Genomic DNA, 56408 nt, shown 5'->3' with positions numbered 1-56408 from the left:
GCCCCAAGGCATGCGTCAGCAGGTAAGGCAGGTCGATTTCGGCCCAGGGCAACAGCATGGCGATCATGAGCAGCATGCTCAAAATCAGCAGGCTCAGGTAAATGACAATGCCCAGCAGCTTGCCCAGAATCAGTTCACCCATGCTTAATGGTGCGCTCATCAGCAAAGCCATGGTCTGGTTTTTGCGCTCTTCACTGATCAGCTTCATGGTGACCAGGGGCACGACAAACAGCATCAACACTGCGGCGACGCCAAACACGCCTTCTGCCATAAACTGGGTAATGCCTATACGTTGCACCTGCCATTGCGCACTGTGCATGATTTCAAAGTATTGGTTAAAGCTCAGGCTGTAATAAGTGCCGACAATGGCCTGGACAATCGCCAGGATCAGCCAGCCCATAGGGGTGGCAAACAGGCTGCGCAGTTCTTTGCGGGCAATGATGGCAATCATAATAAACTTCGCCGTTACAGGCCTTTGATGATGCCGAAGCGTACGGCGATGTGGACCACCTGGCCGGTGGTTTCCACGCCCAGTTTTTGCCGCACGCTGGTCTGGATATTGGCCACGGTTTTATAGCCGATATGCATGCCTTTGGCGATGGCTGCCAGCGCCTCACCCTGGGCAATGCGGCGAAAGACTTCAAATTCGCGTGGCGATAGTTTCTGGATCGGGTTTTCCTGGCTTTCCAAGTGATACATGGACAAACTTTGCGCCAGCTCGTTATTGATATAGCGCCCACCCTTGAGAATTTTTTGTACGGCTTCCAGCACCACTTCTGGCGGTTCGGTTTTCGTCACGTAACCGCGTGCACCGGCCTGGATGGCGCGCGTGGCGTAAATACAGTCATCGTGCATGCTGAATATGAGCACGCGCATCTGCGGTTTGCGATGCAAAATGCGCTTCAGGGTTTCCAGGCCACCGATGCCCGGCATATCCAGGTCCAGAATCAGCAGGTCAGGGTGATTCTTTTCTACCAGCAGGCAGGCCTCTTCACCACTCAACGCATCTGCCGAGACTTGATGGTTGGCTTGTTCCAGCATGGTGCGCAAGCCTTGCCTGAGCATGGCATGGTCGTCGGCGATCATTACTTTTGCCATGGGTCTACGTGCGCCTTATTTTTTATTGGCAAAGGTGATGTTCACGCATTTGTCGTTGGCAAAGGTGAGCTCAGCGGTATTAAAAAATTTGTTTGGCGCATATTGAATCTTGCCGCGGTAATACCACATTTCGATCTGTTCGCCAGCGCCAGGGGCTGCTTGTTGCTGTTGCTGCAAAATCTGGTCTGCATTATGTGGTTTTACTGCCATTTCTTTTTTGACCGGTTTGCCCAGTTGTTCCTCTACAAACTGGCGCGACTGGCCACTATAGGCCTGCAAAAAAGGTTGTTCTTCCGTGAGCAGGTCTTTTGCAGACAAAGTTAGAGGCATCATCAGTGCCATCAGGCTGAGTAATTTAAAGGGTTGCATCGTTGTTTACTCCCGGGTTAGACGATAAGGGATGCAGCAGAGGGTGTCTGCTTGCTGGTGTTAAGTGGCAGCAGGCCGGTAATCAGGGTGCCTGCCTGCAAGCCGCTCATGAGTTTGAAACTGCCTTGCAGTGACTCGATACGCTCGCGCATACCGACCAGGCCGACGCCTTCGGTCGCTTGTGTGGTGTCCATGCCTTTGCCGTTATCACGGATTTCAATTTGCAGCAGGGATTTGTCCTGGCGCTTGATGATATGGATATCTATCCATACTTCACTGGCCTGGGCGTGGCGGGCAATGTTGGTGAGTGCCTCTTGCACCACCCTGAAGGCGACGATATTGGTGTCTTCGTTCAATGTCTGTTCGCTGGTGTCCAGCGCCAGATGGCAATCGACAGCCGGATTGAGTTTTTTCCAGTCATTCACCAGGCGCTCCACCGCGCCAATCAGGCCAAGTGAGTCCAGCGCTGGTGGCCGCAAGTGCTTAATCAACGCACGTATGGATTGCTGCACATGCTGGGTGTTGGAGGCGATTCTGACCGCAATCACATGTGCCTGATCGGGGTCGCTTTTTTGCAGGGTCAGCGCATCCATGCGGATGGCCGTCAAATATTGGCCGGTTTCATCATGAATCTCGCTGGCAATATATTTGCGTTCTTGCTCTTGCATCTGCATGGCGTGCCGTGCCAGCACACGATTCTCTTTCAAGGTGCGTTCCAAGTCGAGCTCCACCAGGCATTGCTCGGTCATGTCGACCAGGTAGCCGTGGATTTGTGCCGGCTTGCGTTCCGCTGATGGCACATACACAAAGCGCGCACCCACATAGCAAGGCAGGCTATCTGGCCGCCGGATTTGCAGCTTGTTGAAATTGAGTTCCTGGTGGTATTGCAGCTGCGACACAAAGGTTGGCCAATCAAATGAAAACAGTGCGCAGGCACTTTTATCATCATCTAGTGGGCGGCAGATGCGGTCAAAGGCGCGATTGTGCATGCCAATATTACCGTCAATATCCAGCACCACATTGCCGGTCAGGTCGCCATCGAACAAGGTTTTATACAGTTGCTGGCTGCTGCTTAGTTGGGCTTCTGTGCGTTTTCTGTGCTGGATTTCGGCATGAATTTCCCGCATGCGGCGCTGGCTGAACCAGACGCTCAATAACACAAATACAAACAAGGTAAGCGGGACCTCATCCAGCTGCGCATATTCATAGGTCAGTAACCAGGCGTTGACGTGCTCGGCCAGGTCAAACTCTGATGAACAGACAAACGTCAGCACCACGCCCGTCATCACAATGAGCGTGTCCTGACTGGCACGGCTGAGTTTGCCGAGTTTGTGTAGAGCAGCAATGACTGGCATAGATCGTTGATAAGAATGCATGACTGAGTGACCAAACGCTGTGAAGTTACATCGCGACAGCCAACTTGCTCCCGCCTAGTGTGAACCTGCGCCACTATAGACCACATCATGCGCCAGTACCCCGTGAAAGATTCCCGTTGTTGGCTGGTTTAAGTGGATGAATTCTTGAATCCATCAAAGGGAATCTTTCATCTATTGCCGATGTTACAAATTATTAACAATTTCGGTCGTGCACTGAGGCATTCGGGGGGATGCCTACGACACCACGTAAAACGCATTCTCAAAAGATTAGGAGATCCTATGAAAGTAACAACATCTCGTGCCATTCTGGGCGCGTTAGTCGGGGGCTTGTTTGCAAGTGTTTCCGGCTTGGCTCTGGCAGATGCAGACTTGGACAAGGCGGTGAATACTGCTGGTGCCTGGCCAATTGCAACGGGCGGCTACTACAGTCAGCACAACAGCCCGTTGGCGCAAATCAACAAGTCCAACGTTAAAAATGTCAAAGCAGCGTGGTCATTTTCCACTGGTGTATTGAATGGTCACGAAGGTGCGCCATTGGTCATTGGTGACATGATGTACATCCACTCTGCGTTCCCAAACAACACTTACGCTTTGAATCTGAACGATCCAGGCAAAATTGTTTGGCAACACAAACCTAAGCAGGACGCTTCAACCAAAGCAGTGATGTGCTGTGACGTGGTTGACCGTGGTCTGGCTTATGGTGCTGGCCAAATCGTGAAGAAACAAGCCAATGGTCATTTGCTGGCATTGGATGCTAAAACCGGCAAGATCAACTGGGAAGTGGAAGTCTGTGACCCTAAAGTGGGTTCAACACTGACACAAGCGCCTTTCGTGGCTAAAGACACGGTATTGATGGGTTGCTCAGGTGCCGAGCTGGGTGTACGTGGTGCGGTCAATGCCTTCGACCTAAAAACCGGTGAGTTGAAATGGCGTGCATTCGCGACAGGTTCTGATGAGTCAGTTCGTCTGGGCAAAGACTTCAACAAAGACAATCCACATTACGGTCAATTCGGCCTGGGTACGAAAACCTGGGAAGGCGATGCCTGGAAAATTGGTGGCGGTACCAACTGGGGTTGGTATGCCTACGATCCTAAATTGAACCTGTTCTACTACGGTTCAGGCAACCCGGCACCATGGAACGAGACCATGCGTCCTGGCGACAACAAGTGGACCATGACTATTTGGGGTCGTGACCTGGACACTGGTATGGCTAGATGGGGTTACCAAAAGACGCCTCACGATGAGTGGGACTTCGCTGGTGTGAACCAGATGGTGCTGACTGACCAGCCGGTGAACGGCAAAATGACGCCGCTGCTGAGCCATATCGACCGTAACGGTATCTTGTACACACTGAATCGCGAAAACGGCAACCTGATCGTTGCTGAAAAAGTGGATCCAGCTGTCAACGTGTTCAAAAAGGTTGATCTGAAAACAGGTACACCAGTACGTGATCCTGAATTCGCAACCCGTATGGACCACAAAGGGACCAACATTTGTCCATCAGCGATGGGTTTCCACAATCAGGGTGTTGACTCTTACGATCCGGAAAGCCGTACTTTGTACGCTGGTCTGAACCACATTTGTATGGATTGGGAGCCGTTCATGCTGCCATACCGTGCAGGTCAGTTCTTCGTCGGTGCCACATTGGCGATGTACCCTGGTCCGAATGGCCCAACCAAGAAAGAAATGGGTCAGATCCGTGCATTTGACTTGACCACTGGTAAAGCCAAATGGACCAAGTGGGAGAAATTCGCGGCTTGGGGCGGTACTTTGTACACCAAAGGCGGTCTGGTTTGGTACGCAACACTTGATGGTTACCTGAAGGCTTTGGATAACAAAGACGGTAAAGAGTTGTGGAACTTCAAGATGCCATCCGGTGGTATCGGATCTCCTATGACTTACTCCTTCAAAGGCAAACAATACGTTGGCAGCATGTACGGTGTTGGTGGCTGGCCAGGTGTTGGTCTGGTGTTTGACCTGACAGACCCAAGTGCTGGTTTGGGTGCGGTTGGTGCGTTCAAAGAACTGCAAAACCACACACAAATGGGCGGTGGCCTGATGGTATTTAGCCTGTAATCGATACAGTAAACCTGTTGATGTAGTGTGCAGGATGGCCGTCAGATGCAAGGATGGTCGGTCATCCTGTTCTCTCTAATGGAGAAGAGAACAAATGTTTGCTGAAGTTAAAAAAAATAGTCGTACCTGGTTGAGCGTTTGCTTGTCCCTGACACTGAGTGTGTTTGCATTGCCGACACTCGCTGCCGATGTACTGAATATCTGTGCTGGTAAATCCGAATTACCTTTTTCCAATGACCAGAAACAAGGCTTTGAAAACAAGATTGCTGCTGTCATTGGTAAAACATTGAATGTGCCTATCAATTATTTCTGGTGGACTAACCCGTTAACGCTGCAAAAGGACATGGAAGAAGGGAAATGTGATGTGCTGATAGGCACAGACCCCAATGATCCACGCGTGCTGGTCACCAAACCTTATTACCGTTCTGGCTATGTGTTCGTGACTCGCAAAGACCGCGAGATCGACGTGACTTCCTGGGATCATCCTTATCTCAAGGAAAAGAATTTCCGCATAGGCGTGATGCCGGATAGTCCAGGCAAAAACATGCTGCTGCAAATTAATCGTTTTGACGACATGTTTGACTACTTTACTGAAATCCAGAATTTCCAGTCGACACGTAATCGCTACATTCATGTAGAGCCATCGCGCCTGGTGAATGACGTGGCCAATATGCATTTGCATATGGCGATGTTGTGGGCGCCGGAAGCCGCGCGCTATGTGCGTGCCTCAGACGTGCCATTGAACATGGTGATGGTGGACGACACTGCCAAGAAAACCAATGGCGAAAAAATTCCCATGCATTACGACGTGGTGATGGGCGTCAGCAAGCAACATCCTGAGTTGGTAGAGGCCTTGAATGGTGTCATTGATGCGCATGGCGCTGAAATCACCGCCATCCTCAAGGATGAAGGTGTGCCTTTGCTGAATCAGTAGTCAAGCGCAACATTTATTAATTAAGTTTTTGGAGTATGAAGTGAACGAATCTCAACAACCCCGCCGTATGAAACAACAACTTGCCATGGCATTTGGTGTTTCTGGACTGGTCATGGCTGCATTCCTGACGGTTGCCTGTGCCAAAGATGACGCAGCGACACAAGCCAGTGAAGCGAAAGCTGCTCCTGCCAAAGTAGCGCTGAAAGATGGCCCGCCACTCGAGTTCCGCGGCACGTTGTCTGGTGACCTCCTTGAGTTGGCGCCTATGGAAGATGAAACCTTTACGCCGGAAGCCAAGCATTTTATGGCCACTGGTGAGAACCCATACCGAAATGATGAGGAAGCCATTAAAAAAGGCTACACCATTTTCTCAACTGCCTGTTCTGGCTGCCACGGCCATTTGGCTGAAGGTAAGTTAGGCCCGGCGTTGGCGGATGATTACTGGACATACCCTAAGAATGAAACTGACAAAGGTATTTTTGAAACTATTTATGGCGGTGCTGCCGGCATGATGGGGCCGCAACAGGGCCGTATGACAGTCGATGAAATCATTCATGTGATTGCCTGGATCCGTCATCAGGCAGAAGAAAACCTTAAAAACGGTGGCGTTGCGCCACACGGTTAATCCTATTATCGGATTGTTAGGCTGGTGGGCAATCCGTTAATTGAAAACAATACACCAGCTAATTTGTGATGAAGGAGAAAGTGATGAAACACGTATTAACATTACTGGCAGTGGCCGGTGTGTTCGCTGTGTCAAATCAGGCTCTGGCTTACGACGGTCAAAGTTGTAAAGAACCAGGTAACTGCTGGGAAGCCAAACCCGGCTATCCGGAAAAAATTGCGGGTTCCAAATATGACCCAAAACATGATCCGGTTGAGCTCAACAAACAAGAGCAATCCATCAAAGCCATGGACGAGCGCAATGCAAAACGTATTGCGAACGCCAAGTCCAGCGGCAATTTCGTGTTTGACGTGAAGTAATCTTAAATTCCCCCCTAGGAAACTGACATCGTTTCCGGTGTCAGTTTTCACACTCTCTTGTATGTGACATACCGGTGTTGATTGCGCGCAGTCGACAGTGGCCTGTTTCATCCTGAATCATGGATATGGTGTTATGGAAAATAAAATTGAATTACAGGCATGGCGTGAGCGTGCCTTAGCCTTTGAGCAAGCACTGAATACCGTGGTGGTAGGTATGCCAGAGCAAACACGTGCGTTAACGATTGCGATCTTCTCACGTGGACACGTGTTGCTGGAAGGCGATGTTGGTGTCGGTAAAACCACGCTGTTGCGTGCGGCTGCCCAGTTACTTGGTGGTGGTTACCAACGCATTGAAGGGGCGATTGACCTCATGCCGAGCGATTTTCTTTATCACGCTTATATCAATGAGCAAGGCCAGGCGGCGGTCAAACCGGGCCCGCTGTTGCAGCATGATGAAGCATTGTCGGTATTTTTCTTTAATGAAATCAACCGCGCCCGACCGCAGGCACATGCGCTATTTTTGCGGCTGATGGCCGAGCGCTCGGTCAACGCCTTTAACCGTGAATACCATTTCCCGCATTTAACCGTATTTGCAGACCGTAACCGTCTGGAGCGTGAAGAGACATTTGAAATCCCAGCTGCGGCGCGTGATCGTTTCCTGATGGAAATTTCAATCCAGGCACCTGACGACCGAGACCTGCAACGCGCGCTGATGTTTGATACCCGTTTTTATGATGTGGATGCGCTGGTAGGCGGTCTGCCAGCGGGCCTGACGCCGTATGACCAGTTGAACGCCTTGGCCGCCGCCGTGCAAGATGGTGTGCGCGCGGAGTTGGCCTCGCAGGAATATGCCGTTGCCCTGTGGCGCTGCCTCAAAGATCCGCTGGCTGCAGGTATTCAACTGCCTGATGTCGATATGTCACGCTTGTTGGCCGGTGGAGCCAGTCCGCGCGGCATGGCCATGCTGATGCGCAGTGCGCGTACGCGTGCCTGGCTGGAGGGGCGCGATTATTTAACGCCTGATGATATCCGCGCCGTGTGGCCATTTGTCGTCACGCATCGCGTGTTTTTTAACGGCGCATATGCGTTGCAACATGAGCGCTTGGCGCCTTTACTGTTGCAAGCGGTGCTGGATAAGGTGTCTGCTCCCTAAGGTTGGTAGCAGGCAGTATTTCCTCACATGGCTATTTCGTTTGAATCTTCTGCAACGGCAAATCATGCGGCACGCGTGCATGCGGCGTTTGAGCTACGCCAGTTTTTTTACAATATCAATTGGCGCTCGAAAACCTATCATGCTGGTGCGACATTGACCGCACATCATGGCAATGGCAGCGATTTTGCCGGATTTGCTTCATTGCTGGCCTGTCCTGATCCTAAGCGTATTGATATTCGTGCCAGCGTGCGCACCGTACCCAGGCAATGGCTGGTCAGGACTTATCTTGAACGGGCGGCGATCCATGTGTATGCCATTGTCGATGTCTCCAGCTCCATGTTTTTTCAGGGCCAGGCCAATTTGCGCCAGCAAGTGACTGAGTTCGTGTCTGCATTGGCCTGGTCTGTCACACGGCAAGGCGATGCGTTCGGCATGCGCGCGGCCAATGATATCCAGCAAGTGGCCTGGCATCTCTTGCCGACCTTTCAGCCTGGGACCGCACACGTGGTTGCACAGAATATCACCCGTTATTGGCAGGGTGCTGATCTGCACAGCGGTGCATCGGGACAGGGTGCCTCCGCCATGCATGCGGCTATTGAGTCTATAGGCCCGCAGCGGGCACTGGTATTTCTGCTATCGGATTTTTACTGGCCGGAAGCGTTGATGCAGCGTGTACTGAAAGCCGGGTTGCCGCACGATGTGATCCCGGTCGTTTTGCGTGATCGCGCGGCGACTGTAGATTTGCCCGCTTTTGGCTGGGCACGTTTGCGTGATATGGAAACGGGTGAAGAGCGCAGTTGGATGCTCAGGCGCCGTTTGCATCAGCAAATTGCGGAGCATGCCCAACAGCAGGCGGATACATTGAATACCTGCTTTTTAAACGCAGGCACACGGGCGCCTTTATGGTTAGGACCAGATTGGCGGGCTGAAGACGTCAGCCGGCATTTGATGGAGATGATGGCATGAGTGCCGCATGGGTGAGGATTAAACGTAAACAACGCATGCTGCTGTTGGCGATGCACTTATTGCCTGTGATCGCCTGCGCTGCAGCAAGTAGCCAGTTTCAGCCGCGTGTCGAGAGCCATACGCGTGAAACAGATTACACCCTGGGCAGTATTGCCAGGCAACATATCACCTTGCATGTGCCGCCCGGCTTTGAGTTGGATCCTGCCAGCTTGCCTCCTCCTGCACAAAATGAAGCGATTGAATTAAGGAATGCGCACTGGACCCACCGTGACACAGACACTGAGCGTGTGATCCAGCTGGAGATAGACTGGCAGATTTTTGTGGCAGGCGATACCGTCAAAACCATGCCGTTGAAAAAGCTGCATCTAGAATTTAACCGTGAGTTCAAACATGAACAGCAACGGCTCACTGTAGATGTGCCCGCCGATAAGGTGATTGTGTCCAGCCTGCTGCCTGCGCGTATTGATGCCGAGCATGTCCAGTTGTATCCCGATGCACCGCTGCCTGAATGGTCACTGGCGGGTCAGTTATGGACACTGGCTGGCTGGTTATCTTTGTTGAGTCTGGGCGTGATTTACCTGTTGTGGTATGCCGGCTGGATACAGCTGCCACAGGAAAAACGCATGCCATTCCGGCAAGCCTGGCGGGCAATACGCGCGCTCAGTGTACATGGCCAGGCGGAGCGTTTACAGGCCATGCGTTTAATGAGCCGTGCCATGGATCAATTTGCCGGACATGCTGTCACCGCTGAAAACCTGGCACGGGTGCTGACTACACATCAGGTGCTGGATCCTTATCGCATCGCATTGCAGCAGTTTTACCAAGAGGTGCAGCAGGCTTTTTTTGCCGGTAAACCAGTGGCGTTGTCGATGGATGATTTAAAACAACTGGCCAAAAAGCTCAGTCGGGTAGAGGTGTCCTGAGCGTGTGGAGTGACCGCGTGCAAACGCTATTACTGGCATCGGGCCTGGGTGAGCACTGGGGGCTGGCGCAGGCCTGGCCGCTGATGTTGCTGCCATTGGCTGTATTGCCGTGGCTATTCACCGGGCAACTGAATTTTCCACATCCTGCCTTACAAGAGTTGCCGGAAGACCCTTTGTCGACCTGGCTGGACAGGGTATGGAAGATGGCGCTGAGCGTGTTTATCCTGGCCTTGAGCCTGGCACTGAGTGGCCCTTACCTCAAGTCTCAATATGTGGAAAAGGTTGGGCGCGGTGCGCATGTCATGATCGTGCTGGACCGTAGCGCCAGCATGAATGAGCCTTTTGTGAAAAAGGGCGGTGCGCTGGCAAGAGTGCCCAAGATGGAGGTCGCCCGCAATGTGCTGAAAAAGTTAGTCGCCCAAGGCCATGATGACCTGATGGGCATGGTGACGTTTAGCACTTCGCCGATTCTGGCAGCGCCGCTGGGTAATGACCGTGCCTTTGTGCAGGCTGCCCTGGATGCGACCGAGGCAGGTGGCATGGGCTTCACCGCTGTGGCGCGCGGTTTGGGCATGGCATTGGATTATTTTGCCGACCAGCCGGTGACCGGTGCCCGGGCCATGGTGCTGGTGTCGGATGGCGGTGCACATCTGGATGGCAAAACCCAGGACATGCTGCGGGCCATGTTTATGCGGCAACAGGCGTCGTTGTACTGGATTTACCTGCGTTCTGAAAGTGGGGTCAGCCTCAAGCAAAGCCTGGCCGAAGGTGAAAACATAGATGCTTATCCTGAATATGCCCTGCATGAATATTTTCAAACCCTGAATGTGCCTTATCGCGTGTATGAGGCAGAGAGCCCGGAAGCGGTGATGGCGGCCGTACGCGATATCTCCAAGTTGAAAAATAAACCGACCCGCTATCTGGAACCGGTATCGCGGCGAGATTTAAGCCAATACGCCTATGGCCTGGCTTGGCTGGCTGCCGCAGTGCTGATGGCGATGTTTGGATTGGAGTTAAAACGGTGGCAATCATGAGTGAGAAGTGGAGCCGCGTCATGCGGCGTGGCGTATTGTGGGCAAGCCTGGTCGTGTTGGTGACAGTGGTCATGCTGATCAAGCAATTAATTGAAGTCTACCAGGCCAGTGTCTATCGCAATCGCCTGGTGCCGCATGAGTTGATTGAACAGACACTGTTGGGTGCCAACCAGACGCCACAGGCCTTGTTTGCCAATGCCGTGTTTTATGACAACCAGCTCAAGCCGGAGCAGGCGCTGGCGCAATATGCTGCGCTGGTGAGCAATGTCAGTGCAGATGATCCCTTGCGCAAGCAAGCCTATTTCAATTCAGGCAATATTTATATGCGCACGGCCACACGTTTGCTGGAACAGCGTGGCTTGCCTGCCTGGGATGAGGCTGGGCCACTGGTGGCGCTGGCCAAGGAAAGCTACCAGAAGGCCTTGCGTATCGAACCCGACTGGTCAGAGGTGAAATATAACTATCATCTCGCCTTACGCCTGGCACCCACCACGCATGGCATGTCCGGGCCACAACAATATGAAGACGAGCAGATCAAGGCGGAAGAAGAGCCTAGCGGCTGGCCTGCCATGCCAGGGAATCCCAGAGGCATGCCCTGATGTGGCGTCATGTTGTAAAACCTTGGGTCAGGCACTTGGTGTCAGGCTGGTCAATGGCAGGCAACAGCCAGGCAGACTGGCGCAAGCGCTGCCTGATACTGATATTGCTGCTGTTAACCCTGGTGTTGTTCAAGCCGCACTGGCGGTTGCCCAACCGCGTTTATGACTGGTATTTCGTCGTCGATATCACACAGAGCATGAACGTGCCGGATTACCAGGTGGCAGGCAAAAGTATCAGTCGTTTGCAGATGGCCAAGCAAAGCATACGCAAAACCTTGTCTGCACTGCCTTGTGGTTCGCAAGTCGCCTTGGGCATGTTTACCGAACGCAATGTAGTCAATGTCGTAGAGCCGGTAGAAGTATGCAGCCATTTTGCAGCCCTGGACCAAACTGTCGCCAGCATGGACTGGCGCATGGCGTGGGCGGCCGATTCTTTTATCTCGCATGGGGTGTATCACGCCCTGGAACAAGCGCCGCAACTAGGCAAGCAGATGCGCGTGATGTTTTTTACCGATGGCCAGCAGGCGCCGCCAGCCAATCCGAAATATATGCCCAGTTATGCAGGCAAGCCAGGCGATGTGCAAGGGTACTTGGTTGGGATGGGTCAATCCACACCGAGCAAAATCCCCAAGCTGGATGAAAAGAATGCGGTGTCCGGCTATTGGGAGCAGGAAGAGGTGCAGCGCTTTGGTAATTTTGGCATGGCAGAAACCCTGTCGGTATTGGCCATGGAACAAGGTCAGCATGACCGTAATGCCGGGCATGGGCCAGGCAATGCATTACTGGAAAACGCACATTTGTCTGCACTGGATGCACAAAACCTGCAACGCCTGGCAAATACCACTGGCTTGCATTTCGTACGCCTGGAAGCCGCAGCACAAAGCAGTGGCTGGGCGACTGGTCTGGGCATGACCGCCTGGCGCTGGGCAGAGACTGACCTCAGGCCCTGGCTCGCCTGGCCTGCTTGTGTGGCCTGGGGCGTTTATCTGGCATTGACTTTTGCCGGTCACCCCTGGTTAGGGGCAGGCTGGCGCGCCTGGGCTGGTGTCAGGCAATGGGGTCGCGCGCTCAGGCGGCCTGGCAAATAAGTGTTATAGATTTTATCGAGAAGGAGTAGAAATGAAGTGGTCTTTATTACTGGCTGGCTTATTGTTCAGTGCACAGGTCTGGGCGCATGGCCCGACACCACAAAAAACGGATGAATCCATCCAGGTGACAGCATCCGCTGATGCGCTGTGGAAACGTGTGAGTGCCCCGTGCGGTCTGGCGCAATGGCATCCGCAAGTGATCGCCTGCGAGGCAGTGAACGATAAGCAGCAGAAAATCACGCTGAAAAATGGTAAGCAATTACTGCAAGAGATAGACGAAGTGTCCGTGGCAGACATGACGGTCGCTTACCGTTTGTCTGGTGACATTGATCTGGAGGCGCTGCCTGTGAGTTCGCTCAATGGCAAAATCAAAGTCACTGCTGACGGCGGCAATGCCAAAGTGGTGTGGACCGCACGCTACTACCGCGCATTTACCGGCAATGAGCCGCCTGCCGGGCAGGATGATGAGTCTGCTAAAAATGCAGTGGATAGCTTTGTGAAAGACGGCCTGCAAGGCTTGAAAGAAGGTCGCCAGAACGCGGCTGCCAATACCAAAGGCTGGCGCAATAAAATTTGTGTAGCCATGCGCCCGGTGTTTAAAAGCCTGGGCCTGTCCGTATGTGCCTAAAAGCATGCATGTCTAGGTTATGTGCATGCGTGTGAGTCACTATTTCTTTTTCGTTCTGTTACTGGCGCTGAGTCCGTGCAGTCATGCGGAAGCCCCGGAAGCGGCGCTGGCCGGGCTGATTGAGACCGATGACTCTCTGTGCCTGGCGCATGGCGGCAAGATGGTGTCATTGCAGTTAGCTGAGGCTACTGCCGGCTCGGTTGAAGTGTGGGTGGACCGCTGGTTTATGCAGGTACAAACTGCAGACCACACCAGGCATACCCTCACCGCAGAGTCACCAGAAAAGGAATTGGGTTGTTCACACAGCATTGCCGGGCCGCAGCATTGGACCATTCACAGTATTAAACGCCTGCCAGTGGCAGGCGAGCCTTAGCGCAAGGAGCCATCATGAATTCAGCATCCACGAGTCACTTGCCCGTGACGATAGAGAGTCAGCAGCAGTTTAATCAATACGTGGCCAGCCATGACTTTATCGTATTGTTGTTCACGGCCAAGTGGTGTGCGCCTTGCCAGACCTTTTACCCAACTTTTGCCGCGGTGGCGACACAAGTGCCTCAAGTTCTATTTGCCACGGTGGATATTGATGTGGCGACAGACTTGGCCGGTAATTTCCAGGTGGCGCAAGTCCCTGCCTTGATGGTTATTCGCGAGCGCGTGGTGATTGATATGGTGAGTGGCGCCATGCAGGCCCATGAGTTGCAGCACCACCTCGAGATGTGGCAAGCGCTGGACATGGCGGCCATAGACGCGCACTTCACACAAAAATCCACCCCTGCCTGAATCAGTGCAATCACATGATTGCGTGTATGAATACCCGAAATATCGGTGAAAAATTCCTGCCTGCACGCGGGAGAGGCTCTCAATCTCCAGCGCAGCGTCCCGCTTATAGTGTTGGCATTGGCTGGATGCGCCAACAAGTATTGAACATGTTGTACGGCATATTGGGCATCTGTGTGTGCAGCTGGGTGCAGGCCGCGGACTATGCCTATCTGACCAATCAGGGTGAGCACACGGTTTCAGTGGTCAACCTGCAACAGCAGCAAGTGGTAAAGACGCTTACGGTGGGTAAGGCCCCGGTCGGCGTGGCGGTAGATGCGCGTAATCAGCGCGTGTATATCAGCAACGTCGAGGGGCGCTCGTTATCGGTCATTGATATGCAACGCCAGGCGGTGATACGCACCATCATGCTGCCAATCGCCCCTGTCGGCCTCACGGTGGGCAAGGGTGGTGACCGGCTGTACGTGGCGGACTGGTATCACGATAGCGTGTTGGTGTTAGCGGCTGAAAGCGGGCATGTACTGGCGCAGATTCAAGTCGGGCAGGCACCTGGCGGGCTGCAGTTAAGTCACGATGATGCCATATTGTATGTGGCGAATCGTGATAGCAATGACGTGAGTGTGATCGATACCCGTGCCCACAAAGAACGGCACCGTATCCCGGTTGGGCAGCACCCGTTTGGCTTGAATATCAGCCCGGATGGCAAGCAGTTATTTGTGGTGAATGTGTATTCAAATACGGTCAGTGTGGTGGATACCCGTCGTAATGAGGTAGTAGCGACGCTGGTGACGGGCGAACATCCTTATTGCGTGACGGCAGATAGCCGTGGGCAACGTGTGTTCGTGACCAATACCGGTGAAGATACGGTAAGTGTCATTGATCTGGAAACACGACAAACCATACGCAAGATTCGTGTGCCGGGTACGCCGGAAGGCATTGCTTTCGATGCTGAGCACCAGCAGGTAGTGGTGGCCAGCTGGATGGATAACGTCATTGCCATCATCGACAGTGAGCGTTTGGCCGTCACTGCAACGGTGGCTGTCGGCGCGCAGCCGCGGGCGTTTGGTCAGTTTGTCGGGAGTAAATCCCGTTGAAATCGGGAAGGCTGCCGCTATTGAGGCGGCCACAGCATGCTTAATATGCAATTATCAATTTAAATGACTTAATTTAATTGATTTGCATAAAGTATATCTCCATGTTCAGGCCAGTTGTTGCAGCAACTGGTCGATTTTTTTGAAGGACACTCTATGCAACGCACACTGCAACAGCTTCTATTCACAGCGGCTTTGGCCACGACCTCTTTCTCAGCGTTCTCCCAACCTTTCGCGTATGTGCCCAATGAAAAAGATGGCACGGTGTCGGTCATTGATACCAGTACCGATGAGGTGGTTAAGCGCCTGCCAGCCAAGGGCCAGTTCGGTAAAAAAGTTCAGGCAGCCGCCGTACACCCTGGCAATCAAAATTTGTATGTCGTCGTGCGCGATAAAAATGCGGTAGCTGTGGTGGATACCCAACAAGGCAAGCAAGTCGCTTTGATCAAAGTCGGTGACGAACCTGAGGGAATAGATATTTCACCGGATGGCAAGCTGCTGGCTGCCTGCCTGGAGGAAGAAAATGCCGTGGCTCTGGTAGATCTGCAGGCCAATAAGGTCAAACACACGATTCATACCCAGGGCAGAAACCCTGAGCACTGTGTGTTTTCGCCGGATCAGCAGTGGTTATTGGCAAGCAACGAAGAAAGCAATAATGTGGATGTGATTAATCTCAAGTCACTCAAATCTGAGCACGTTATTGCTGCCACCAAGCATCCGCGCGGTGTGGGTTTCAGTCCGGATGGTCAATGGGCTTATGTCGCTAACGAAGCAGCAAATTTGCTGGAGATTGTCTCCAGCAGTGACTGGAAAGTGCAGGCTAATATCAAAGTCGGCTTGCGCTCTAATGGCGTCAAGGTCAATGCTGATGGCAGCCGCATTTATGTCAGCAATGGCGGCGACCATAATGTCAGCGTGATTGATACTGCCAGTCGTCAGGTGATTGCCACTATCGCGGTGGGGCAACGGCCGTGGAATATGGCACTGACGCCAGATGGCAAAAAACTGTATGTCGCTAATGGCCGTAGTCACAGCGTGTCTGTGATTGATACCCAAACGAATCAGCGGTTAAAGGATATTCCGGTTGGCACCTTGCCTTGGGGGGTGGTGATTCGCTAGTCCGCCTATAATGCGTGGTATCCCTGCATGCCAGGGATGTGAATCGGGAAAAATTCCCGACAGTTTTTGGGCGATCGACTTTAAAATCCACACAGCATGATGAAATCTCTCAGTCTTCAGTTCAAACTTAACCTGATCATTACCTTGTTATTGCTCGGCTTATTGCTGACCTGGGCGGTATCCGTGGTGAAGAATGCACGTGAAGACGTATTAGCAGAAGTAGATTCAAGTACCAACCTGGTGATTCATTTGCTGGATGCGGAAATTGCGCATTACATGACAGATTTTGGCTGGTTGAATCACAGTGAAAATGGTCAAACCAATCTGTTCAGGCTGGATGAGCTGACCAATATCCGCCATCTGAAAGTGGATTTTTTTGATATGAATGGCCGCTTGCGTGAGTCTAACCGCTCGACGCGATTGGTCCCTACCGGTGAAGAGCCTCCCGCGTGGTTTGTACGTCTGCTGGATATTTCCAGCGTGCTCAACGAACCCAAACGCAAGAATATTATTTTAAACGGGCGCTTTATCGGTGAGCTGGTGATTACGCCAGACCCGAGTTTTGAGTTGCGCGAAATTTGGGACGACACCTCTGGTTTGCTAGCGATTGTCGGCCTGTTTGGTTTGAGTGTGTTGTTGTTTGTCTATTGGACGGTGCGTGCGACGTTTAAACCGGTGAAGCAGATTATTCATGGCTTGAATCAGATTGAGCGCGGCGAATATCAAAGCCGCTTGCCCGGGTTTGAGCAAGTGGAACTGAGTGAAATCAGTGATAAGTTCAACAGCATGGCCAGCACGCTGGAGCAAAGCATACGTAACAACCATCGTTTAACGCAGCAGATTATCCACTTGCAGGAAGAAGAACGTAAAAAGCTGGCGCGTGACCTGCATGATGAAATCGGCCAATACCTGACCGCCGTGCATGTAGATGCCAGTGCGCTGGTGGCAGCGAAAAAACTCAGCGTCGCGCGTGAAAGCGCACAGGCGATTGCACAGATCACACGGCAAATGATGGTGACTATTCAGGATATCCTGGCGCGCTTGCGCCCGCGTGTGCTGGATGAGTTGGGGTTGAGCCTGGCGCTGGCCGAGTTGATTCATCACTGGCATGACCGTAACCGCGGCATCATGGTGGTGAATGCGATTTCAAACCACCTGAGCCAACATGATGAGTCGGTGTCGGTGACGATCTACCGAATTTTGCAGGAATGCCTGACCAACATCAGCAAGCATGCCGCTGCGACACGCGTGACGATAGAAGTGACTGAAAGTGAGCAGGGCTTGTATCTGCTGGTGGAGGATGACGGACGCGGGTTTGATACCAGTGTGCAAAGTCGCGGTTATGGTCTGGCGGGTATGCAGGAGCGGGTTGAAGGCTTGATGGGTAGCATGAACATTACGAGTGCGCCGGGCCAGGGCACGCGTATCGAAGTCCGTTTTCACACAACAGAAGGTTTTCAGGAAGCAGTGACATGACAGTTAAAGTAGTGTTGGTGGATGACCACAGCGTGGTGCGTTCAGGGTTGCGTCGTTTGCTCGAAAGCCATAAGTCGATTGAAATCGTGGCCGAGGCAGATACCGGGGAGTCAGCGTACCAAGTCTATGGCGAGATCTTGCCTGATGTCATGCTGATGGATATTTCCATGCCTGGCATGGGCGGCCTGGAAGCTGCCAAGCGTATCTTGCAGCGCTATCCGCAAGCCAGAATCGTGATTTTCTCCATGCACGAGGCGGTGTCGTTTGCCGCGCAGGCACTTAAAACCGGTGTGAAGGGCTATGTGACTAAAACCGGTGTGGCAGAGGATTTGGTGCAGGCGGTGCTGGATGTGGCCAAAGGCCGCACGTTTTTAAGCCAGGATGTGGCACAGAAAGTCGCTTTGCAAACACTGATCGGCGACAGTAATCCTTTGCAGCAACTCACTTCACGTGAGTTCGAAGTGTTTAGGCTGCTGGCCGAAGGCAAACGCGTGGAAGAGGTGGCCGATATGCTTAAAATCAGCCAGAAGACCGTGGCTAACTATTACACCCTAATCAAGCAGAAACTGTCGGTGAACAGCCCGGTGGAAATGGTGCGGCTGGCCATGAAGCATGGCCTGATTGATGCCGCCTAGCCATTGTTAGAGCGTACGTGCCACTTCTTCAATTAATGACCGTAGCCAGCGATGCACCGGGTCATGCCGGTATCTGACATGCCAGGCGATATCCACCGGGAAAGTGCCCAGGTCAACTGGCGTTGGCAATATTTTTAAGCGCGTATCATTGGCCAGACGGCGGCAAATTTGAATAGGCAGTGTGGTGCAATAATCGGTGACGGAGATCACTTCTGGTACCGAAAGAAAATGCGTGACCGACACCGCCACTTCACGTTTTAAGCCCTGCCGGTCCAACGCCTGAAACAACCCTGCGCGCATACGTCCTGGCGGCAATACATTCACATGCTTCAACTGTTCATATTGCGCCTTGGTGATTTCATTGCCAACGGTCGGGTGATCGGCGCGCACCACACAAGCCAGCCTGTCATCCATCAGGTGCTGCACAATCAGGTTGTCTGGCGGGTCGACGAAACGCCCCATGACCAGCGCCGTGCTGCCTGAAATCACCCCGGTTTCAGCAAGATCATTGCCGTAAGGAATAATGCGCAGCTTGATGCCAGGGGCCAGTACGCGCAGCTTGGCCACGACTGCCGGAATCAGCACATATTCGACATAACTATTAGGTGCAATCGTGAATAACAAATTGGCACTGGCTGGGTCAAAGGCCTGCTGTTCGAGGACGATTTCATCCAGTTGTCCTATGGCCTCCATAATCACTGGCGCCAACGCCTCTGCTTTCTGTGTCGGCTGCATGCCATAACGTTCACGGATAAATAATGGATCCTGGAGTATTTCTCGCAGGCGGTTCAATGCATTCGACAGTGCGGGCTGCGTGATGCCAAGCCGGTCAGCCGCACGCGTCACACTGCGCTCTTCCATTAAGGCGATAAATACTCGTAATAGATTCAGGTCGTAGCGCATTTTAATATTCATATGGTGAATAACTGAAATATACATAATAAATTTCAAAAATGGAATCAAAGCGTTCATGATGGACTCACCTGATCACTCAATCACTAAGGAGCTTTAAATGAACATCCTGATCGTCCTCACCTCGCATGACACCCTGGGTAATACCGGCCTCAAAACCGGCTTCTGGCTCGAAGAGCTGGCTGCGCCTTATTACGCGTTTAAGGCTGCGGGTGCGCAATTGACATTGGCATCGCCTAAAGGCGGCCAGCCGCCGCTGGATCCTAAAAGTAATGATCCCGCTTTTCAAACGGTGGATACCAAACGTTTTGAAGCTGATGCAGAAGCAGGCAAAGCCCTGGCGAATACCGTGCCTTTAAACTCAGTGTCACATAATGGTTTTGATGCGGTGTTTTATCCAGGCGGGCACGGGCCATTGTGGGACCTGGCGGAGGACCGCGACTCCATTACCTTGATTGAGTCGACATTGAATGCAGGTAAACCTGTCGCGCTGGTTTGTCATGCGCCTGGCGTATTGCGTCATGCCAAACAGCCAGATGGTCGCCCGCTGGTGGCTGGCAAGAAAGTCACCGGCTTCACTAATACGGAAGAAGAAGCTGTCGGCTTAACCAATGTCGTCCCTTTCCTGGTCGAAGATATGCTGGCCAATCATGGCGGTATTTTTTCAAAAGGCGCTGACTGGCAACCGTATGTGGTCGAGGATGGTTTGTTGATTACCGGGCAAAATCCGGCGTCGTCTGCCTTAGCCGCACAGTCTCTTGTACAACGTCTGCAAGGTGCGCAAGCATCATGAGTGCCTATGTGGTCATGATGCGTGAGCAGACCACGAATCAGGCCGCCATGGATACTTATGCTAGCCTGGCCCCTCTCGCCCGAGAGGGGCATGCGGTCACGCCGCTGGTGAGGTATGGCGCGCTCAATATCCTCGAAGGTGCATCCTTTGAAGGGTGCTTGATCCATCGCTTTCCCACCGTCAAAGCGGCCGAAGCCTGGTACCACAGTCCGCAATATCAGCAGGCCGTTAAGCATAGGCACCAGGGCGCACAATATCGGGTGTTTATTGTGGAAGGGATTGACGGCTGAAGCAGACGCAGGCTATAACGGTTTGTTGTGTCACTTTTATATATTGAGCGGTTATAGAGAACTCGGATGAATCACTTTAAAACTTATTTGATGGCCACCATGGCAGCGATTTTCTGGGGCGCCAATTTCAATCTGGCACGGCCGGTCATTGCTGAAATGGGCCCTTATGTGGCGGGCGCAAGTCGCTATGTGCTGGCCGCAGCTGTCATGGTCTTGATTGCACAAATGCGAAAAGAGGCGATTCCTGCGCAGCATTGGAAAGCATATCTGACGCTAGGAGTGGTTGGCGTATTTGGCTTTAACCTGTTTTTCTTTCTGGGCATGGAAACGTCCTCTGCCATCAATGGCGCCCTGATTATGGCCTTGAATCCCTTGCTGACGGCTGTGCTGGGCTATGTGATTCTGCGCGACAGGCCAAGCACACAGCAACTGGTGGCCTTCCCGATTGGTATTGCGGGCGTGGCAATCGTGGTGCTGGGTGCGGGCGCGCAACTGACGATTGCGGTTGGCGATATCTACATCCTGATTGCTTCCCTCAATTGGGCGCTTTATAACGTCTTGGTTAAAAAGATGCTGCCCAAACAGGTGGGTGGTATTGCGAATACTGCGGGCATCATGACCGTCGGGGCGATGGCGTTGAGCATTGCTGCCATCATGCATGGCGATCATGTTGTGGTGCCAACCATACATGCCGGGGCTGCACTGCTGACGATGTCGCTAGGCGGCGGAGTGCTGGCTTATCTGTTCTGGAATGCCAGCATTTCGAATCTTGGGCCCTCAAAAGCGGCGATCTTTATGAACCTCGTGCCAGTCACCACCATGGTGATTGCGGCGTTTGAGCATGTGCCCCCTAATCATGCACAGTTGATCGGCGCCATGCTGGTGATCAGTGCGGTGACTTTTAGCTCGGTGTCGTTATCTAAAAAGGTTTAAAGATGGTCGGGCCTTGGTCCATCTTTAGCTGCTTTTTCCCTGTATCTGGTGTCAGCTTGGCTTTTGCGCCTTCTTTATGCGCCAGCGAGCGGGCTTTCTATACCGTCACTCGCCAGCTGGCAGTGGCTCGGTCCGTTTTCTGGCTATATTCAGAATAACTATCCTCAAACAATACATTAAATCTTTACATTTGCTGCTTTTTATGCATAATGCATCATATGAGGCACATTAATTTCGCAAATCAATTTAAAGCACAACGCATTGCAGCAGGCCTTACTCAAGAGGATATGGCTGAGAATGCACACGTCACAAGAATGAATGTGCATGATTTAGAAACCGGCAAAAATGTTGGTTTTCACATCGTGGCTAAGATCATGGCGGCTTTAAATCTTGAGCTGACTAAAAAGAGTACGCTGGAAACCGTAGAAAAAGCCAGATTGGGCGCAATCACGAAGAAGAGGGTTAGAAATCCCAAGGTTGATGGCACCACGTATCCTCAATTGTGCTTACTGCTATGGGACAGAAGTAATAAAAACCTGACTGAAAAGGAGGCTTTTTATATCTATGAGAAGAATGCGAGATATTTAGAGCGTGACACGCTCACGCCTGAAGAAGCAAAATTTTTAGATAGGCTTACCCATAAATATGGCAGCGGAGTCATGTTATGAAGCTCGTGCGACATCATCATATAAGAATCATGTCTGTGCTGCAGAATTTCAATACTGAAATCATGCGCGCTACAGAATGCTACTTTGGTGGAGGCACTGCAATTGCACTCATGATTGATGAGTATCGGACATCCGTGGATATCGATTTTTTGTGTTCAAGCCGGGAGGGATACTCTGATCTTCGAGAGTTAGTCCATCAAAGGGGCATAGAGGGTTTGTTTATTCGAGATACTCCAGTGCAGTTGCGTAGCCCTCGAATAGATAAAGAGGGCATTCGAACTGTATTTGAAGTTGAAGGCCAACCAATAAAATTTGAAATTGTTTCAGAGGGAAGAGTTGACCTAACAGGTGAAGCATCAGATCTTCCATTGCCAACGCTCTCAAAAGCGTGTTTGTTTGTAGAAAAGTTAATGGCTAATGTGGACCGGGGAATGGATAAGTCTGGGTTGAGCAAAGACTTTTTAGACTTGATTATGATGCAGCACAAGTGGGGTGAGATACCAGATAGCGCTTTGCTCACCGCTAGAAAAGCCTATAAATCAGTTATTCCTGATTACTATGAAAAGGTTTTTAATTTGCTGCAAAAGGACAAGGCACATTTGGCATATTGCTTTGATCGGTTAGATATTAATGAAAAGGGAATGGAAATAATCTCTGATTATTTTATGAATAAAGACAATGCTAACTATGTCAGGCAAAGACTGCAGGCGATCGATTCAATGCATCAAATGTGATTGTGTTTTAATGTGGGCATATTCATTTGTATGAGGGTTGTTTCATGAAATTCCCTAAACGCTGTTCATGATCCGCAATAGCAGGATTGTTGGGGCATGGGCCGATAATACATTCACACGAGCCAGACATGGGGTCGGTTCGGGGAATCAAAAAAGGAGATCATTATGTGGACTAAACCAGCTGCTACCGAAATGCGTTTCGGCTTCGAAGTAACCATGTACGTTATGAACAAATAAGTTCATTTGCGTTCATAGAGCCCGGCTGCCCATCGGCGCCGGGTTTTTTATTATGTTGGTTGAGCATTGTGATGGTTGTCACAAAAGCAAAGTGCATCACACAACAGAGAATCACGTGAGTTACATCGGCGTAGCCGTTATACTGTTGCGCTTTCAACGGATGAGTGTCGCATGGACTGGATACAGTTATTTATTGAGCAATATGCGCTGTTTTGCCTGATCGGCGTGGTGGTCGGCGTATTGTCTGGGTTGCTTGGCATTGGTGGCGGCATTGTGTTGGTGCCGATGTTGCATGCCATGCTGGTGGCCAAGGGCTTTTCGGCTGATGCAGCTTTTCATATGGCGCTGGCGACTTCGATGGCCTGCATCGTGTTTACTTCGCTTTCCAGTATCCTAGCGCATCATAAAAACCAGAACATCGTCTGGCCCTATGTCTGGGCCATGGTGCCGATGGCGTTTATCGGCTCTTTGCTGGCAACGCTGGTGGCGATTCACCTTGATGCGTTTTACTTGACGCTGTTTTTTGCCACGTTTACTTTTTTTGCGGCGATTCAGTTATTCCTGGATCGCAAACCCACCCAGCACAAAGTACCGGGCAAGGTGGAAATCAGCCTGGTGTCATTGTTGATCGGTGTGATCTCTGCGCTGGTGTCGATCGGTGGCGGCACGTTGACGGTGCCTTATCTGGCCATGCGTAATGTGTCGGTGAAGCAGGCGATCGGGACGTCGGCAGTGTTAGGCTTCCCGATCGCATTGGCGAGCACAGTGAGTTATCTGCAAGATGCGATGCGTCAGGCGGCACATGCGCCAGATTCGTTCGGCTTGCTCTATTTGCCTGCCATTATGCTGATTACCCCGCTCAGTGTGCTATTTGCCCCGGCAGGCGTGGCACTGACCAAGCGTTTGCCGGTCAAGGTATTAAAACGTATTTTTGCCGTCTTTTTGATGGGTGTGAGCCTCAATTTGCTGTGGTCGCAGTTGGCTTGAGTCTACTACTGCAGGCAATAAAAAACCGCCGTATTCTGGCGGTTTTTTATTCAATCTATCTGAATAGATAAGACGGATTATTTGTTCATGACGTACATCGTCACTTCAAAGCCAAAACGCATTTCAGTCGCAGCTGGTTTAGTCCACATGATAGTCTCCTTTGGTTGTTTGGTAGTACATCGTGCTTGATGTACTTGTATGACTGTCACTATACGCCAGTGTTTCAAAACCACCCTGAAGCCAATCCGTAAAAACAGCTCATGATTTTACGTAGTTTTTGCTGGATGATTTTTGTTGTCGTTGTGCGCTGGCAGCGTAAAATGAGCTGGCACAACAAATCGAAAAACGAGGATGTGACATGATGCAGCGCTTGCCCCGCTGGGTAGAATTGGGCGGATTTTTACTGGCCATGAATGCGGGCTTCGTGAATGCCGTTGGCGTGCTGGGATTTCGTCATCAGGCAGTGTCGCACCTGACCGGCATTTCTACTTTTTTCTCAATTGAAATCATGCAAGGGGACGTCTTGCAAGTGCTGCATTTGCTGTGCGTGATGCTCTTTTTTGTGCTGGGCGCGATCATCAGTGGCATGGTCATTGGTCATGAGGCACTCAAGCTGGGCAGGCAATATCATCTTGCGCTGTGGATAGAGGCGGGGTTGCTCACGGTGGCTGTGTTGTTGCTCAATCAGGGCTGGCTCAGCGGCCAGTGGCTGGCTTCCGCCGCTTGTGGATTGCAAAATGCGATGACCAGCACCTTTAGCGGGGCGGTGGTGCGCACAACGCATGTGTCTGGATTGTTTACGGATATCGGCATTGCATTCGGCCTGCGCTTGCGTGGTCAAGCAGTTGATAAAAGACGGCTAATGCTTTACTTAATCCTGATTGGCGGTTTTGTCACTGGCGGCGTGCTAGGTGCTTATGCTTTTATGCAGCAGCAATTTAACGCCTTATGGTGGCCAGTGTGTCATCTCGTCGGCTTATCGGCGTTGTATTTCGGTATTGGCCATCGCGCCCGATAAACCATGCATGTTTGACCAACCATCACATAAAACTGTCACCGATTTGTAATACAATCAAGTTTAGAGTTTTTAACATTTCAAGAAGCCAAGGCCATGTCGATTCAAACTGTCGCAACACATCCTTTTTCTGATCAAAAACCCGGTACTTCTGGCTTGCGTAAAAAAGTACGCGTGTTCCAGCAAGCCCATTACCTGCAAAACTTTGTGCAGAGTATTTTTGATACGCTGGATATTCCCGCAAAGGCTACCCTGACGCTGGGAGGCGACGGCCGCTTTTTTAATAAAGAGGCCATTCAGGTGATTATTAAAATGGCGGCAGCCAATGGTTTTGCCAAAGTGCTGGTGGGGCAAAACGGCATCCTGTCCACGCCTGCCGCCTCTCACATCATTCGTAAATACCAGACCTTTGGCGGCATTATCCTCTCTGCAAGCCATAACCCGGCCGGGCCTGATGATGATTTTGGCATCAAATACAACACCAGCAACGGTGGACCGGCACCAGAAAAAATCACCGATGCCATTTTTGCTAATAGCAAACAGATTACACAATACAAACTGGCCGATTTGCCCGAGGTGGACTTGTCCAGCATAGGCGTGACCACACTGGATGGTTTTGAAGTTGAAGTGATTGACTCGGTGGCTGACTACGCTGACCTAATGCAAAGCATGTTTGACTTTGCCGCGATTAAACGCTGGCTGGCCGCAGGCCATAAGCTGCAATTTGATGCCATGCATGCCGTGACCGGGCCTTATGCCAAGGTCATTTTAGATGAGCGCCTGGGTGCACCGGCCAGCAGCCTGATGAACTGCGAGGTCTCAGAAACCTTTGGTGGCGGCCATCCGGACCCTAACCTTACCTATGCCGAAGACCTGGTGAAGATTGCCTACGGCACGCAAGCGCCTGATTTTTCGGCGGCGTCTGATGGCGATGGCGACCGCAACATGATCCTGGGCAACCACTTTTTTGTCACCCCTTCTGATAGCCTGGCGTTGATTGCGGCAAACGCCAAACTGATTCCGGCCTATGCCCAAGGTTTGTCCGGCGTGGCGCGCTCCATGCCGACCAGTGGTGCGGTTGACCGCGTGGCGGCTAAACTGGGCATTGATTGCTACGAAACGCCTACCGGCTGGAAGTTTTTTGGCAACCTGATGGATGCTGGTCGCGTGACCTTGTGTGGCGAAGAAAGCTTTGGCACGGGCAGCGACCATGTGCGTGAAAAAGATGGCTTGTGGGCAGTGTTGTGCTGGCTCAATCTGCTGGCTGTGACTGGCGAGAGCGTCGAGTCCCTGGTGCGTAAACACTGGCAAACTTATGGCCGCAATGTCTATTCGCGTCACGACTATGAAGGCGTACCCACCGAGCAGGCCAATGCTGTGATTGCCCATATCAAGGCGCAATTTTCCAGCCTGCCAGGGCAAGTGTTTGGCAGTTATACCGTGAAAACAGTCGATGATTTTAGCTATACGGATCCTGTTGATGGTTCGGTCAGCACTGGTCAGGGACTGCGTATCTTGTTCGCCTGCGGCTCGCGTGTGGTCATTCGTTTGTCGGGCACGGGCACTGAAGGGGCAACCATTCGTGTCTACCTCGAAGCCTTTACTGAAGATGCCGCGCAGCAGCAGTTGGATGCACAAGAGGCGTTGGCAGAGTTGATTGCCGTGTCACACCAGATTTCGCAACTGCCGCCACTCACTGGCAGGCAACAGCCAACCGTGATCACGTAAAAACAATAGAATAGCCGCGGGGAAATGGCTGCATGACCATGATAAAAAAAAGTATTCTTTGCCCGGTGGTGTTGTCCGCAGGCTTGCTGGCCTGCGGCGTCAACCCGGTGACGAAAGAACGCGAGTTCCAGTTTGTCTCGCAAGACAAAGAGATTCAACTGGGCCAGCAAAATTATAGCCCTGCACGCCAGTCGCAAGGCGGTGATTACACCTTGGATGCAGAACTGACACGCTATGTGCAGCAAGTGGGGCAAAAACTGGCGGCGGTCTCTGACCGACCGGATTTACCTTATGAGTTTGTGGTGCTGAATGATTCGGTACCGAATGCCTGGGCGATGCCGGGCGGCAAAATCGCTTTTAACCGTGGCTTGCTTTACGAGTTGCACAGTGAGGCTGAGTTAGCTGCCGTGCTAGGCCATGAAATTGTGCATGCGGCGGCGCGTCACGGTGCCAAAGGCATGGAGCGTGGCATGTTTATGCAAGGCGCTATGCTGGCGGTGGGACTGGCTACGCGTGATTCTAATTATGCCAACCTGGTCGTCGGTGGCGCGCAGCTGGGCGGGCAGTTAATTACCAGTAAATATGGCCGCGATGCTGAGTCAGAGTCTGACCACTATGGCATGAAGTATATGAAACTGGCAGGCTATGACCCGGCTGCGGCCGTCACCTTGCAAGAGACGTTTGTACGCCTGAGCGAAGGCAAGCGGCAAGACTTTATTTCCGGCCTGTTTGCCAGCCATCCGCCGTCACAAGAGCGTGTGGATGATAACAAGAAAACGCTGGCAGAATTGGGCGCTGGCGGCGAGATGGGTAAAGACGTTTATGCACAAAAAGTCGCCAAACTCATGGCGACGCGTGAAGCCTATAAAGCCTACGACGAAGGCAAGGAAGCATTGCAAAAAGGCGATGCCGAAAAGGCCAAAACGTTGGCCAAAAAAGCGATCAGTATCGAGCCGCACGAGGCGCGCTTTCAGGAGTTGTTGGGTGATATTGCCTTGACCAAGAAAAACACCACGGAAGCGCTGGCCTTTTACGACAAGGCGATTCAGATGCAGCCTGACTACTTCAAGCCCTACGTGCAAAGCGGGATTGCCTTGTTTAATGATGGCAAAAAAGCGCAAGCCGAGCCTTTCCTGAAAAAAGCCAATGCCTTGCTGCCAACCGCCCCTGGCTATGCCTTGCTTGGCCAGATTGCCGAAGGCCGCGGCGAGACCTCGTTGGCTTTGCAGCACTACCAACTCGCTGCCAGTTCGGATTCCGAGATCGGTAAAGAGGCCGCTGGCCGTGCCATGCGCATAGATTTACCACGCAACCCCGCGCGCTACCTGCCTTCTGGCCCGTTGGCAGATAACACTGGCATGGTGTATGCCGCGGTGCAGAACAATAGCAGCGTGCAGGTTGGCCGAGTGCAGGTGCGTATGTTGCAATACGATAACCGCGGGCGGTTGGTTGACCAGACGCGATCCATGCTGATTACGGGCGGTATCGCACCGGGCAAACGCGGCTCGGTGGCGACTGGCGTGCGTATCCAGGACCAGGCGGCATTGCAATTCTTCCGCGTCGTGGTTGAAGGTGCTGAGCTGGCAAATTAATAATTAAACAACGATAGTGCGCGATGGCTACCCAAGATACCTGCTGTTCTGTTTCCCCTTATTTTGAGATTCACCCTGGCAAAGCCGCTGCTTTTCGCGCCATCTGTGAGAAGTATGTGGAGTGGTCAGCGCGCGAGTCTGGCTGTTTGTATTATGGCTTTAGTTTTGATGGCGACCTCGCGCATTGCCGCGAAGGCTTTGAGAATGCGGCAGCCTTGTTAGCCCATCTTGAAAACCTGCGCCCGATTTTGCATGAGATGAGCGAGGTGTCTACGCTGGTGCGCATCGAAGTGCATGGGCCTGAGGCGGAATTGGCGACATTACGTGCGCCACTGGCCGGAATGAATCCGCAGTGGTTTGTGCTGGAATATGGCGTCAGGCGCTAGCTGTGTGCAACGCATGGCTTTGCTACGCAAAATCTGCTAATGTGGCGCCGGATTGGATTAACCAATCTTTACTTAATAATTTGAAAGAATAAGAATGAATATCAAAAGAAGCGTTGCCAGCGCCCTGTTAGTGGCGTTAGCGATGACTGCGGCTGGTTGCTCAACCATGCAAGATGTGGTCAAAGTGAAACAAAGCGGTGCCGAAGGCACTACCAAGAACTATGCCGTAACAGAAGCGCAAGCTTGGGAAATTGCAAAAACCGTCTTCAGATGGGAAGGTGCGGATGCGATTGAGGAGCATAGAGACCAGCACTATATGCTCACCAGCAGTGGCGTGAACCTGGTTTCCTGGGGGGCAGTCATGGGTGCCTGGGTGGAGCCAGTGAAAGACGACGACACCAAGGTCACTGTCGTGACCAAGCGCCGCGTCACGGTGAATGTCGCCACAACCTTAACTGAAACGACGTTCCATAAACGGTTTGCTCAGGCGGTGGCCATTGTCAAGCAAGGGAAACCATTACCAGCTGAGGCACCATAATCGCCGGCGCGTGGGCAACCCGTGTGCTCACGCGTACTACTCACCATCCCGTATCGTCATTACCCCACGATACAACCTCACATCCATTCTGCCTAAAAAGCTCATGCCAAGCAGGGCATCGCCTTCCAGCCCCGGTGAAATCGTCGCAGCGACATCATGCGCAACCACACCACCCAATTGCACAGTTTTCAACCGCACCAGGTAAGACACCGCATTGCCGTTGGCAGTGTGCGTGTTAATGGCATCGCGGCTGACCAGGCCCAAACGGTCAGCGACACTTTGCGAAATGGCTACGCCAGTGGCGCCAGTATCGACCAGCACGCGCACACGTTCGCCGTTAATCAGGGCTTCGGCGCTGTAGTGGCCGTCAGGGCCGCGTTTAAGGCTGACGACTTGTTGCTGACCGATTTGTTCCAGGGTGTTCGGGTGCTGCACGCGGTCGACCAAAAACCAGACCAACGCGGCAAGACCCAGCCAGATCAGTGTGTAAAGCAGGCCGCGCCCGCGAGAGTAGAGTCGTTGTGTGGCATATCGCATGCTCATTCAATGGTGGCTTAAAACGGAATTTTCAAGTCAGGATTGGCACGGCTGATGACTTGTTTAAATGTTTGTTGAATGCGAGTTAATGCGGCGTCGCTATCCGCTTCAAAACGTAGCGTGAGTACGGGCGTGGTATTGGATGCGCGCACCAGGCCAAAGCCATCGGCATATTCCACACGTAGGCCATCAATGGTGATGATTTCAATCGCATCCGCAAATTGAGCCGATTGTTGCAACGTGGCAATCAAGGCGTGCGGTTCGCCTTCTTGCATGGCAATTTGCAGTTCGGGGGTGTTGACACTATCGGGCAGCGCTTCGAGCATGGCGCTGGCATCCGGGCTGCGGCTGATGATTTCCAACAGTCTGGCGGCACTATACAGGCCGTCATCAAAGCCAAACCAGCGTGGCTTACCTTGCTTGGCATCATTAAAAAACAGGTGGCCGGAAAGCTCACCGCCGATAGCGGCGCCGGTTTCCTTGATTTTGGCTTTCATCAGCGAGTGGCCGGTTTTCCAGATCACCGGTTTGCCGCCGTGCTCGCGTATAAACGGTGATAAATGACGCGTGGATTTCACATCAAACACTACTTTGCTGCCTGGCTGTTGTTGCAGCACGTCTTCAACAAACAACATGAGTTGACGATCGCTGCGGATAATCTGGCCGGACTTGGTGACCACGCCCAGACGGTCGCCGTCACCATCAAAGGCAATGCCGATTTCTGCTTCGCCAGCCTGTAACGTGTGTATCACATCTTGCAGGTTCTTGGCCTCAACCGGGTCCGGGTGGTGGTTGGGAAAGTGGCCATCCACCTCGCAAAACAAGGATTCCACTTCGCAGCCCAGGGCTTTAAATAAGGCCGGTGCATAAGCACCAGCGACGCCATTGCCACAGTCAATCACTACGCGCATGGGGCGCGCGAGCTGGATGTCTGACACAATGGCTTCTTGATAGGCTGGAAGAATATCGTGAAACGATTGCTTGCCTGGCTGGGACCTCTGAGTGAACTGCTGCTGGATAATCGATTGCTTGAGTGCCTGGATAGCTTCGCTGCTGAGGGTTTCGCCCGCAACCACCATTTTGAGGCCGTTGTATGCTGGCGGATTATGGCTGCCGGTGATCATGACGCCACTGCTGGTCTGCGTTAAGTAGTGCGCCGCAAAATACAGCATCGGGGTGGTGACCATGCCTAAGGCTATGACATTGATCCCCGTTTCTACGAGGCCTGTTGTAAGGGCGGCGGCCAGGGTGGGGCTGGATAAACGGCCATCGTAGCCAACAGACAGGCTGTGCTCGCCGCGCTCTTGTGCCAGTGTGCCTAGTGCCAGTCCGATCTGGCACACAATGTCTTCTGTCAGCGTCTCACCGACGATGCCGCGTATATCGTAGGCTTTGAAAATAGACGCTGGCAGGAAAGTGGTCATTTACTCGGCTTCCTCAATCCAGGCCAGTTGAATCGCCTCGAGGATTTTTTCGCCACAATGGGCTGGGTCGTCATTAAAGCCATCCAGTTCCAATACCCATTGCATCAGGTCGGTAAAGCGAATGGTTTTTGGGTCCACCTCGGGGAATTTGTCATACAGGTCTTCAGCAATACGCTGGCTATCGGTCCATTTCATTACAATCGGCTCCAGTATTTAAGGGTGTGTTTATATCTTCATTATAACTGACAGCAGCAATCGCTTTGACAGAATCGGCCTACACGCGTGTCAGCCTCGGAGGACTAGCCAGGCCAGCTTATCATTGTCATCATGACAAGCTATGAATGAGACGGAAATAACAACAAAAAAATCTGCAGCGGTCACCAGGTGGGTCGCCGGGACCTTGCTTGTGCTGGTGTTGGCCGTGATTGCCTGTGAAATCGCCGGGTGGCCGTTTCTGCGTCAGCCGTTGCAACAATTGCTGCAAGATAAATTGCACCGTTCAGTCGTGATTGAGCGCCCGTTTCGCTTGCAATTGCTGGGAGGTATCCGCTTGCAAGTCGGCGGGTTAAAACTATCGGCGCCAGAAGGCTTTGACGCGCCTTATTTTGTGGATGCACATGGTCTGGACCTGGCGTTGCGTTATCGCGATCTATGGACGCTCAAAGAAACCGATCCTTATCGCATTGAAGCGATTCGTGCGGATCAGCTGAATGCCTACCTGTTGCGCCGTGCAGACAGGCATGCAAGTTGGGCGTTTGAGCTAGATGACAGCGGCCCGCCACGGCCTTTTCCGCTGATTGAGCAGCTGGCGGTGAATCAGGGGCAGGCAAAAGTCGCTGACGCCGTCACAGATGCCCAACTGGCCGTGACTTTTTTTACCGAAGAAGGTGAACATCTTGCCACGCCGGAATCCCGCGTCAAGGTCAATGGCCAGTTTCGCAAGTTACCGATACTGGGCGAGCTCGTGACACAAGGCTTTTTGCCAGTAGCCACACAGGGCAGCAAGTCTCCGCCGATTAACTCTCAAGGCTGGTTGAAATATGGCGCTGTCAATGCACAGTTTCGTGGTGCGGTATATGACTTGTTCGGCACCCAGCGCGTGAAAGGCAGGGTGGAGGTCAAGGGTGGGTCGCTGGCCGATGTGGGCGATCTGCTTGACCTGACGTTGCCACGTACCGCTGCGTTTAAAGTCAGTGCCGACATTGAAAAAGGCACTGATCAATGGCAAGTGAATATTCTTTCTGCGCACATTGGGCGTAGCCGTTTATCCGGGCAGTTTGTGTATGACTTTGCCCCTGAAACACCCATGTTGCGCGGGAAATTGCAAGGTACGCTACTTATGCTGGCTGATTTGGCTCCCGCCTTTGGCGCAACTCAGGGTAAAGCGCATCCAGGCAAACTCTTTCCGGACGAGTCACTCGATTTCACTACTTATGGCCGCATGAATGCAGATATTGATGTGCATCTGGATGCGGTGGATTTAGGCAATGCCTTTAAACAGCGGATTTCACCTTTGAAGTTGCGCCTGACCCTGCTTAAACACAAATTAAGCCTGGCTGAACTCGAAGCCAGTACCGCACAAGGTACGCTCACAGGCGCCCTGAGTATCGATGCGCATGATGCCAGCAATACTGACTTATCACCACCGCCAGCACCCGAGTGGGATATCCAGTTGGCGGTGCGCGATATCCGTTTGGAGCAATGGCTGAAAGTGACGCCTGACACTAAAAAGTCATCAGACAAGCAACCGTCAGCCAACGCGGCACCGGCGTATATTTCAGGCAAGTTAAATGGCAAGGCCAGCTTGCAAGGACGTGGCCGCTCCACGGCGGCTTTGCTTAAGTCGCTAGATGGTCAGTTGGCACTCATGGTGCGCGAAGGCGAGATTTCACACCTGGTGGTGGAAGCGGCAGGCCTGGATATTGCGCAAGCCGTGGGCGTGCTGATGAAAGGCGATCAACCTTTACCCATGCAATGTGCGGCCATGGGCTGGCATGCCAAGCAGGGCGTGCTGACGCCAGAGGCTGCCATTATCGATACGCCGGTGACCACCGTGAACGTACTCGGTGATGTTAATTTGGGCCAGGAACAGCTTAACCTCAAGCTGCAAGCCAGCCCGAAAAACTTCTCACCATTAACGGTGCGCTCGCCCATCCTGGTCACCGGGCCGTTTGTCGATCCCAAGGTATCGCTGAGCCCAGGGCCGATTGCCGCGCGTGTTGCAGGTGGGGTGCTGTTGGCGTTGATTAACCCATTTGCGGTGATACTGCCTTTTCTTGATCCTGGCAGTGCGTCAGATACGGCAGATCAAGGTTGCCAGAAAACGCTGCAACAACTGAAAGCGCGCAAGCATTAAAGGCCTATTGTGGGCGATGACAAAAAAAGAACCCAACCGAAGTTGGGTTTAGGGAGCGATTTTGGAGATATACGCTTACGGTTATTAATTAGCATAAGTTGTGCCAAGTTTAATAATCCTATTTAAATCATATAGATAGTTTGTTTTTGTGTTTTTTCGGTCTGCTGCCAGTTCAGCAACTGTTGGATTGTGTGCACTTATTTGGTGCAGTTGTTGCCTTGTTGGCGCACTGAATGATTGCATCCACTCTCTTGTGACTTGATGATGCAGTGTTTGAGCACAAAACCGGGGCGTCTTTGTCTGTGTGATGCTAAAGATGCATGCAGGGGTCGCCTCATGGTAAAATCACGCTTTATTTTTGTGAATACGGAAACTTGATCGTCATGTTTAGCTTTTCAAGAAACTTAAGCGTTGCAGACCCGGCGTTGGCCACAATGATTTCTTCTGAAGTAGAGCGTCAGCATCAGCATATCGAGCTGATTGCTTCAGAAAACTATACCAGCCCAGCGGTGATGGAAGCACAAGGCTCGCAACTGACTAACAAGTATGCAGAAGGTTATCCAGGCAAGCGTTTCTATGGCGGCTGTGAGTTTGTTGACCAAGTCGAGCAGTTGGCGATTGACCGCCTGAAAGCGCTCTACGGTGCCGAGTATGCCAACGTACAGCCACACTCCGGTTCACAAGCTAACCAGGCTGTGTATTTCTCCATCCTGAAACCAGGCGATACCGTGATGGGGATGAACCTGGGCCACGGTGGTCACTTGACTCATGGTTCCCCGGCCAACCTGTCCGGTAAGTTGTTCAACATTGTGCCTTACGGTCTGAACGACAAAGAGGAAATTGACTACGACGAGATGGAGCGTATTGCTATCGAGTGCAAACCAAAGTTGCTGATTGGCGGCGCGTCTGCTTACGCCCTGCGTTTTGACTGGGCACGTATGGCCGAAATCGCTAAAAAAGTGGGTGCTTATTTCATGGTCGACATGGCGCACTACTCAGGTTTGATCGCCGCTGGTGTGTACCCTAACCCGGTGCCACATGCTGACTTCGTGACTTCTACTACGCACAAGACTCTGCGCGGCCCACGTGGCGGTATCATCATGGCTAAAGCCGAGTTTGAAAAATCCATCAACTCCAACGTGTTCCCAAGCTTGCAAGGTGGTCCGTTGATGCATGTCATCGCCGGTAAAGCGACTGCTTTCCTCGAAGCCGCACAGCCTGAGTTCAAGGTTTATCAAGAACAAGTGTTGAAAAACGCCAGCGTGATGGCCAAAACCCTGGCGGCACGTGGCCTGCGCATTATCTCTGGTCGTACTGAGTCACATGTGTTTTTGGTAGACCTGCGTCCTAAAGGTTTGACCGGTAAAGCAGCTGATGCATTCCTGGGCCAGGCGCATATTACCGTGAATAAAAACGCGATCCCTAACGATCCTGAGAGCCCATTCGTGACTTCCGGTATCCGCATCGGTTCACCAGCGATTACCACCCGTGGCTTTAAAGAAGCTGAGGCCGAGCAAGTGGCTAACCTGATCGCCGACGTGCTGGACAACCCTGAAAATGCAGAAGTGATTGCAACGGTGAAAGCCAAAGTACACGCCTTGACTGACAAATTCCCGGTGTACGGCAAGTAATTTCTACGGCCGTTTTTAGCCATGAAATGTCCTTTTTGCGGTGCTGATGATACGCAGGTGGTGGATTCCCGACTCAATGAGGAGGGAAACTCTATCCGCAGGCGTCGTCGTTGTCAGGTCTGCGATAAGCGCTTTACCACCTATGAAACGGCAGAGTTGCATTTGCCGCAGGTGGTGAAGCAAAATGGCACACGCGAAGAGTTCAAGCGCGAAAAATTGCGCGTGTCATTTACGCGCGCGTTGCACAAACGTCCGGTGCCGACCGAATATGTGGATAAGGCGATGGACAGAATTATTCAAAAAGTACTCGGTTTGGGCGTACGCGAAGTGCCTGCGCGCCTGCTGGGTGAAACCGTGATGCAAGAGTTAAAACAAATGGATCAGGTGGCGTATATCCGCTTTGCTTCTGTGTATAGAAGCTTTTCGGACGTGGATGATTTCCATAACGCTATCCGTGACCTGGATGTAACCGATAGCGATACATAATCCGAAAGGTGGCGGGGGGCATGAAACTGATCAAGTTGTCTGCAATTGCGTTAGCGGTATTCACTGTCATTCTCACCATTGTGTTTTTTACCTGGTGGGCATTTAAAGACCAGGCGGTGTTTGGCAGTGACAAGTTTGACCAGACACGCTGGATGGAGCTTGCCAATACGGTGCAAAAAGAATGTCGCCGCGGTGACATGGCCTACGACCTGAAAAATCACATCCTTATCCGTGGCGCTAAAAAAGAAGCCGTCATGGCGTTGCTGGGGCGTCCTAGCCTGGAAGACGCTAATGCGCTGGAGTACGACCTTGGTAAGTGCATGCATGTTTACCATGCCCTGCGCATTTATTTTGACCAGGATGGGCGCTTAACCCATAGCCAGATTTCTTCCCACTAAGCGTCCGGCCTGTTAAGCGTAAGCAGGTGACAGAACTGTCGTTTGTGTTGTCGCTTGATAACGCTTACGGAATGTTTGCATAAAGTCAGCCAGCTGTTCAGCGGCTGCTATCTCCAGGCCGTTATAAATTGATGCACGGATACCGCCTATGCTGCGGTGACCATTCAAACCTGAAAAGCCTGCCTGTTGTGCGGCCTGCAAAAAGGCTTGCTCAATCTCGGTGTTGGGCAAATTAAACACCACATTCATCTTCGATCGGTCTGCAACGGCGGCGCGACCACGGTAGAAGTCGGCGTGGTCATCCAGTACCTGATACAAACAGTGCGCTTTTTGCTGATTGCGTTTGGCGATGTTGTCTAAACCACCGATTTCGTCCCGTAACCAGCGCGTGACCAGCAAGACGCTATAAATCGCAAACACTGGCGGTGTGTTGTAGATTGAATGCGCATCGGCTTGCGCGTGATAGTTGATAAAGCCAGGCAGGTCATCTGGCAGGCTATTCATAAAGTCATCCCGCAAAATCACCATGGTGACCCCGGCCGGGCCGATGTTTTTCTGTGCATGGGCGTAGATCATGGCGTAGCGGTTAAAGTCTCCAGGTGTCGATAACAGGTCTGAGGACATATCACAGATGCGCGGCACATCGTCACGGCCAGGCACGCGATGAAATTGCAGGCCCTCTACCGTTTCGTTGGAAATGTAGTGAAAATACGCAGCGTCTTTAGATAACTGTAATTCGGCATCGCTGGGCAGGCGGCTAAACTGGTCCGCTTTACCACTCCAGGCCAGTTGTAACTGGCCGGATTTCTCCGCCTCATGAATGGCCTTGCCGCTCCAGTAACCGCTGTGAATATAATCGGCAGATTGCCCATTGCGCAGCAAATTCATTGGCAACATGGAGAATTGCTGCGTGGCACCGCCTTGCATCATCAGCACGCGTGTGGATGCTGGCAAGCCCATGAGTTGGCGCATATTATCTTCCAACTCATGCACCACTTGCGCAAACCATTCAGAGCGGTGGCTGATACCCAGAATCGACAGGCCGACTTCTGGTACACAGAGCATGGCAGTATGCAGTTGTTGCAATACGCTCTCGGGCAACGCCCCCGGGCCGCCAGAAAAATTCAGTTGATTGGCACTCAGTTTCATCATGCGCTCTCCAGTAAAGGTTGCGGCTGTAATGCATATAAATATTGCTCAAAGGCCTGTTGTAGCTTGGCGATTTGCCCCGCTTTAAACGGGAACAGGCTGGCGGAGTCCATGGCATGGACTGCCATGATGTGGTCAATCTCGAATACCAGCAATTTACCGTCTTTGGTTTCTGCGCAATCGATACACAGATAGTCGAGTTGCAGGCGCTGGTAAATTGCGGCCAGTGCTGACTGGTGGCGGGCAGCAAAGCTGGCAAAGTTCTGCATAAACGCGCCTTCTTCGGCACGTTTGTCGGCAGAGTCATACATGCCTGCATTCACGTAATGCACCATCCAGTCGCTGGAGATTGCCATATGGCAGATAAACGGCTGGCCGCGCAGCATGGCAACGCGGTATTTGCGGAACTGGCCATCCTGGCTGCTGTAATCGACAAAGCGCGATACAAAAAACGCCGTGCTTTGCACCTGTTTTAAATAATCCGCCAGCTCGGCTGCCTGTGTAATTCTCGCCAGGTCGTTACCGGCTTGTGAGCCGACCGGACGAATAATCAAGGGCAAGCTGGGCAGCGTATCGTGGTCGGTTGCCTCTGCGGGACGTTGCATGCTTAAACGCGTAACGACCTGGCTACGGGTCAATCGGTGCGTGCGTGGCATATCCAGGCCGGAGATACCTTGTAGCAGCTCACTCAACTGGTCACGGTTGACGTTGGGCAGCAGGTGTGGCGGGTTAATCACTGGCCGTGTGTGGTCAAGCAGGCAGGCTTGTACCGCCAGTAGCAAGGCGCGGTTGGCCTGGCTATCTGAGAGTGCGACCATCACCGCATCGTGTTCAGGCATGGGGGATGGCAAGGGCTGCTCGACGGATGCGTAGTAATACAGGAGTTCTACCGGGCTGTTTTCCAGTAAGCAATCAATCGGTGTGTTTTCAGATAAATCGTCTGGTGTCATGATCATGAGCAGGCGGAAGCGTGGCGGCTGACAGTTTGCCGGGCGGCGATAGAGCCGTTGCAAGGACAAAGCCTGTTCCTGGATCGCCAGGCCCATGTCACGCATTTTGAGGCATAAAAAGCCGGTGGCCAGGTTCATCCACAAAATGGCATTCTCCTGGTCCTGATTGGCTTGTACCAACAGTGATTGCGCATGCGACCGCAAATCTGCACCGCTCAGGCTCATGCGCAGAAAGGGTGCCAGCCCCTGGAACGTATGGCTGGCGTTATTGTGCGCCAATGCTTCAAGTAGATTGCGCATATAACGCTTTTTTTCGCTGGCACGGGCCGACGCCCAGAAGTCATCACTGCGATAGACCGGATTGCCGTCTATCGTCACCTGCATGTGGTAAGGCTGTCCCAGTAATTCTGTATGCACATAGGTGGCAAAGCACTCGGCAAAGTCTTCTTGTACATCCATGCTGGCGTATAAGGTGGGAAACGATGTTCTCGCCAGGTCACGGTATAAGTCCAATGCCTGGCTGGCATGCAGGGTCGGCTGGCGATAGAAGCTGATCTTCTCACGATGAGGGAAGTTCTGTTCTGGCCGGATCGCCTTGCTACCACTGGTTTGCCAGCTCAGTTTGCTAAAGTGGCCCGCCAGCTTAGGTAATGAGAATGACCAGTCCTGAGGACAGAGGTCGGTCATGGTGGCCAATATGTGGCCGAATTCATGCAATAGCAGAAAACGCAGTGCCTGTATGCGATGGTCGTTTTCCGGCGTTGCGATTTCTACGCTGATTTGCACCTGCGTGTCTGCAATGAACGCTGAATTTTCTTTCCAGCTGGCCCAGGCGTTGGCCGATGGTTGGCTAAATGCCTGGCTGTCGAGCACAATCACAAAGCCAATATTGTTACTACCGTCCCCCAACGCGACCATGTCAGTAAAACCGGAGGCATCCAGGCCTTTTGCAAAGAAAATGCCCAGTATGGATTTACCCAGCGTATCCAGCAGGCTCTCAGGGAGCGGCGCCAGTGCCTGCGCGAGGGTATCCTGCCAGTCTTTGTGTGGGGCTAGGCTGACCGTCTCTGGTAATCCGTGCGTGCGGCCATACTCGGATAAGAAATCCTGCAAGTCTGCGGTGGGCGGGGTCAGGCGTGTATGCAGTGGTTGTGCATACAGGGCCAGCCATGGATTGGGATCGGCGATATAAATCATAGCCCAGTGTAGCGCCCTTACGCGCGCGGGCTAACCTTAAAAAAACTGGCAAATACCACTGTATTCGGCAGTTCGCACTTGGGCGTGATATCCCGTGCTGGAAATGAGGCTTATGTACAAAAAAACCGCAAGCACGGGATTTTTTGTATCATGGCAGTCTATGCAAGTGACCTCACAAGATATTGAATGGATGACGCGTGCGCTGCGGCTGGCTGCGCGCGGATTATATACAACGACTCCCAACCCGCGTGTAGGCTGCGTGATCGTCAACAACGGCCAGGTGGTCGGTGAGGGGGCGCATCTTAAAGCGGGTGAGCCGCATGCCGAAGTACATGCCTTGCGCGCGGCTGGTGAGCAGGCGCGTGGCGCGACGGCCTATGTGACACTGGAGCCGTGCAGTCACTTTGGTCGTACGCCGCCTTGTGCCGATGCGCTGGTCAATGCTGGCGTCAGTCGGGTGGTGGTGGCGATGCAGGATCCGAATCCGCTGGTAGCAGGCAATGGCATTGCCCGCTTGCAGGCGCAAGGGATTGCGGTGACTGTTGGGGTATGCGAAGCGCAAGCGCTCGCACTGAATCCCGGCTTTATATTGCGTATGACCCAGCAACGGCCTTATGTCCGTCTCAAGGTGGCGGCCAGCCTGGATGGCCGGACAGCACTGGCCAATGGCGACAGCCAATGGATCACTGCGCCTGCTGCCCGCCGCGACGTGCATCATTGGCGCGCACAAAGTTGTGCCATTGTCACCGGCATTGCCAGTATATTGAAGGATGATTCTTCCCTGACTGTACGTGAAGTCAAAACCCCAAGGCAACCTTTGCGCGTCATTGTCGATAGCCAGTTGCGGATCCCGATTGATGCCAAGGTGTTGCAGGATGGCAATGCGCTGGTGGCTTACGCGCAAGGCGATGCGGCCAAGCTGGAGGTGTTGCAGGTGATGGGCGTACGCACTTTGCATGCGCCCAATACAGCCGTGCCTGGCACGCAAGCACAGGTTGATCTGGCCATGTTGATGCAGGCTTTAACCGCATTGCCATGCAATGAGGTACTGATCGAGGCCGGGGCGACCTTGAATGGCGCGTTTCTGCAAAGTGGTTTTGTTGACGAATTATTGCTGTATTACGCGCCTAAGTTGATGGGTCATACTGCCCGCGGCATGTTTGCCCTGCCCGAGCTCACGCAGATGGCCGCGGTGCGTGATTTGCATATTCTCGATGTACGCCAGTTTGGCCAGGATCTGCGTATCCAGGCTAAACTGCAACCTTAATCTTTTATGTTAATAGACACCCATTGCCATCTTGATGCCAGCGAGTTCGATGTAGATCGCGACCAAGTGTGGCAAGAAGCGCAAGCACAAGGCGTGCGTGCCGTGGTGATTCCCGCCGTCACGCAGACAACGTTTCAACCGATCATGCAGTGGTGCGCACAACACCCGCAGGCAGGCTTTGCGCTGGGCTGGCATCCCATGTATGTCGCGCAAGCGTCGGATGACGCCTTGCAGCAATTGCAGGAGATCGTGGCGGAGGTACTGGCCGGGCCGCAGGCGCATCAATTATTGGCGATTGGTGAGATCGGCCTTGATTTTTACCTGACGCGTGAGAATGAAGCTAAACAGATTGCTTTGTTTGAAGGGCAACTACAGATTGCTAAACAATTTGAGTTACCCGTCATCCTGCATGTGCGTAGCGCGATAGACCATATCCTTAAATACCTGCGCAAGCATCGCGTACATGGCGGCATTGCCCATGCATTTAATGGCAGCATGCAGCAAGCGGCGGTTTTTGGGCAGTTGGGATTCAAACTAGGCTTCGGTGGGGCCATGACCTGGCCACGCGCATTAAAAATCCGGCAACTGGCCGCTGAATTGCCGCTGGAACTGCTGGTTTTGGAGACGGATGCGCCTGATATTCCTCCGGTTTGGATCGGTTACCAGGGGCGAAACAGCCCTGTTCAATTAAAAAGAATAGCGGAGGAATTGTGCCTAATTCGTGGCTTGGAAACTTCGCAACTCATTGAAATGATAGGCAAAAATTCTACGCAAGTTTTACCGAAATTGGCCCATTTATGCACATGACTTAAAGTGACACATTAAGAATGTGTCGAAAGTGTTTCAATTATAGTGGTGCGTTGTAAGTTATTGATTTTATTGAATAAAAAAATAGATTAAAAAATGAACTTTTGGAAAAAGTCCTTTTAAATTGGTAAGTTACGGAATTAAGACACAGCAATCCACAAAGTTATCCACAGATTTTGTGGATGGAAAAATACGGTGTTTGTCCTACAGGAAAAGCAAGGCCTTTTACAACTTTTACAATTAATGGCTACTCGTCAGCAGATTTCTTTTTATGCGTATCAAACAACAACATTTTCGTACCATCTGGCAACAAGCGGAGGCCGTCTGCCTAATTGATCAGACCCGCTTACCGTTTGAGTTTGTGACGGTGGAAGTGACTACCCTGGCGCAAATGTGTCATGCCATTCGCAGTATGCAAGTGCGGGGTGCACCTTTGATTGGCGCTGCCGCTGCTTACGGCGTTGCGCTAGGCGTTCAGCAAACCGCCAGTGATGCACAGGTGCAGAATGTGGTCACGCAATTGTGTGCTACCCGGCCAACGGCAGTAAATTTGGCGTGGGCGGCGCAACGCATGCAGCAAGCCTTGCTGGCCTTACCAGAGTCTGCCCGCGCGGTGGCGGCCTGGCAGCTGGCGCAAGCGATTGCCGATGAAGATGTGACACAGAACCTGGCGCTGGGTCAGCATGGTAAAGCGCTTATTGCCGCCAGGGGCTCGGTTAATCCGCAGCAGATCGTGAATATCCTCACCCATTGCAATGCTGGCTGGCTGGCCACTGTGGACGGTGGTACCGCACTGGCACCGATTTATGCGGCACATGATGCGGGCCTCAAGGTGCATGTCTGGGTAGATGAAACGCGGCCACGTAACCAGGGGGCGAGTTTAACTGCCTGGGAACTGGCGCAACATGGCGTGCCGCATACGGTGATTGCCGATAATGCCGGCGGGCATTTAATGCAGCACGGCCAGGTGGATATGGTGATTGTGGGCGCGGACCGTGTGACACGTGAGGGTGACGTGTGCAACAAGATTGGTACTTATTTAAAGGCACTGGCTGCTTTTGACCAGAAGGTGCCTTTTTATGCAGCTGTGCCTACGCCGACTATCGATTGGCAACTGGCACGTGGTGCGGATATTGAAATTGAAATGCGCGACGCAGACGAGGTGTCGTATATGCAAGGACAGGGGGCGGATGGGCAGGTACAACGCATACGCGTGATGCCGCATGAAAGCACAGCGCTCAATCCGGCGTTTGATGTCACACCTGCCCGGCTGGTCACTGGCATCATTACTGAACGCGGCGTGTTTACGCCAGCCCAGTTACACACGCTGGCCGTTTAAAGGGAAACAATGTCTATCTCAACAATGACCACCGCCACGCCCGCACAACAATTATTGCAGATCGCCCAGCAGATGGTGCACACCGGACTCAACAAGGGCACTTCTGGTAATGCCAGTATCCGGCTGGACGATGGTTTCTTGATTACCCCCTCAGGCGTGCCTGCCGAACAGCTCAATACACAAAGCATGGTGTATATGGATTGGACGGGACAGGCGGAGGCTGGTAAAAAGCCTTCTAGTGAGTGGTTTTTTCACCGCGACATTTTGCAGTCACGTCCTGAGGTAAATGCGGTAGTGCATTGTCATAGCATGTTTGCTACCACCATTGCCTGTATGGCGCGTGATGTGCCGCCGTTTCATTATATGATTGCCACGGTGGGTGGCGACAACATCCGCTGCGCGCCTTATGCCTTGTTTGGCACGCAGGCACTATCCGATGTGGCAGTGAGTGCATTACATGACCGCAAAGCCTGTTTGCTGGCACACCATGGCATGATTGCTTTAGGTAAAAACTTGCCGCAGGCGCTGGCTATCGCGGTTGAGGTAGAGAATTTGTGCGAGCAGTATTGGCGCTTATTGCAACTTGGGGAGCCTGCGTTGTTAACGCCTGAGCAGATGCGTGAGGTGGACGCCCAGTTTAAAGGCTATGGCCAGTGGGGCAAGTAGGGCAGGTAGGCCTACAACTTGGGAAACAACGCCAAGGTGCTCAAACGCAATAAGTATGTTGGATCACATATAAACACATTGTTTTCTATGGCCAGAATGGCCTCCGGTGGCGCATAGCACTTGAGCAGCACGCCACCAGACTCTACTGCATTAAGGCCTTTGGCATAAGTGGTTGCAATGTCTTCAGAGGTGGTCCAGCAAAAGCCGATCTGGTCGTTGTCAAATAAAAACCAGCTTTCGCCACGGTACACGGTGTAGCCATCGCCATGGGCGCCGGGCAAGGCGCGTTTAAGTACTTTTAGCACCAGGGCGTCGTCTTTTATTTTGGCGCGCAGGTCACCGCCGTATTGCGCCCATAGGCTTGCAATCTGCTTTTTTTGAAACACGCTGTCGTCTTTGAGACTGGCCATGTAGTCAAAGGTGTCATGCCAGAGCAAGGCATCCACGGCATTGACATATGCCCCCAGGCAAAACTGCCTGGCGAGCGATTGCGCGGTGTGTTTCATGTTATGGCTGAGGACTGGCTATCCATTCGCCATCCACCAGTTTTTCCTGTGGTTGGAACTGCTGTTTATAGGCCATTTTCTGGCTGTCGGCGATCCAGTAGCCCAGATACAAATAGGGCAGGCCTAGCTGTTTGGCCCAGGCAATTTGCCACAGGATACTATAAGTGCCATAGCTAGCTTTATCGGCCGTGTCGTAAAAGGTGTAGACCGCAGACAAACCATCCGCCACGATGTCGATCACACTGACCATTTTGAGTGCGCCGTAGGCATCGCGGAACTCAACCATAATGCTTTCCACATTACTCTGACACAAAAACTGCTGGTACTGCGCGGCCTCGTCCTCAAGGTCTGCAATATGGTCTGGGCCGTGGTGATGGCGCTGTTGCTGGTAAGCCTGGTAAAGCGCGAAGTGTTCAGCATCGTAATTGGCTTCAACAATCGTCACTTGCAGGTCAGCATGTTTTTTAAAGGCGCGTTGCTGGCTACGCGTGATTTGAAAAGTGTTGACCGGCAAGCGTACTGAAATGCAGGCGTTGCAGTGTTCGCAGTGCGGACGGTAGGCAAATTTACCACTGCGTCTGAACCCTTGCTGGATCAGGCCGCTATAGACTGGCCCGTCGACCAGGTTTTGCGGGGTGGCAATCAGGCTTTGTGCCAGTTTTTTGGGCAGGTAGCCACACGGATAGGCCGTGGTGACATAAAACTGCAGCTTTTGCAGCGGAGCATCATTAGGTAACGTCATATTGCACCAAATCGTTCAATTGCGCGATAAACCGGTCTCGGGGGATTTCATACGCGCCAAAGCTTGCCAGCAGCGGCGTATGCATCTGACAATCAATCATACCGACTTGTTGCGCGTTTAACCATTGCACCAAGTGGGCAAATGCCACTTTAGAGGCATTGCTGACATGATGAAACATGCTTTCGCCATAAAACATGCGGCCAATTTTCACGCCGTAGCATCCACCCACCAACTGATCATCTTGCCAGGCCTCTACGCTATGCGCATAGCCCAACGCATGCAATCTCTGATAAGCGGCAATTATATCGTCAGAGATCCAGGTGCCGGGTTGCCCGGGCCGTGGCGTAGCTGCGCAGGCGCTGATGACGCTATTGAAGGCAGTATTAAAGCGGATCTCGAACGGTTGTTGCTGAATAATCTTGCGTAATGAGCGGCTGATATTCAGTTCTTCAGGAAACAAGACCATGCGTGGGTCAGGGCTCCACCACAGAATCGGTTCGCCAGGGCTAAACCAGGGGAATATCCCTTGCCGGTAAGCAACCAGTAACCTGTCTGCGGTTAAGTCGCCGCCAATGGCAATGAGTCCATTGGGCTCGGTCAATGCCTGCTGCAATGGCGGAAAAGGCGTTTTTGTGTCCAGAATGAGTACTGGCCCGCCCGGCAGCGGGTAGTAGTGTTCGTGCATAAACGTCAGTTAAATTGGTAAGGGTCGTGCTTGCCTGCCCATTCTATAACCTTGTTGCCCGGCATGCCACGCGAAATACCAAAGCCTTGTGCATAATCGCAGCCTAATTCCGCCAGTAGCTGCGCCTGCTCTGCTTTTTCTACCCCTTCTGCTACTACTTTACGGCCAAACTCGCGACAAAGCATGACCACGCCTCGAATCACCGCTAGGTCTTCCTGGTTGCTCAGCATGTTGTGTATAAAAGACTGGTCGATTTTGATGATATCAACCGGCAGGCGGCGTAAATAAATCAGTGAAGAGTAGCCGGAGCCAAAGTCATCAATTGAAAAAGCCACGCCCAGCGACTGGCATTGTTGAATGACACGGTTGACGCGGGCAAAGTCACTGATGGCGGCGCTTTCGGTGATCTCGATATGCAGTTGCTGCGGTTTGATATTGGGGTATTTTTTAAACAGGCTGGCCAGGTGGTCGCTGAACTGTTTATGCATTAAATGTTGTGCGGCAATATTCACTGAAATTTGCGTGTGCAAGCCATGCGCCTGCCATTCCGTGAGTTGCCGCAAGCTCTCTTCAATCACCCAGTTGCCAATATCGATAATCAGGCTGGTATGCTCGACCGCGTTGAGAAAGTCATTCGGATAAAGCAGGCCACGCAAGGGGTGTTGCCAGCGTAACAAGGCTTCAAAGCAAAACAGTTTGCCTGATTGCATGCACACCTGCGGTTGGTAAACCAGTTTGATATGACTGTTCTGGATGCCATTCAGCAGGTCGCGTAACAGCAGTTGCTGTTGTTGCGACTGTTGTGCCGAGGCCAGGTCAAACAGGTGGAACTGGTGCCCGCCATGCGTTTTGGCATGGTACATGGCATGGTCGGCATGGCGCAGCAGGGTATCGGGCGGATTGTGGTCAATCGGGTAGAGCGTGTAACCGATGCTGGCGGAAATCGAGAACTTGAATTTATCAATCGCAAACGGCTTTTCAATCGCCGCCAGCAGTTTTTTGAGTAAGCGCGTGTATTCGGTTTGTGTACGACCACCGCACAATAACATGGCAAACTCATCGCCACCCAGGCGGGCCAGCGTATCTTGCGGTTTTAGGATGCTGTTCAGACGGCTGGCCAGTTGCATGAGTAGCTTGTCACCAAACTCGTGACCATACTGGTCATTCACAATTTTAAAGTCATCGAGGTCTATATAGCAGATGGCGACTAGTGACTGCTGGCGCTCGGCTTCCAGCAGGGCTTGCTGCAAACGGCTGGAAAACAGCACGCGGTTGGGCAACTGCGTTAATACATCGTGATACGCCAGGTGTTCCAGCATGTTTTGCTGCTCTTTGGCGCGGGTAATGTCCGAGAATAAGCCGACATAATGCTGGAATTCGCCGGCCTGATTCATCACCGGCGACAACTCCAGCTCTACCAGGTAGTCGTGCCCCTGGTGATGACGGTTCCACACTTCGCCTTGCCATTCTTGAAAGGCCTGCGCACCTTCATACAAGGTTTGAAAGAAATCCGGTTGCTCGCAGGCAATGCCCAGGGCGGTCGGGGATTGGCCAATGGCCTCTGCCTGCGTATAGCCGGTGACGACACTGAAAGAGGGGTTGCATTGCACAATCAGACCATGTTCATCGGTAATGAAAATGGCGTCATGCGCATGGTCAAACACACTCGCAGAGACTTTGAGCCGGTTGGCACTGGCTTGTATCTGGCTCACCATTTCACGCAGACGGCGCCGCATTTTGACCATGTTGGCGATCAGGGTGTCCGGCGTGGCTGTAATATGGTCTTCAGCAAAATCGCCACTTTCAATGCGCATCAGCAGCAGTTTTGCCGTTTCCGGCTCACCACCCAGGGGGTTCAAAACAAAACGCTGCAAGCCGCTGATGACCACCATTAACACCACTAGCGTCAGGATCAGTGCAATGATCATGACCGGTGACAGCGCGCCCAGCGCCGACCAGTAAGCCTCATTGATGGGATACAGGATGTTGATCTGGAAATCCCATTCCGGCACTTCTTTGCTGACTTTTTTCCAGCGCTGCTGCTTGTCTTCCATGGCGTCTAGCGCCTGCTGCTTGCTGATGCCACCGGTGAGGAAACGAATCTTGCCACGGCCATCGGTAATGGCAACGAAGCCTTTTTCTAAAAAACCCCATTGGCGGATTGCCTGGTCAATGGCGTTAAAATCCAGTTTGTAACCAACATACCAGGCGCCAATCAAACGACCCTGGTCGTCGTGCATGGGTTCGTAGCGTGACAGATAGGCCTCGCCCAGGATATCAACCACGCCGTAGAAGGTTTCGTTCTTTTGCAGCTTTTCAATCACCTTGCCATAGGGGTTCAGTTCGGTGCCAAAAGCATTGCTGCCATCGGCTTTTTTTACATTGGTGGCAATACGTAGAAACTGCTGGCCGCGTTTGACAAAAATGGTGGCAGTGCCACTGCCGATGCGGGTAACAGAGTCGACCAGGATGGTCCTGCCGGTTTGCGGGCTGTCGCCAAAGCGCAGGTTAGGCACCTGTGTCCCCAGCATATCGGTGACGCCGTGAATATTGGGCTGGCCTTCAACCGAGGCATATTGTTTCAGCAGCGCCATGCTGGAAAGCACATGTTCACTGACCAGTGTTCTGGCGGTGACTAACAGGTTGGCGAGTTTTTGTGTTTCCTCGTTGGCCTTGGTTTCAATATTGTTCAGGTGATGATTGAAAATAAAGGCAAATGAAATGAACCCGATTAACAGGCCAAAGGCTGCCAAGGGTAATAAAATCTTTTTAAATAGCGTGTAATGCTTCATTGTTAATTTAATAATTATTATGTAAAAAAATACCCCACTCTTGATCATGGTTATACAGGGCTTTAACAACTGCCGCAATCATAAATACACCTGTTAACGGCGAATGCTTGTCTTTTCGCGCTGAGCGTCTGATTCAGCACACAGTTTGTTTTGCGTGGGGGCTTTTCTTTGTGCGAGGCCGGATTCTGTCATCCGCGTGCTTGTGACGGTAAAAACACCTCATTTTTTTAAGAAAAATGATTTCAAATCAATCAATTAACGCGTAAAATGCGCAACTCTCAAGCATTGCTGGTCACCCGCGTGGAAATCTACACCTCCCTTATTGCCAAACCTGTTAACAGCTATCGTCCTTATTGGGCCAAGCGCTTTGGTACTGCGCCTATGCTGCCGATGAGCCGCGCCGAAATGGATGCGCTGGGCTGGGATAGTTGCGACATTATTCTGGTGAGTGGGGATGCTTATATCGACCACCCTAGTTTTGGCGTGGCGCTGATCGGCCGCTTGCTGGAAGCGCAGGGGTTCCGCGTCGGTATTATTGCGCAGCCAGATTGGCAGTCTGCCGCCGCCTTTAAAGTGTTGGGCAAACCCAACCTCTATTTTGGCGTGACCGCTGGCAATATGGATAGCATGGTCAACCGTTACACGGCAGACCGTAAAATCCGTTCTGACGATGCCTATACGCCGAATGCTGAGGCCAACAAGCGTCCGGACCGCGCCGTGCTGGTGTATTCGCAACGTTGTAAAGAGGCTTATTCAGATGTGCCGCTGGTGATCGGCAGTATCGAAGCCAGCCTGCGCCGCATTGCACACTACGATTACTGGTCAGACAAAGTCCGTCGTTCTATCCTCATCGACTCCAAAGCCGATATTCTGCTGTATGGCAATGCGGAGCGCGCCATTGTGGAACTGTCGCATCGTATTGCGCGCGGTGAGTCCGTGCACGAGATTCAGGATATCCGCGGCACGGCATTTATCCGTAAACAGGTGCCGGATGACTTTTTAGAAGTGCCTTCAACGCGGCTGGACAGGCCTGGCGTAATCGACAAACACGAAGACCCGTATGCCATGAAAATGGGCAAGGGCGATGCCAGTTGTGCGACAGATGACAAAGGCGGTGAGGCTAGCGGTGCCACTGGTGCCGCGAATGGTGCCGCCGCGCCTACCATCAGCCTGCCGCTACCGCTGAAAGCCAGCAAAGTGCCGCGTGACCGCCAGGTTATCCGCATGCCCTCTTATGAAGAGGTGGTGAGTGATCCGGTGATGTACGCGCACGCCTCACGCGTGCTGCATCTGGAAGCTAACCCCGGCAATGCGCGGGCACTGGTGCAAAGACATGGTAACCGCGAAGTGTGGCTGAATGCGCCGCCGATTCCGCTCACCACCAAAGAGATGGATTACGTTTACGACTTGCCCTACGCGCGCAAGCCGCATCCGGCTTATGAAGGTGCCAATATCCCGGCCTGGGAAATGATCCGTTTCTCAGTCAACATTATGCGAGGCTGTTTTGGCGGCTGTACCTTCTGTTCCATCACCGAGCATGAAGGCCGCATTATCCAGAGCCGTTCCGAAGACTCTATTCTGCGTGAGATTGAAGAAATCCGTGACAAGGTAGATGGTTTCACTGGCGTGATTTCTGACCTCGGCGGGCCAACAGCCAATATGTACCGCTTGTCTTGCAAGTCTGAAGAGATCGAGAAAAACTGCCGCAAACTGTCTTGTGTTTATCCAGGCGTGTGCGAAAACCTCAACACCGACCATTCGGCGCTGATCCAGCTTTACCGCAAGGCGCGTAACCTGCGTGGCGTGAAAAAAATCCTGATTGGTTCAGGCCTGCGTTATGACCTCGCGGTGAAATCACCAGAATACGTCAAAGAGCTGGTGCAGCATCATGTGGGCGGATACCTGAAAATTGCCCCTGAGCACTCAGAAGAAAACGTGCTCAGTAAAATGATGAAGCCGGGTATGGGCGCTTATGATGAATTCAAGCGCATGTTTGAGAAATTCAGTGCCGAGGCGGGCAAAAAACAGTATTTGATTCCATACTTTATTGCTGCGCATCCTGGCACCACAGATGACGATATGATTAACCTGGCATTGTGGCTCAAGCGCAATGATTTCCGTCTTGACCAGGTGCAGACCTTCACGCCGACACCGATGGCGATGGCAACCGCCATGTATCACAGTGGCAAAAACCCCTTGCGCAAAGTCACGCCAGACTCTGAAAACGTGCCGGTCGCTAAAACCGGCACCATCCGCAAATTGCAAAAAGCGTTTATCCGCTATCATGATCCACAAAACTGGCCCATGCTGCGTGAAGCGCTCAAGAAGATGGGTCGCGCCGATTTAATTGGCAACGGTAAAAAGCATTTGGTGCCCGCTTATCAGCCTGCAGTATTGCAGCAAATCGTGCAATCTGATGGCAGCCGTTTTCAGGCCAAGCCCATGCCTAAAGGCTTTAACCAGACCAAGAATCCTGCTTACAAGCATAAAGCCAGAAAACCTGGCGCAGGCCGTTAATAAGGCAAACCCAGCACTTGATAACCGAGTGTTGGGCCAAGCAGCTTTTGCGCTCCGACCGCCAGGTCATTCGCGTGCGGGAAATCAATGGTTTCATAATGCCAGTTGACCCACACCTTGTGGTCGCTGCCTTCATGCATGCAGGCATAGTTGCGGTGGAATAAAAAGCGATTGCCCGCCCCGTCTTTGCGTAGCGTGGCAGACAAAACACAGCCACCGCCGAGGTCAATATCCGGCTGTGTGACGCTAGAGGCCAGCCGGATCACTGATTGCTCCATGCTCAATGGCGGAGGATGCACAATGCCTGAGGAAATCAATTGCACGATGTTGCCCGGGTTAACTTGTGACTGGTTGCTAGGCCCAGGCTGCTCACGATAGGTACCGCTGGCAGCGACATGCACATCGCCGGAAATAATAAATACTTTGGTCTGGGATTGCGTTTGCAGCGCGGCTTGAAATTGCAGCAAGCGTTGCAAAATACTGCACATTTCATCGTAATGCGTGCTGAATCGCCAGTGGTCCGCCATATCGTCATAAGCATCAAACTGGATGCTGAGGCGGATATTGCGATCGCTTTCGGAAAAGTGCCGGTAAAGAAAAGGTACGCCACTCAGTATCAGCAACTTCTGACCAGCTTGCCAGTCTGCCTGTAAATCGGCCAGCCCCTGAATGAAGTCTTGTTTACCACTACCCATAATGTTGTGCAAAGTGCGCTGACTGCGGTTGTCCATGACCAGCAGACCGTAATCGCGAAAACGCAGCGTCATGCCAAAATGCGCAGGTGCGGCAGTGCGCTGCTGCAAGGCGCGGTTGTTGGTCCCTCGCAATTGAAACAGTGTGAAATACTTTTTTGCACTGTCAAACATGGCCTGGTAGGTCGGGCTGGTTTCCAGGCGATAGGGTTGTGAGCCCCAACCATCAATAATGTCATGGTCATCCCACATCATGACGCTGGGAATACTGGCCAGGCAGTAGCGTAACGCCGCCGATTGCGTCCAGCTTCTGATATACGTGTCGAAGTAGAACGTATCGATACGCTGCCTGAGCGTGTCAGAGACTGGTGCGGTCAATTGATCTTTCAATGGCTTTTGTGACCAGGCATACAAGGGCTGCTTTTCATTGAATATGGCGTCGGCATAAATCTGGTCGCCACCCATGATCAGGGCCGCATAAGGCGCATTCACGACTTCTGTATAAGGCATAGCCGCCATATGTGCGGCCTGCTGTTGCTGCATACGTTGCCACAGGTAGTCGATCGGCGCCGGATGTTGTGTGCGCACCTTGTCTGATGAAAATCCATTGCATGACGCAAATGCCAGTTGTACCTGCTGCTTGGCCGCCGGACAGAAAAATGACCAGTCAGTGACCAGGTTGTTGCGCGTTGGTGTGTAACTGGCCGGTTGTGCATCAATTAAAATCTGGTAATCACAGACTTGGTCTAGCTGTGTCAGCGGAATAGCGATTTCTGCACGCCAGAACTTGCCGCGCTCCAGGCTGCTGATTAGTGTGAATTCGCTACGCAAACTTTGCTTGCCTATGCGATAGGCCAGACTGGCGGCATTGACGTCGTTTTCGGAGAGAAAGCAAACGCTGTAGAGGGTGGCGTTCTCGTGTTCACCCTCCAGCCCCAGCAAGGGGCCTAAGACAATATTGTGTGATGACATGCGTGCTCCGTATGTTTGTATGGCTTAAGTCGCAGTATCCAGCAGGCCTGGTAATAGCGTTTGTATCTGCTCGGCCACTATTTTATCCGGATGACTGGCAGGCAGTTTAAGGTTTTGCGCAATATGTTCGCCTAATCTGCGATAACTCTCAAACTGCGATTCACTGAAAAACTGGTCTACCGTACTGTGGTGCGGAAAGCTCGGTTCCTGCAGTTTGAAATTAATCAGGTCGCTGGGCTCATCGCCCGTCAACGAGCTTTTGATATACACCAGGTAACCCATATGTGCCGGATCGCCATCGCCCAGGTAGTCAATGCTGCCAATCGCAAAGTGCTGTGAGCCGCATTTAAACAAACCATATTTGCAATCATTGACCGGCAATAATGGATTGATATCCAGCCTGATGGTGATGCCGAAATCCACTTTGCATTTACGGATGGCATTACCCAGGTCTTCAAATTCATAGCAGCCATCAGCCCCAGCATCCACGGCGACGATCAGCTTGCACCTGCGGCGTACCAGTTCATAAATACCCAGGTTTTCAAAGTGGCCACCATCCGACAAGTATAAATAGCCAGAGGTCGAACCGGTGTTGGTGATTAACTCTTTGATCAGGTAAAACAGGTTCCAGAAGGGTGATTGCCGTTGTGGCGGGTTGCGCAGCCGCAGTTTGCAGTTAAATCGCATCAGCAGCCGGTTAAAGTAATTCTCATGCAGCGGGTTGCCAAACCAGCGCCCCAGGCGCGCATTGAAAATGGTCATGATAAAACCCATGACCGGGTTGGTGTGATAGCCCATATTAGGGCTGGCTGCTGCCCCGCTGGTGGATACCAGGCTACCCAGCTCAGGGCCGCCTTCGCCAGTATAGTGATGGGTGTCATACCAGACTTCGTTATCGGGTAATTTAAAACCGCAGTAATAAGGGCTAAACATAAACGAAGCCGCCTGACGCTGTTGCCAGGCCAGTTGTGAGCCATCGCTGATATTCACGGCCGTGTTCACAATATGGGTAGGGCGTTGTCCGCGCAACGAGGACATGGCGACATCATCATTATTATCAAAGCCGGTAAAACTGTTGGGTTTGCGCTGGTTGTTGGTGGCACCCAGATAGCAGCGCGTCAGGCGGTTGCGATAAAAGTTGTGCAATGAAAACACGTTGATATCAATGCGCCAGCTGCCGAGCACGACGATCAACAAAGCAGCCGCAAACCACAGGCCGCGATGCGGCGAAAGATACAAGCTGAAACTCAGGTAGCCAGAGACCAGCAGGATGAGTGCCACCACGATATAGGGCAGGGCTGTGGTGAATTTGCCTTTCAGGCTGCTGGGTGGCTCCGCTCCCGTCGTGCGGCTTTTACCTAGTCTGGCGGTGAAAAAGGCCAGCAACCAGGAGCCAATCCCGGTCAGGCTTTTCTCTGTGGTCCCCAGGCTGCCCAGCCAGTGATGAATCAGCACCGGAATATAAAGTGCGCAAGCGAACAGCGCCAGCCAGATGACACAAAACCCAATATTAATGCCGCCGATACGATGCCACCATTCACGCGTACTGACGTCTAACAGGCGTCCACTGAGACCCATGATGGCGACCAGCCCGGCAGAAATCAGGAGTGAAATCACCGGCACGCCCAAGCCTATCCAGTAGTTTGGCTGGATATGATTCGCCTCGTCATCGACCGCATACGTGGTGAATAGCTGTTGCCAGCTGGATGATGGAATGGCCCACAGCAGCAGGCTAAATCCTGCCACCCCACACAGAAATGCCGCCACCGGGTAAAGTGCATGGGCGCTGCCGAGGCAGTTGCGGCGACTGAAGTAGAATGAGCTGGCCAGGCTGATCAGTGCCAGAGCGATGCCTGTTTTACCCGTGACCGTTTGTGCGGTATTTGCAAACAGTTGTCGTAACAGCTCGCTATCCATTGTGAATGCGGGTAGCAAGGTGCCCTGTATGTCTGAGTGGCTGAAAAAGATCACAGACATCATCAAGACGATGAGCACGCAGAGTAGCAGCACCTGGTTGAGCAGCGTATTAGCCATCCATTGTGCCAGGGCAGCCAGGGTGTCGCCGGTGAATAAACCGGTTTTGGGTGTCAGGTAGTTGCTATAACTGCGTAACCAGAGAATCGCTTTTTCAGTGGCAGTGAGCTGGCGCGCGACGGGACTTTGCGGCTGTGTGGATAACACCAGTTCGGCCTGTACAGTATTGACGTGATTACTGTGTTTGATCAGGCTGGAAAACCAGGCGCCAATATATCCACCGCCAGAGACGGTTGAAAGATAGTCGAATTTGTTGAGCAGGCCTTTTTTTGCCAGGCCCTGCAGGATACCGAGGTTGAGCGTGGCACTGCGGATACCGCCGCCAGAAAAGGCCAGGCCAATCAGGTTTTCACGATGAATGTCCTGGCGCAAATGTGCCATGCCCCGCATTTCCGCATCCAGCACGGCTTCAAAAGAATGCGTTTTATGCGGGTCGGTTTCTGCTGCTTGGTTGGTCGGGTGCATGGCAATCTCCCTGAGCATTTTGTTGATATTATTTAACACATGGTATCTCCGTATCAAATAAGTGACAACACCTGGTCGATGGCATGTGTCGCCGATAGGTGAAATTGGCATGGGCGTTGTAATTTATGAGAGGATGTCGGCTGATAGGTAATTAGGAGTGGTGGCTGATGTGGATGACTAAAGCGATGAAGTGCCTGACGCGCGGGCTATGGCTGAGTGCCACGGTGTTTTTATGGCTGGGCCAGCAGGCCTGTGCTGCCGAAAAAAGCTTGTTCTGGCAGCTCGAGTCCCCAGCCGGGCAGGTGAGTTACCTGTTTGGGACCATGCATACTGACGATAATCGCGTCACTGACTTCTCTCCTGCGGTGTTGCAGGCGCTTAAACAGGTGGATGCGTTTATGCTCGAAGTAGCAGATGCACCACCAGCATCTTTGTTGCAATTGCCACAGGGTAGCCTGAAACAGTACTTGTCAGAAGCTGAGCTGGATAAAGTCGCCAGTTTGGCCGACATGCATGTGATCCCGATGGAGCGGGTCCTCAACATGAAGCCGTGGTTGCTGGCGGTGATGTTTGATTTGCCCAAGCCGCAAACACCGTTTGCGCAGGATTTTTTACTCAAAGCCAAGGCGGAAGAACTGGATAAACAGGTGCTGGGCTTGGAAAGTGCACAAGAGCATTTTGGCGTCATGGATGGCATGACGCTGGACGAGCAATTGCTGATGTTACGTGCGGTGCTCAAACGTAGCCAGAAGCAAAAGGAGAGTGATTTTGAACGGTTGATGAAGGCTTACTTGGCTGGAGATGCCGAGCAGGTTGCCAGTATGGATGATGCCATGACACGCGGCATTTTGCCTGCCGCATTGTGGCAGCGTATGCGGGTGAAGTTGCTGGATGAGCGCAATGTGCTGATGGCCGCACGCAGTATCGAACAGGCCAGGCAGCGCCCGGTATTTATTGCCGTTGGCGCAGCGCATCTGGCCGGGCAGAATGGCTTGTTGCAAGCGTTTAAACAAGCCGGGTTTAAACTGACACCGTTGAAGAAATAAGGCAGTTGCAATCCCATACGGCTTTACGTACGGTGAGGGCTGGCCTCTTGTGCAATACGCGTAATGTGCGCGACGAAATCTGCATCTTCACCAACCAGTAACCTGGGCAAGTGCTGGCGAAAGTCTTCACGCAGGCACCACTCGCGCATATAGTCCTCCCAGGACATCCAGCGCCGCAGGCGCTTGCCGCGCATGTCAGGGTCATAAGTGAGCAAATAGGCGCGTTCAAACAGTGAAATCAGGATTTCGAATAGCACCAGTTTGCGCTCTTCCTGGTCTGCCGTCATGGGCATGGGGTCTCTTTGTGAGCGTAATTGCAGGTCAGGATAGGCCATGACCAGTTTAAGGAAGTCAGTATAGTTATCTGCCAGCAATTGGTAGACTTCTTCATCTTCATTTTCACGTTCTTTACGCTGTTCCAGCACAAAGGTGAGAATGGCGAGTGGCAAACCGACGACGGTGACGATGTAGCTCAGTAATTCCCAGGTAGCGATGGTCATGTCGGTTTGCGAGAGGAGATGAGGGTTAGTTCAACGCATTTGCATGTTGCTGGATCACATCCATGCACTCATCAAATTGCAGGGATTTGTCAAAAAAGTACTCAACGCCCA

The 56408-nt window shown here is 52.4% G+C and carries 59 protein-coding genes (2 of these 59 cut by a window edge); 39 read left to right on the top strand and 20 right to left on the bottom strand.

The features are described from left to right. The 4 genes in view from ACIDE9_RS05150 to ACIDE9_RS05135 are tightly spaced (at most 17 nt apart) and all read right to left on the bottom strand, a layout consistent with a single transcriptional unit that may run on beyond the window. Positions 1 to 451, bottom strand: partial view of an ABC transporter permease gene (locus tag ACIDE9_RS05150; protein ID WP_411993233.1) — the 5' portion only. The gene continues 296 nt to the left of window position 1, outside the view; the window shows 451 of its 747 coding nt (coding positions 1-451); it begins with the start codon at positions 449 to 451; its stop codon lies off the left edge, out of view. Positions 452 to 465: 14 nt separating this feature from the next. After that, positions 466 to 1098: a response regulator transcription factor gene (locus ACIDE9_RS05145; protein WP_019915176.1), complete on the bottom strand. Its 633-nt coding sequence runs from the start codon at positions 1096 to 1098 to the stop codon at positions 466 to 468. A 15-nt stretch (positions 1099 to 1113) separates the two neighbouring features. Beyond that, complete coding sequence (locus ACIDE9_RS05140; RefSeq protein WP_411993230.1) at positions 1114 to 1467, bottom strand: hypothetical protein; 354 nt, start codon at positions 1465 to 1467, stop codon at positions 1114 to 1116. Positions 1468 to 1484: 17 nt separating this feature from the next. Next, positions 1485 to 2822, bottom strand: coding sequence for a histidine kinase (locus ACIDE9_RS05135; RefSeq protein ID WP_411993228.1), 1338 nt, complete (start codon positions 2820 to 2822; stop codon positions 1485 to 1487). Positions 2823 to 3122: 300 nt separating this feature from the next. On the opposite strand from ACIDE9_RS05135, the gene ACIDE9_RS05130 reads away from it, so the two are divergent. The 17 genes from ACIDE9_RS05130 to ACIDE9_RS05050 all read left to right on the top strand — a co-directional run bounded on the left by ACIDE9_RS05130 (position 3123) and on the right by ACIDE9_RS05050 (position 18326). After that, positions 3123 to 4919: a methanol/ethanol family PQQ-dependent dehydrogenase gene (locus tag ACIDE9_RS05130; protein ID WP_194753964.1), complete on the top strand. Its 1797-nt coding sequence runs from the start codon at positions 3123 to 3125 to the stop codon at positions 4917 to 4919. 94 nt (positions 4920 to 5013) lie between these two features. Further along, complete coding sequence (gene moxJ / locus ACIDE9_RS05125) at positions 5014 to 5853, top strand: methanol oxidation system protein MoxJ (protein WP_411993226.1); 840 nt, start codon at positions 5014 to 5016, stop codon at positions 5851 to 5853. A 67-nt stretch (positions 5854 to 5920) separates the two neighbouring features. Next, positions 5921 to 6478 carry a cytochrome c(L), periplasmic gene (gene moxG, locus ACIDE9_RS05120; RefSeq protein WP_411993224.1) on the top strand — a complete coding sequence of 186 codons (558 nt, stop codon included), beginning with the start codon at positions 5921 to 5923 and terminating at the stop codon, positions 6476 to 6478. An 83-nt stretch (positions 6479 to 6561) separates the two neighbouring features. Continuing rightward, positions 6562 to 6837 carry a methanol dehydrogenase [cytochrome c] subunit gene (locus ACIDE9_RS05115; protein WP_194753967.1) on the top strand — a complete coding sequence of 92 codons (276 nt, stop codon included), beginning with the start codon at positions 6562 to 6564 and terminating at the stop codon, positions 6835 to 6837. 133 nt (positions 6838 to 6970) lie between these two features. After that, positions 6971 to 7990 (top strand): AAA family ATPase, encoded by a 1020-nt coding sequence (locus tag ACIDE9_RS05110; RefSeq protein ID WP_411993222.1) that lies wholly within the window; start codon positions 6971 to 6973, stop codon positions 7988 to 7990. A 27-nt stretch (positions 7991 to 8017) separates the two neighbouring features. After that, on the top strand, positions 8018 to 8956 hold the full coding sequence (locus tag ACIDE9_RS05105) for a DUF58 domain-containing protein (protein ID WP_411993220.1): 939 nt from the start codon (positions 8018 to 8020) through the stop codon (positions 8954 to 8956). Next, positions 8953 to 9879, top strand: a complete 927-nt coding sequence (locus ACIDE9_RS05100; RefSeq protein WP_411993218.1) for a hypothetical protein — start codon at positions 8953 to 8955, stop codon at positions 9877 to 9879. The genes ACIDE9_RS05105 and ACIDE9_RS05100 overlap by 4 nt, the downstream gene beginning before the upstream one ends. A 17-nt stretch (positions 9880 to 9896) precedes the next feature. Next, positions 9897 to 10913, top strand: a complete 1017-nt coding sequence (locus ACIDE9_RS05095; protein WP_411993216.1) for a vWA domain-containing protein — start codon at positions 9897 to 9899, stop codon at positions 10911 to 10913. Next, positions 10910 to 11512 carry a hypothetical protein gene (locus ACIDE9_RS05090; RefSeq protein ID WP_411993214.1) on the top strand — a complete coding sequence of 201 codons (603 nt, stop codon included), beginning with the start codon at positions 10910 to 10912 and terminating at the stop codon, positions 11510 to 11512. The genes ACIDE9_RS05095 and ACIDE9_RS05090 overlap by 4 nt, the downstream gene beginning before the upstream one ends. Before the next feature lie 53 nt (positions 11513 to 11565). After that, positions 11566 to 12600, top strand: a complete 1035-nt coding sequence (locus tag ACIDE9_RS05085) for a vWA domain-containing protein (protein ID WP_411993213.1) — start codon at positions 11566 to 11568, stop codon at positions 12598 to 12600. A 31-nt stretch (positions 12601 to 12631) separates the two neighbouring features. Beyond that, entirely contained in the window at positions 12632 to 13228 is a 597-nt protein-coding gene (locus ACIDE9_RS05080; protein WP_411993211.1) for an SRPBCC family protein, read from the top strand. Between the two features lie 25 nt (positions 13229 to 13253). Further along, positions 13254 to 13601: a hypothetical protein gene (locus ACIDE9_RS05075; protein WP_411993209.1), complete on the top strand. Its 348-nt coding sequence runs from the start codon at positions 13254 to 13256 to the stop codon at positions 13599 to 13601. Between the two features lie 14 nt (positions 13602 to 13615). Then, a complete protein-coding gene (locus tag ACIDE9_RS05070; RefSeq protein WP_411993207.1) occupies positions 13616 to 14008 on the top strand; it encodes a thioredoxin family protein in 393 nt (130 codons plus the stop codon). A 26-nt stretch (positions 14009 to 14034) separates the two neighbouring features. Continuing rightward, on the top strand, positions 14035 to 15099 hold the full coding sequence (locus ACIDE9_RS05065; RefSeq protein WP_411993205.1) for a beta-propeller fold lactonase family protein: 1065 nt from the start codon (positions 14035 to 14037) through the stop codon (positions 15097 to 15099). A 153-nt stretch (positions 15100 to 15252) separates the two neighbouring features. Then, positions 15253 to 16215, top strand: coding sequence for a beta-propeller fold lactonase family protein (locus ACIDE9_RS05060; protein ID WP_411993204.1), 963 nt, complete (start codon positions 15253 to 15255; stop codon positions 16213 to 16215). A 96-nt stretch (positions 16216 to 16311) separates the two neighbouring features. Further along, positions 16312 to 17691 (top strand): ATP-binding protein, encoded by a 1380-nt coding sequence (locus ACIDE9_RS05055; RefSeq protein WP_194753978.1) that lies wholly within the window; start codon positions 16312 to 16314, stop codon positions 17689 to 17691. Continuing rightward, positions 17688 to 18326, top strand: coding sequence for a response regulator transcription factor (locus ACIDE9_RS05050; RefSeq protein WP_194742684.1), 639 nt, complete (start codon positions 17688 to 17690; stop codon positions 18324 to 18326). The genes ACIDE9_RS05055 and ACIDE9_RS05050 overlap by 4 nt, the downstream gene beginning before the upstream one ends. 6 nt (positions 18327 to 18332) lie before the next feature. Here the strand turns inward: ACIDE9_RS05050 and ACIDE9_RS05045 are convergent, their stop codons facing one another. Beyond that, positions 18333 to 19298, bottom strand: a complete 966-nt coding sequence (locus tag ACIDE9_RS05045) for a LysR substrate-binding domain-containing protein (RefSeq protein WP_411993202.1) — start codon at positions 19296 to 19298, stop codon at positions 18333 to 18335. Positions 19299 to 19338: 40 nt separating this feature from the next. On the opposite strand from ACIDE9_RS05045, the gene ACIDE9_RS05040 reads away from it, so the two are divergent. From ACIDE9_RS05040 to ACIDE9_RS05010, 7 genes are all read left to right on the top strand, one after another. Continuing rightward, positions 19339 to 20031: a type 1 glutamine amidotransferase domain-containing protein gene (locus ACIDE9_RS05040; RefSeq protein ID WP_411993200.1), complete on the top strand. Its 693-nt coding sequence runs from the start codon at positions 19339 to 19341 to the stop codon at positions 20029 to 20031. Further along, positions 20028 to 20321, top strand: coding sequence for a DUF1330 domain-containing protein (locus ACIDE9_RS05035; RefSeq protein WP_411993199.1), 294 nt, complete (start codon positions 20028 to 20030; stop codon positions 20319 to 20321). The genes ACIDE9_RS05040 and ACIDE9_RS05035 overlap by 4 nt, the downstream gene beginning before the upstream one ends. 66 nt (positions 20322 to 20387) lie before the next feature. After that, on the top strand, positions 20388 to 21254 hold the full coding sequence (locus ACIDE9_RS05030; RefSeq protein ID WP_411993197.1) for a DMT family transporter: 867 nt from the start codon (positions 20388 to 20390) through the stop codon (positions 21252 to 21254). 218 nt (positions 21255 to 21472) lie between these two features. After that, entirely contained in the window at positions 21473 to 21922 is a 450-nt protein-coding gene (locus ACIDE9_RS05025; RefSeq protein WP_019883014.1) for a helix-turn-helix domain-containing protein, read from the top strand. A 29-nt stretch (positions 21923 to 21951) separates the two neighbouring features. Then, complete coding sequence (locus tag ACIDE9_RS05020) at positions 21952 to 22656, top strand: nucleotidyl transferase AbiEii/AbiGii toxin family protein (protein ID WP_411993194.1); 705 nt, start codon at positions 21952 to 21954, stop codon at positions 22654 to 22656. A 165-nt stretch (positions 22657 to 22821) separates the two neighbouring features. Next, the gene (gene pqqA, locus ACIDE9_RS05015; protein WP_081624291.1) at positions 22822 to 22893 is read left to right on the top strand and encodes a pyrroloquinoline quinone precursor peptide PqqA; all 72 of its coding nucleotides are present in this window, start codon (positions 22822 to 22824) and stop codon (positions 22891 to 22893) included. Between the two features lie 171 nt (positions 22894 to 23064). Further along, positions 23065 to 23880, top strand: a complete 816-nt coding sequence (locus ACIDE9_RS05010; RefSeq protein ID WP_411993192.1) for a sulfite exporter TauE/SafE family protein — start codon at positions 23065 to 23067, stop codon at positions 23878 to 23880. A 77-nt stretch (positions 23881 to 23957) separates the two neighbouring features. Here the strand turns inward: ACIDE9_RS05010 and pqqA (ACIDE9_RS05005) are convergent, their stop codons facing one another. Beyond that, entirely contained in the window at positions 23958 to 24029 is a 72-nt protein-coding gene (gene pqqA / locus ACIDE9_RS05005) for a pyrroloquinoline quinone precursor peptide PqqA (RefSeq protein WP_081624291.1), read from the bottom strand. 209 nt (positions 24030 to 24238) lie between these two features. Here pqqA (ACIDE9_RS05005) and ACIDE9_RS05000 point away from each other — a divergent pair, with 209 nt between their 5' ends. From ACIDE9_RS05000 to ACIDE9_RS04980, 5 genes are all read left to right on the top strand, one after another. Then, positions 24239 to 24898: a YoaK family protein gene (locus tag ACIDE9_RS05000; protein WP_411993190.1), complete on the top strand. Its 660-nt coding sequence runs from the start codon at positions 24239 to 24241 to the stop codon at positions 24896 to 24898. 93 nt (positions 24899 to 24991) lie between these two features. Continuing rightward, positions 24992 to 26623 carry an alpha-D-glucose phosphate-specific phosphoglucomutase gene (locus ACIDE9_RS04995; RefSeq protein WP_411993188.1) on the top strand — a complete coding sequence of 544 codons (1632 nt, stop codon included), beginning with the start codon at positions 24992 to 24994 and terminating at the stop codon, positions 26621 to 26623. A gap of 38 nt (positions 26624 to 26661) precedes the next feature. Next, complete coding sequence (locus ACIDE9_RS04990) at positions 26662 to 28215, top strand: M48 family metalloprotease (RefSeq protein ID WP_411993308.1); 1554 nt, start codon at positions 26662 to 26664, stop codon at positions 28213 to 28215. A 23-nt stretch (positions 28216 to 28238) separates the two neighbouring features. Continuing rightward, on the top strand, positions 28239 to 28601 hold the full coding sequence (locus tag ACIDE9_RS04985; RefSeq protein WP_411993186.1) for a putative quinol monooxygenase: 363 nt from the start codon (positions 28239 to 28241) through the stop codon (positions 28599 to 28601). 94 nt (positions 28602 to 28695) lie between these two features. After that, complete coding sequence (locus tag ACIDE9_RS04980) at positions 28696 to 29139, top strand: hypothetical protein (protein WP_194753988.1); 444 nt, start codon at positions 28696 to 28698, stop codon at positions 29137 to 29139. 36 nt (positions 29140 to 29175) lie between these two features. Here ACIDE9_RS04980 and ACIDE9_RS04975 read toward each other — a convergent pair whose 3' ends face one another. Genes ACIDE9_RS04975 through iscX form a run of 3 tightly spaced genes read right to left on the bottom strand, consistent with a single transcriptional unit; the run spans position 29176 to position 31295 of the window. After that, the gene (locus ACIDE9_RS04975) at positions 29176 to 29682 is read right to left on the bottom strand and encodes a TIGR02281 family clan AA aspartic protease (protein ID WP_194753989.1); all 507 of its coding nucleotides are present in this window, start codon (positions 29680 to 29682) and stop codon (positions 29176 to 29178) included. Between the two features lie 11 nt (positions 29683 to 29693). Beyond that, positions 29694 to 31100, bottom strand: coding sequence for a phosphomannomutase/phosphoglucomutase (locus ACIDE9_RS04970; RefSeq protein ID WP_411993183.1), 1407 nt, complete (start codon positions 31098 to 31100; stop codon positions 29694 to 29696). Next, the gene (iscX, locus tag ACIDE9_RS04965; RefSeq protein ID WP_194742671.1) at positions 31101 to 31295 is read right to left on the bottom strand and encodes a Fe-S cluster assembly protein IscX; all 195 of its coding nucleotides are present in this window, start codon (positions 31293 to 31295) and stop codon (positions 31101 to 31103) included. Positions 31296 to 31437: 142 nt separating this feature from the next. On the opposite strand from iscX, the gene ACIDE9_RS04960 reads away from it, so the two are divergent. Then, positions 31438 to 33456: an AsmA family protein gene (locus ACIDE9_RS04960; protein ID WP_411993182.1), complete on the top strand. Its 2019-nt coding sequence runs from the start codon at positions 31438 to 31440 to the stop codon at positions 33454 to 33456. An 84-nt stretch (positions 33457 to 33540) separates the two neighbouring features. Here the strand turns inward: ACIDE9_RS04960 and ACIDE9_RS04955 are convergent, their stop codons facing one another. Next, positions 33541 to 33699, bottom strand: a complete 159-nt coding sequence (locus tag ACIDE9_RS04955) for a hypothetical protein (RefSeq protein WP_411993181.1) — start codon at positions 33697 to 33699, stop codon at positions 33541 to 33543. A gap of 140 nt (positions 33700 to 33839) precedes the next feature. Here ACIDE9_RS04955 and glyA point away from each other — a divergent pair, with 140 nt between their 5' ends. Genes glyA through ACIDE9_RS04940 form a run of 3 tightly spaced genes read left to right on the top strand, consistent with a single transcriptional unit; the run spans position 33840 to position 35971 of the window. Then, positions 33840 to 35087, top strand: a complete 1248-nt coding sequence (gene glyA, locus ACIDE9_RS04950; protein ID WP_194742669.1) for a serine hydroxymethyltransferase — start codon at positions 33840 to 33842, stop codon at positions 35085 to 35087. Between the two features lie 21 nt (positions 35088 to 35108). Beyond that, positions 35109 to 35573: a transcriptional regulator NrdR gene (nrdR, locus tag ACIDE9_RS04945; protein WP_411993180.1), complete on the top strand. Its 465-nt coding sequence runs from the start codon at positions 35109 to 35111 to the stop codon at positions 35571 to 35573. 20 nt (positions 35574 to 35593) lie between these two features. After that, positions 35594 to 35971 (top strand): hypothetical protein, encoded by a 378-nt coding sequence (locus tag ACIDE9_RS04940; RefSeq protein WP_024929304.1) that lies wholly within the window; start codon positions 35594 to 35596, stop codon positions 35969 to 35971. A gap of 12 nt (positions 35972 to 35983) precedes the next feature. Here ACIDE9_RS04940 and ACIDE9_RS04935 read toward each other — a convergent pair whose 3' ends face one another. Then, positions 35984 to 37123, bottom strand: coding sequence for a phosphoserine transaminase (locus tag ACIDE9_RS04935; RefSeq protein WP_411993177.1), 1140 nt, complete (start codon positions 37121 to 37123; stop codon positions 35984 to 35986). Beyond that, positions 37120 to 39267: an ATP-grasp domain-containing protein gene (locus ACIDE9_RS04930; RefSeq protein ID WP_411993175.1), complete on the bottom strand. Its 2148-nt coding sequence runs from the start codon at positions 39265 to 39267 to the stop codon at positions 37120 to 37122. The genes ACIDE9_RS04935 and ACIDE9_RS04930 overlap by 4 nt, the downstream gene beginning before the upstream one ends. 160 nt (positions 39268 to 39427) lie before the next feature. Here ACIDE9_RS04930 and ribD point away from each other — a divergent pair, with 160 nt between their 5' ends. From ribD to ACIDE9_RS04910, 4 genes are all read left to right on the top strand, one after another. Then, positions 39428 to 40534: a bifunctional diaminohydroxyphosphoribosylaminopyrimidine deaminase/5-amino-6-(5-phosphoribosylamino)uracil reductase RibD gene (ribD, locus tag ACIDE9_RS04925; protein ID WP_411993173.1), complete on the top strand. Its 1107-nt coding sequence runs from the start codon at positions 39428 to 39430 to the stop codon at positions 40532 to 40534. Between the two features lie 6 nt (positions 40535 to 40540). After that, on the top strand, positions 40541 to 41341 hold the full coding sequence (locus ACIDE9_RS04920; RefSeq protein WP_411993171.1) for a TatD family hydrolase: 801 nt from the start codon (positions 40541 to 40543) through the stop codon (positions 41339 to 41341). Between the two features lie 271 nt (positions 41342 to 41612). After that, the gene (gene mtnA, locus ACIDE9_RS04915) at positions 41613 to 42680 is read left to right on the top strand and encodes an S-methyl-5-thioribose-1-phosphate isomerase (RefSeq protein ID WP_411993169.1); all 1068 of its coding nucleotides are present in this window, start codon (positions 41613 to 41615) and stop codon (positions 42678 to 42680) included. A 24-nt stretch (positions 42681 to 42704) separates the two neighbouring features. Then, positions 42705 to 43346 carry a class II aldolase/adducin family protein gene (locus tag ACIDE9_RS04910; protein ID WP_411993306.1) on the top strand — a complete coding sequence of 214 codons (642 nt, stop codon included), beginning with the start codon at positions 42705 to 42707 and terminating at the stop codon, positions 43344 to 43346. A gap of 11 nt (positions 43347 to 43357) precedes the next feature. On the opposite strand, the gene ACIDE9_RS04905 is transcribed toward ACIDE9_RS04910, so the two are convergent. The 4 genes from ACIDE9_RS04905 to ACIDE9_RS04890 are packed head-to-tail and all read right to left on the bottom strand — an operon-like array spanning position 43358 to position 48071. After that, complete coding sequence (locus tag ACIDE9_RS04905; protein WP_411993167.1) at positions 43358 to 43852, bottom strand: hypothetical protein; 495 nt, start codon at positions 43850 to 43852, stop codon at positions 43358 to 43360. Between the two features lies 1 nt (position 43853). Beyond that, positions 43854 to 44594 (bottom strand): arginyltransferase, encoded by a 741-nt coding sequence (locus ACIDE9_RS04900; RefSeq protein WP_411993165.1) that lies wholly within the window; start codon positions 44592 to 44594, stop codon positions 43854 to 43856. After that, positions 44581 to 45279 (bottom strand): leucyl/phenylalanyl-tRNA--protein transferase, encoded by a 699-nt coding sequence (aat, locus tag ACIDE9_RS04895; RefSeq protein WP_411993163.1) that lies wholly within the window; start codon positions 45277 to 45279, stop codon positions 44581 to 44583. The genes ACIDE9_RS04900 and aat overlap by 14 nt, the downstream gene beginning before the upstream one ends. A gap of 5 nt (positions 45280 to 45284) precedes the next feature. Then, complete coding sequence (locus ACIDE9_RS04890; protein WP_411993161.1) at positions 45285 to 48071, bottom strand: EAL domain-containing protein; 2787 nt, start codon at positions 48069 to 48071, stop codon at positions 45285 to 45287. A 267-nt stretch (positions 48072 to 48338) separates the two neighbouring features. Here ACIDE9_RS04890 and ACIDE9_RS04885 point away from each other — a divergent pair, with 267 nt between their 5' ends. Continuing rightward, positions 48339 to 50588, top strand: a complete 2250-nt coding sequence (locus ACIDE9_RS04885; protein ID WP_411993159.1) for a YgiQ family radical SAM protein — start codon at positions 48339 to 48341, stop codon at positions 50586 to 50588. Here ACIDE9_RS04885 and ACIDE9_RS04880 read toward each other — a convergent pair. Together ACIDE9_RS04880 and ACIDE9_RS04875 are read right to left on the bottom strand one after the other, a co-directional pair. After that, positions 50585 to 52252 (bottom strand): alkaline phosphatase D family protein, encoded by a 1668-nt coding sequence (locus ACIDE9_RS04880; RefSeq protein ID WP_411993157.1) that lies wholly within the window; start codon positions 52250 to 52252, stop codon positions 50585 to 50587. The genes ACIDE9_RS04885 and ACIDE9_RS04880 overlap by 4 nt on opposite strands. A 24-nt stretch (positions 52253 to 52276) precedes the next feature. Continuing rightward, a complete protein-coding gene (locus tag ACIDE9_RS04875) occupies positions 52277 to 54790 on the bottom strand; it encodes a patatin-like phospholipase family protein (RefSeq protein WP_411993155.1) in 2514 nt (837 codons plus the stop codon). A gap of 128 nt (positions 54791 to 54918) precedes the next feature. Here ACIDE9_RS04875 and ACIDE9_RS04870 point away from each other — a divergent pair, with 128 nt between their 5' ends. Next, positions 54919 to 55797, top strand: a complete 879-nt coding sequence (locus ACIDE9_RS04870) for a TraB/GumN family protein (RefSeq protein WP_411993153.1) — start codon at positions 54919 to 54921, stop codon at positions 55795 to 55797. Positions 55798 to 55820: 23 nt separating this feature from the next. Here ACIDE9_RS04870 and ACIDE9_RS04865 read toward each other — a convergent pair whose 3' ends face one another. Together ACIDE9_RS04865 and ACIDE9_RS04860 are read right to left on the bottom strand one after the other, a co-directional pair. Next, a complete protein-coding gene (locus ACIDE9_RS04865) occupies positions 55821 to 56297 on the bottom strand; it encodes a hypothetical protein (RefSeq protein WP_194754004.1) in 477 nt (158 codons plus the stop codon). A 25-nt stretch (positions 56298 to 56322) separates the two neighbouring features. Beyond that, positions 56323 to 56408: the 3' end of a response regulator gene (locus ACIDE9_RS04860; protein ID WP_194742652.1), read on the bottom strand. It continues 295 nt past the right edge of the window; only the last 86 of its 381 coding nucleotides appear in the window; its start codon lies beyond the right edge, outside the window; the stop codon is at positions 56323 to 56325.

The sequence above is a fragment of the Methylophilus sp. 'Pure River' genome (assembly GCF_046765995.1).
Taxonomy (GTDB): Bacteria; Pseudomonadota; Gammaproteobacteria; order Burkholderiales; family Methylophilaceae; genus Methylophilus.
The sequence above is the reverse complement of the archived record's forward strand: the minus strand, read 5'-3'. Positions and strand labels throughout refer to the sequence as shown.

Coding starts and splice junctions, on each gene's coding strand:
- ACIDE9_RS05145 (WP_019915176.1), bottom strand. CDS start 1,098: ATGGCAAAAGTAATGATCGCCGACGACCATGCCATGCTCAGGCAAGGC.
- ACIDE9_RS05140 (WP_411993230.1), bottom strand. CDS start 1,467: ATGCAACCCTTTAAATTACTCAGCCTGATGGCACTGATGATGCCTCTA.
- ACIDE9_RS05135 (WP_411993228.1), bottom strand. CDS start 2,822: ATGCCAGTCATTGCTGCTCTACACAAACTCGGCAAACTCAGCCGTGCC.
- ACIDE9_RS05130 (WP_194753964.1), top strand. CDS start 3,123: ATGAAAGTAACAACATCTCGTGCCATTCTGGGCGCGTTAGTCGGGGGC.
- moxJ (WP_411993226.1), top strand. CDS start 5,014: ATGTTTGCTGAAGTTAAAAAAAATAGTCGTACCTGGTTGAGCGTTTGC.
- moxG (WP_411993224.1), top strand. CDS start 5,921: ATGAAACAACAACTTGCCATGGCATTTGGTGTTTCTGGACTGGTCATG.
- ACIDE9_RS05115 (WP_194753967.1), top strand. CDS start 6,562: ATGAAACACGTATTAACATTACTGGCAGTGGCCGGTGTGTTCGCTGTG.
- ACIDE9_RS05110 (WP_411993222.1), top strand. CDS start 6,971: ATGGAAAATAAAATTGAATTACAGGCATGGCGTGAGCGTGCCTTAGCC.
- ACIDE9_RS05105 (WP_411993220.1), top strand. CDS start 8,018: ATGGCTATTTCGTTTGAATCTTCTGCAACGGCAAATCATGCGGCACGC.
- ACIDE9_RS05100 (WP_411993218.1), top strand. CDS start 8,953: ATGAGTGCCGCATGGGTGAGGATTAAACGTAAACAACGCATGCTGCTG.
- ACIDE9_RS05090 (WP_411993214.1), top strand. CDS start 10,910: ATGAGTGAGAAGTGGAGCCGCGTCATGCGGCGTGGCGTATTGTGGGCA.
- ACIDE9_RS05085 (WP_411993213.1), top strand. CDS start 11,566: ATGGCAGGCAACAGCCAGGCAGACTGGCGCAAGCGCTGCCTGATACTG.
- ACIDE9_RS05080 (WP_411993211.1), top strand. CDS start 12,632: ATGAAGTGGTCTTTATTACTGGCTGGCTTATTGTTCAGTGCACAGGTC.
- ACIDE9_RS05075 (WP_411993209.1), top strand. CDS start 13,254: ATGCGTGTGAGTCACTATTTCTTTTTCGTTCTGTTACTGGCGCTGAGT.
- ACIDE9_RS05070 (WP_411993207.1), top strand. CDS start 13,616: ATGAATTCAGCATCCACGAGTCACTTGCCCGTGACGATAGAGAGTCAG.
- ACIDE9_RS05065 (WP_411993205.1), top strand. CDS start 14,035: ATGAATACCCGAAATATCGGTGAAAAATTCCTGCCTGCACGCGGGAGA.
- ACIDE9_RS05060 (WP_411993204.1), top strand. CDS start 15,253: ATGCAACGCACACTGCAACAGCTTCTATTCACAGCGGCTTTGGCCACG.
- ACIDE9_RS05055 (WP_194753978.1), top strand. CDS start 16,312: ATGATGAAATCTCTCAGTCTTCAGTTCAAACTTAACCTGATCATTACC.
- ACIDE9_RS05050 (WP_194742684.1), top strand. CDS start 17,688: ATGACAGTTAAAGTAGTGTTGGTGGATGACCACAGCGTGGTGCGTTCA.
- ACIDE9_RS05045 (WP_411993202.1), bottom strand. CDS start 19,298: ATGAACGCTTTGATTCCATTTTTGAAATTTATTATGTATATTTCAGTT.
- ACIDE9_RS05040 (WP_411993200.1), top strand. CDS start 19,339: ATGAACATCCTGATCGTCCTCACCTCGCATGACACCCTGGGTAATACC.
- ACIDE9_RS05035 (WP_411993199.1), top strand. CDS start 20,028: ATGAGTGCCTATGTGGTCATGATGCGTGAGCAGACCACGAATCAGGCC.
- ACIDE9_RS05030 (WP_411993197.1), top strand. CDS start 20,388: ATGAATCACTTTAAAACTTATTTGATGGCCACCATGGCAGCGATTTTC.
- ACIDE9_RS05025 (WP_019883014.1), top strand. CDS start 21,473: ATGAGGCACATTAATTTCGCAAATCAATTTAAAGCACAACGCATTGCA.
- ACIDE9_RS05020 (WP_411993194.1), top strand. CDS start 21,952: ATGTCTGTGCTGCAGAATTTCAATACTGAAATCATGCGCGCTACAGAA.
- ACIDE9_RS05010 (WP_411993192.1), top strand. CDS start 23,065: ATGGACTGGATACAGTTATTTATTGAGCAATATGCGCTGTTTTGCCTG.
- ACIDE9_RS05000 (WP_411993190.1), top strand. CDS start 24,239: ATGATGCAGCGCTTGCCCCGCTGGGTAGAATTGGGCGGATTTTTACTG.
- ACIDE9_RS04995 (WP_411993188.1), top strand. CDS start 24,992: ATGTCGATTCAAACTGTCGCAACACATCCTTTTTCTGATCAAAAACCC.
- ACIDE9_RS04990 (WP_411993308.1), top strand. CDS start 26,662: ATGATAAAAAAAAGTATTCTTTGCCCGGTGGTGTTGTCCGCAGGCTTG.
- ACIDE9_RS04985 (WP_411993186.1), top strand. CDS start 28,239: ATGGCTACCCAAGATACCTGCTGTTCTGTTTCCCCTTATTTTGAGATT.
- ACIDE9_RS04980 (WP_194753988.1), top strand. CDS start 28,696: ATGAATATCAAAAGAAGCGTTGCCAGCGCCCTGTTAGTGGCGTTAGCG.
- ACIDE9_RS04975 (WP_194753989.1), bottom strand. CDS start 29,682: ATGAGCATGCGATATGCCACACAACGACTCTACTCTCGCGGGCGCGGC.
- ACIDE9_RS04970 (WP_411993183.1), bottom strand. CDS start 31,100: ATGACCACTTTCCTGCCAGCGTCTATTTTCAAAGCCTACGATATACGC.
- iscX (WP_194742671.1), bottom strand. CDS start 31,295: ATGAAATGGACCGATAGCCAGCGTATTGCTGAAGACCTGTATGACAAA.
- ACIDE9_RS04960 (WP_411993182.1), top strand. CDS start 31,438: ATGAATGAGACGGAAATAACAACAAAAAAATCTGCAGCGGTCACCAGG.
- ACIDE9_RS04955 (WP_411993181.1), bottom strand. CDS start 33,699: ATGCAATCATTCAGTGCGCCAACAAGGCAACAACTGCACCAAATAAGT.
- glyA (WP_194742669.1), top strand. CDS start 33,840: ATGTTTAGCTTTTCAAGAAACTTAAGCGTTGCAGACCCGGCGTTGGCC.
- nrdR (WP_411993180.1), top strand. CDS start 35,109: ATGAAATGTCCTTTTTGCGGTGCTGATGATACGCAGGTGGTGGATTCC.
- ACIDE9_RS04940 (WP_024929304.1), top strand. CDS start 35,594: ATGAAACTGATCAAGTTGTCTGCAATTGCGTTAGCGGTATTCACTGTC.
- ACIDE9_RS04935 (WP_411993177.1), bottom strand. CDS start 37,123: ATGATGAAACTGAGTGCCAATCAACTGAATTTTTCTGGCGGCCCGGGG.
- ACIDE9_RS04930 (WP_411993175.1), bottom strand. CDS start 39,267: ATGATTTATATCGCCGATCCCAATCCATGGCTGGCCCTGTATGCACAA.
- ribD (WP_411993173.1), top strand. CDS start 39,428: ATGCAAGTGACCTCACAAGATATTGAATGGATGACGCGTGCGCTGCGG.
- ACIDE9_RS04920 (WP_411993171.1), top strand. CDS start 40,541: ATGTTAATAGACACCCATTGCCATCTTGATGCCAGCGAGTTCGATGTA.
- mtnA (WP_411993169.1), top strand. CDS start 41,613: ATGCGTATCAAACAACAACATTTTCGTACCATCTGGCAACAAGCGGAG.
- ACIDE9_RS04910 (WP_411993306.1), top strand. CDS start 42,705: ATGACCACCGCCACGCCCGCACAACAATTATTGCAGATCGCCCAGCAG.
- ACIDE9_RS04905 (WP_411993167.1), bottom strand. CDS start 43,852: ATGAAACACACCGCGCAATCGCTCGCCAGGCAGTTTTGCCTGGGGGCA.
- ACIDE9_RS04900 (WP_411993165.1), bottom strand. CDS start 44,594: ATGACGTTACCTAATGATGCTCCGCTGCAAAAGCTGCAGTTTTATGTC.
- aat (WP_411993163.1), bottom strand. CDS start 45,279: ATGCACGAACACTACTACCCGCTGCCGGGCGGGCCAGTACTCATTCTG.
- ACIDE9_RS04890 (WP_411993161.1), bottom strand. CDS start 48,071: ATGAAGCATTACACGCTATTTAAAAAGATTTTATTACCCTTGGCAGCC.
- ACIDE9_RS04885 (WP_411993159.1), top strand. CDS start 48,339: ATGCGCAACTCTCAAGCATTGCTGGTCACCCGCGTGGAAATCTACACC.
- ACIDE9_RS04880 (WP_411993157.1), bottom strand. CDS start 52,252: ATGTCATCACACAATATTGTCTTAGGCCCCTTGCTGGGGCTGGAGGGT.
- ACIDE9_RS04870 (WP_411993153.1), top strand. CDS start 54,919: ATGTGGATGACTAAAGCGATGAAGTGCCTGACGCGCGGGCTATGGCTG.
- ACIDE9_RS04865 (WP_194754004.1), bottom strand. CDS start 56,297: ATGACCATCGCTACCTGGGAATTACTGAGCTACATCGTCACCGTCGTC.